The organism is Weissella koreensis KCTC 3621 (assembly GCF_000277645.1).
In genome coordinates, this window is sequence record NZ_AKGG01000004.1 from 1 (window position 1) to 57,671 (window position 57,671).

The window sequence follows — 57,671 nt, forward strand, 5'->3', positions numbered from 1 at the left end:
TATAAGATTAAAAAAACTGGTTGGAAAATTTAGTACTGAACCAAATTTTCCAATCAGTTATAAAAATACACATAGTTACTGTATTCATGTTTAATTTATTACTTTTGGGATATATCGAATGATCTAAAAATAATAATAAAATAAGATTAACTTAATATACTTATTAGATATTATATAATATCATGAACTTACGTAATTTATTTAATATTATTATCCGATGATTTCGAACTAGTTTGAACAGTTGATGAGTTTTCAGATGATTTTGAGTTATCTATATTATCGGATGAAATAGAACTATTCTTGTTAAATGTAGATGATTTATTTTGTTGGCTAGTTAATTCATCAACGATAATACGATTATTTGAAAGATCATAGGTTAAATCCTGTTCAGCAACATGATCATTATGGGTTCCATTACTATAGCTAATATAATATTCATAATTTGAGCGATCATGATTTTTAATTTTTACTGACTTTATTGTTCCGATGGTTCCCCGTCGGTTTTGAAGGAGGTATCCATTAGTTTCATATCCGGCATTATTAATGATTTTAACTTGTTGTCCCGTCTTAAATTTAGCCGTAGGAGCTATCTTTAAATCTTGCTCCAAAACATGATCGTTATGGGTTCCATCGCCATAATCAACATAGTAAGCAAATTTTGAGTTTGAGGCTGAAGTTTTTTCTAATGACCGAATAGTTCCAATCCAATTTTGATGATTTCTTAAATTATAACCATTCGCCTCGTTAGTGGCGTTACTATTAATTTGGACTTGTTGCCCTACTTTATACTTAGTTGTAATGTTTATAATTTGACTTGAAAGATCCTGTTCAGCAACATGGTCATTATGAGTTCCATCGCTGTAGCTAATATAATATTCATAATTTGAGCGATCATGATTCTTAATTTTAACTGATTTAATGGTTCCAATTGCGCCTCGTCTATTCTGAAGGGAATACCCATTAGTTTCATATCCAGCATTAAAGGTGATTTGAACTTGTTGTCCCGTTTTAAATTTAGCGGCGGGAGCTACCTTTAAATCTTGCTCCAAAACATGATCATTATGGGTCCCATCGCCATAATCAATATAGTAAGCAAATTTTGAGTTTGAGGCTGAAGTTTTCTCTAATGACCGAATAGTCCCAATCCAATTTTGATGATTTCTTAAATTATAACCATTCGCCTCGTTAGTGGCGTTACTATTAATTTGAACTTGTTGCCCAACTTTATATTTAGTTGCAATGTTTATAATTTGACTTGAAATATCCTGTTCAGCGACATGGTCATTATGGGTTCCATCGCTGTAACTAATATAATATTCATAATTTGAGCGATCATGATTCTTAATTTTAACTGATTTAATGGTTCCAACAGATCCACGTCGATTCTGAAGAGGATACCCATTAGTTTCATATCCGGCATTAAAGGTAATTTGGACTTTTTGTCCTGTTTTAAATTTTGCTGCGGGAGCTGACTTTAAATTTTGTTCCATAATTTTATCATCATGAGTTCCATCACCATAATCAACAGAATAGGTATAACCTGAATTTGAGGTGCTTGTAGATTTAACGGTTCCAACCCAGTTGAGATGCCTGCGTAAATTATAGTTATTAGCCTGATTTGCGGTATTGCTAATTTGAATTTGTTGCCCGACTTTGTATTTAGCAGGTGTAACATTATCAACAACTTTATCAAATTTATTATATTGAATAATGTTAATCAGTTTTGAACCATAGCCTGGATCAGTAGCGTATTTACCATTCAAAGCATTGGCTGCAGCCTGATATGACTTTGCGTTTTCTTTCCAAGATCCAGAATAGAAAGCATGGTTCCATGAAGTCCCATTTCGAATCAAGCTCCCATTATCATTCATTGATTCTGTTGGTGATGGATATTTTCTAAATTGGGCATCTACATAATAAATGTTACCATTCGCATCATATTCAGCTGTCCGCATCGTGACAGATTGGCCATTATAGGTTCCCTTGATTCCAAAATAATTATTAGCTTGTGTAGCAAGATCTGATTTCCCCCATCCTGATTCCAAGGCAGCTTGAGCCATCATGACTGAACCCCAAGTATTATAGCGAGTAGAAGCAGACTTAACGCCTGTTTTAACGCGGCTAATAAAATCTTGAACGTTATCAGCTGAAGCGGTTTGATGATTAGTAATGGTACCAAAAGTACCAATTGTAGTTATTGTGACACCAATTGATTGTAATATAATTTTTTTAGTTGAATCTTCCATCGGAAAACCTTTCTTAAAGAGAACTGAAGAGCATAAAAATAATAATTATTTTTGGAATGATATAGTATAAGTTTATCAAATTATAGTGTGATTTAATTGAAACAATTAGATTACTATTATTTTAGGTCTGTTTTTTCGATTGGTAGACTTAAAATAAGTATCAAATATTTGTGATGATAATAAACATATAGATTATTTTTTAATTATAAATCATTTTATGATTCATAATTGTGAAATTAATGTGAATAAGGGTTAAAACAAAGAAAAAGCCGTTCCTGAATTTCAGGAACGGCTTTTCATTAGTGGACAGCCAGGGGTTCGAACCCTGGACCTACGGATTAAGAGTCCGTTGCTCTACCAGCTGAGCTAGCTGTCCATATCTGTTCGTTGAAGTAACTCAACAACAGATATAATCATAACAAAATATTTTACACAATGCAAGGATTAATTTTTAAAAAGTTAAATCCAGTTACCATTTTCAAAAATTGGCGTGATTGTACCATCATATTTAATACCAACAACGTTCATATCAGCCGATCCCATCATGAAATCAACATGAATAATTGAAAGGTTTTCACCTTTATTTTGACGTTGTTCATCAGACATTTGAGTTCCGTTATTAATATTAAACGGGTAAGCAGCACCTAAAGCGAGATGATTGGATGCATTTTCATCAATCAAAGTATTATAAAAAATAATTCCTGATTGGGAGATAGGTGAGGGATTGGGTACTAATGAAACCTCACCCAGAGACTTAGCTCCATCATCAGATTGGATTAGATGTTGTAAAACATCTTCTCCTGAGCTAGCGGTAGCTTTGGTTACTTGACCATCAACGAAAGTTAGTTCAATGTCATTGATTAAAACACCTCCGTATGAAAGTGGCTTGGTAGCTTTAACAACTCCGTGAATATTACGATAATCAGGTGCCGTAAAGACTTCTTCAGTAGGAAGGTTAGCTGTAAAGTAGTTCCCTGATTTATCAAAAGAATCAGCCCCTTCCCAAACATGATCTTGAGCCAATCCAACGGTTAGGTCGGTTTGATTTGAAGTGAAATGTATTTCTTTGAAATTTTCTTGATTTAACCAAGCAGCTTTCGTTGATAATTTTTTAATATGTTGTTGCCAAGCGACAACTGGATCATTCTCTAAAGTGATACGATTGAATTCAAAAATTTTATTCCATAGCTGGTCGACCGCTTCAGATAAATTAACATCAGGAAAAACTTTATGGGCCCATTTAGGGCTAGAAGCAGCGACAACCACCCATGATAAATCATTATTCATAGTGGCATCCATTACTGGTTTTTTAGCATAGGCTAAGGCTTTAGAATAATTGGCAACATCATTTTGATTCAAATCACCTAGGGCATCTGGATCTTCTGAAATAATACTGATACGTGCAGTATGCTTATCAGCAATTTCTTTTGCACGAATCGTTGTTGAGGTTGGTACAATTGATAATTTATCGGGATCACTATGCTTTATTAATTCATGGGTTAGATATTGATCATTCCATTCAATTTGAACTTGGGTGGCACCTTTTTGATAGGCGGCATCTAGAACGAGATGAGCTAATTTTTGTTGATCAATAGCAGCATAGATAATAACATCTTGACCAGGTTGAACATTAACGCCAATTGAAATGATTAAGTCAGCGTATTTTTTAAGATAACGATCTAAAGTTAGCGTGTCCATAGTTTCTCCAATTCAAAAATATATATTCAATTTAAACAAAATGATGAAGGTTAAGCTTATAATTTGGCAAAAATTGTATTAGCAATATTTTCCGCATCTTGTAAAATTTTGTCATGAACGTTTGGTCGTGGTGAAAAAGTAGTAAACCATGACCAACCTTCAGTGGTAACTCCCCACATTCTTAATCCAGGTATTTCTTGGTTTTGCTGACTAACTAAGGTCATATTGGTTCTGTTAATCATCGCACCGCCGACTTCAAACGATGTCCCGTCAGCTTCTTGATAAGTTTTAGTACTGATTAATTGGTCTTTAACCAAGTTTTGAACTAATGGATTAGTACTAGTGTTCATATTGATTCCATGTAAACGAGCTTCTACCAGTTGAACGGCGGGATACTGGTTGCCAAATACATCGGTGGCAACAAATTGATTTTGTTGCGTTGTGATTTTAATTTGAGGTCCCGTAATTGTTAAAATTCCAGCTTGCATTAAGGCGTGCATTTGCTCAACTCGTAAAACGGGTGGGCCAACTGAAATAATATTATTAAATGGATTGAATTCACGCAAGAATTTAGGGTATTCCTGATCATTTAGATAATTTGTGAGGACATAGTGCCGAATAACACTACGAATATCACGTAAAATATCAAAGGCCCCAGCATATGGTGCATCGACATTCCCCTGTTTAGCATCATTAATATCCCACTTTAAATATGAAATAAAAGCTTCTTGATAATTTTCGGCAGTTGCATCGGTAAAGGGATGCAAGATTAGATCCCAATCCATGATCAACTCTTCGGGTAATCCCCATTCATGCGCCGTAGTATCAATATCATTAGAATTAGCTAAAGCGTCCAAAAACTCTTTGGCATTAAAAGGCCAAGTTACCGCTAAATCACTGATAATATTCAAATAGTGTTTATAACTAATTTCTTTTTTAATCAATTTCATGAAAAAGTCAAAAGTAACTTCTCCATGATGTTGCTCCGCAAAATGATCTAAAGTTGCGGGGGTAAAGAAGCGAGGTTGATAACCATTTCCGCTGATTTTTTGATTGGTTCCACGGGCGTGCAGAGGAATTCCGTGACGAGATCCAGCAATTATTTTTGGTTCTTGTCCGGATGGTTGATAAATCAACTCCGCATCTTGGTTGCGAATGAATTTACCACCTCGACCAATCGTTAATTTAGCTATGTAATCAAAGAAACTGAGTCCTAAACCACGTAAAATAACAGGCTCATTAGATTTAATTTGTTGTAGATTAGCTTCTGAAGGATGACCTGCTGGTACATATGTTAATTGCTTATCTTTGGCATAATCAGCTAAATTAATTTCTTCAAGACTCTGTGACTGGTCCACATGGCCTAAAGCCATGACTACTTCATCCGTAGTGAAATTTTGACCATCTTTAATTGTGATATTAAATTGTTTTGAAGCTAATGGATGAACTTCAGTCACTGATTGTTGAATAAATTGAATGTGAATGTGTTGTGGCAAATCGGTTAATAACTGATCATAGAACCATTTAGTGTAGACACCAAAAAGGGCTCGTGAACTAAAGCGATTAGGATTGATTTTAGCAATTTCGTCAAAAAAAGATTCGGCATTCATGAAATTATTCTTTTGAATATATGCGATTCCGTATTGCTTAGCCCATTGATAGAAATTGGGACCTAAAATTACGGGGGCATAAGTTTGAATGGTGTCATCAGTAAATAGTGTCAACTGAGAAGTGACCGTGTTCATTAGAAAATTAGGGTCTTGTTCAACACGCCAAACGCGTCCACCAATACCAAAGGGATCAATTATTTTAATGTTAGTTGCTTGTGAAGATTGATTGGCATGGGCAATTAGCCGAGGCAACAAAGCTAGGTTTCGAGGTCCTGCCCCGATTAAAGTAATATTCATTATTAATTCTCCTCAATCTCAGGATTAAATTGATGTAATTCAGTAGGTGAATAAATTCCAATATCTTTTACAAATATTGATCCAGAACGTTTCACCCCTTCTCCTTGTAGTAGTCCCGTTTTAGGGTAAGCAAAAGTAACCGTTGCAGTGGCTCGGATAGCAGACCCCATGATCTCACCAGTAGTTGCATTAATTCCTGAGGGGACGTCAATGGCAACAACGGGAATATTAGCGGCGTTAACTCGTTTAATCATTTCACCTAATTTGATGGGAACTGGTTTTGAGAGGCCGATTCCAAATAAAGCATCAACGATAACGGTGTATTGACGGAAGTCTTTGACCCTATTAACAGGGTTTAATCCATATTTTTTAGCAACTTCTAATTGAATGGCGTTATTATGTGCGGCACGATTTTCGTCACCAACAAAAAGCAAATCAACAGGGACTCCTTTTTGCATTAATAAACGAGCTAAGGCAACACCATCGCCACCGTTATTGCCTAGTCCAGCGATAACCAAGACTTGTGATAGGTCAAATTGACCAGCTCCTAAGACTTCGATCCCAGCCAAAGCGGCACGTTCCATTAAAACAAGGGACGGAACGCCAATTTCATTAATAGTATATTGATCATATTGTTGCATTTCATGCGCTGTAACTGCATCTGTCATTTGTAATCTCCTTTTCAATTTAAGATAATAAGTACCATTATACATTAGAATTTTGTTAAAATTATTAATGACCTGAGTTTTATTAATGTATTGTAATAGAATAAATGTTATATTTGTCGACATTGAAAGAAGGAAATAATATGGATAATATCAATAAGATTCCAGAAACGATGGAAGAAGTTCAAACTCAAGTTGTGATGATGCAACAAACAGGGTTTGAAGTTGCTGAAGAAGATGTGATTAAGGAATCAATTAAAAATGGGTTCCAATCATTATTGGATGAACGAATGTCAGGACATTATTATACAGTTCATTGGAACCCAGCCTTTACTGGATTAGATGTGATTGGCTTTGGCGAAGAACAAATTGGTTTAGTAGAACCCGTTGACAATCAGTTGAGTTGGGTGGAACAATTCCGCGCCAATGCTGATGCTATGTGGTTTAATTTAGATGAAGCTGCTGGAAAATTAATTGGTCGGTAAAAATACATCAAATTCACTTATAATTTGGTGATCCAAGTTAAATTTAAGGTGTATGGTATAATATAGTTTTAAGAGCTATTATATTTTTAATATTAAAAGGGGGATTTTTAAATGCGTAAATATATTGCAGAGTTTATTGGAACAATGATTCTGGTTACTTTTGGTACTGGTAGTGTTGTCTTCGGAGGAACTTCATTTGGAGCAATGCCAATTGCCTTGGCCTTTGGTTTTGCCGTAATCGTTGGAGCTTACGCCTTTGGTAATATTTCAGGAGCACACTTCAATCCAGCTATTTCTTTGGGAATGGCAATCAATAAGCGGATTACTTGGCGCGACTTCCTTGGTTACATTGTGGCCCAAATCTTAGGTGCCTTTGTTGGTTCAGGTATCGTAGTTTCATTGATGTCATCATTGAGTGCTACAAAGAGCCAAATGGTTATGACTGGTTTGGGGGCTACTAATTTCCAGTCACCAATTACTGTTTTGGGAGCTACTTGGATTGAATTCATTTTGACATTTATCTTTGTCTTGGCAATTATGGCCATCACTGCTCCAAAAAATGAATTGGGACAACAATTTGCTCCAATCGCAATTGGATTGACTTTGACTGGATTAATCGTCTTAGGTGTTGGTTTGACTGGAGCTGGTTTGAACCCTGCTCGCTCATTGGCACCAGCTGTTATCTTGGCCTTCATGGGAAGTACTGGAGCCTTGACTAACATGGCAGCATATATCATTGGCCCATTGGCTGGTGGAGCACTTGCTGCTGTTGCTGCAAAGTACTTGTTGAAGACAGAAGACTAATTATATTAAAAGATATATGCTAAAATTTTCTAAGAGAATTAAATTAGGTTAAGCTTCAAATGAAGAACCTTTGAGCTTTAGAATGAATTTATAGAAGTTGAGACAGAATTGTTTCAACTTCTTTTTTATTAATAAGATTAGTAGTTGAAAGGCGTAAACGTTGTGTCAACTATGTTTAACAGCTATAGTTAAATTGTAACGCTGGTTAATGCATTTATTTTGATCTAGTTAGCGGTTTAAAATGAACCCTTTAACATTAGTTATTGAATAGCGTTAAATGGTAAAATGAAGTTAATAAATATTTTCAACATGTAAGTTGAAGGTATCGAATAAATGTGAGAACGAGGAGTTAGTAGTATGGACTTAGTTGAGACTGATAATTATCAAGTAGTAGTGGATTTGTTTGAAAAACATGGTGTAAATTTAAAAGATATTGCGGTCTTAGTACAGGCTGGACAAGCCGACTATATACCAGAGCTAACGATCGATGTATCGCTAGATAGTGTAAAACATGTTTTACGTAAAACTGAAGTTCAAGATGCTGTAATGACTGGGATTGCCCTTGATGATTTAGCCGAGGCGGGAGCTTTACCAGAACCTTTAGCATCTCGTATTAAAACTGATCATAAGACCTATGGAACTGATGAAAATATGGTCATGGCTATTTTGGGTGTTTATGGAACGATTTCATGGACTAATTTTGGCTTTTTAGATCGAACTAAACCAGGAGTAATTGGTCAATTAAATGACATTCAAAAAAATGGCGGACGCGTTAATACTTTTATTGACGATTTGGTAGCGGCGGTAGCTGCAGCAGCGGAGGCACGGATAGCACATGAATAAAAAATATTTAGTAATTACGACCGGTGGAACGATTGCATCAGCCGCCACAGAAAAAGGATTGGCTCCTAATATGTCAGCCGATGAATTAATTGCTTTTTTTAAACCAGAACCTGAGGTTGAATTATCAGTTTTAGATTTAATGGCCAAAGATTCAACTAATATGCAGCCTGAAGACTGGATATTGATTGCGCAATCAATCCAGGAACATGCAGAAAATTATGATGGATTCATCATAACGCATGGTACTGATACAATGGCATATACTGCTTCAGCTTTATCATATCTTTTATATGGGTTTGACAAGCCAGTAGTATTAACGGGTTCACAAATTCCATTGGGAATGCAATATACTGATGCAGAATCAAATTTACAAGATGCATTATTATTTATTCATGATACCGAATTAAAGGGTGTCTTTATTGTCTTTAATGGCTTAGCAATGGTCGGGACTAGGGCGGTTAAGACTAAAACTCAAAGTTACGATGCTTTTGAATCAATTAATTATCCCTACGTTGCCCGGATGATGCACGGTAAGGTTAATCAATTATTCCAGCCAGAGCCTGAAACATTGCCACTTCAAACCAATAGTTTGTCCTTAGATACAAATATATTTATGTTAAAAGCCTTTCCTGGTATGACCGTAGATATTTTTGATTATCTGAAGACCCACGCGCATGGTGTGATTATTGAAAGCTTCGGAAATGGCGGATTACCATTTGAACGACGTAACTTATTGCCTGGAATTCAAAGTTTGACGGATGCAGGAATTCCAGTTGTGATTACAACCCAAATTTTGGAAGAGGGACAAGATATATCGTTATATGAAGTGGGTCAACGCGTAGTAGAGGCTGGTGGAATTACAGCTGGTGATATGAATACTGAAGCAATTGTTGCTAAATTAATGTGGGTTTTGGCTTACACGGATGATGTTGAAAAGATCACTAAATTATTGCAAACTTCAGTGGCGCATGACATGGGGTTTGTTTAGAACAGAAATAAACAATAAAGATCGGATAAAAACTTTTCTTGAGGAGAAGGAGGCAAATAAATGGCTGAACGTGGAAAGCTGAAGTTTGAGATTATTGAGAAGTTTGGAATATTATCTACTAGTAAATCTGGATGGAACTTAGAACTAAATTTAGTTCAATGGGGAGATAATCAGCCCAAGTTTGATCTTCGCTCTTGGAGCCCTGACCATAATAAAATGGGTAAAGGTGTAGGATTAACACATGATGAATTAAAGCAATTACAGCAGGTTTTACAAAATGTTTTAGGATCTGAAAATAAGAATTTGGTGACTAATTTTACACCACATTCTGAAGTAAGTAATTTTGAGGCAGATGATGATTTTGAAAATGATCGCCCGCAAGTAACTCGATTGAGTGATTAATAATTGATTTTATTAGTAAGATAATGAATGTTTTAAGGTTTGATTTGTAAGATAGAAGAAAAACAATTTAGGAGCACAACAATGGGAACTCAATCAGTAAAAATATTAATTATCGAAGACGACAAGGCTTTAAGTGATACGATCAAAATCACAGTGGATAGTTTGGGTGAAACAACTCAAATTTATGATGGTCAAGAAGGGCTCTTTGAAATTTTATCTGGAATATACGATTTAGTCATTTTGGATGTTATGTTACCGGAAATGGATGGCTTTACCGTCTTGAAGCGAGCCCGAGTTGAGTTACCTAAATTGCCAATTTTAATGTTAACAGCCAAAGATGATTTAGAAGATAAAATGCATGGTTTCAATCTTGGTGCAGATGAATATATTACTAAACCCTTCTATAAAGAAGAACTTTTAGTTCGTGCCAAAACTTTATTAAGACATGTTGGTTTAATCGGGGATGAAGGCTCTTTGAAAGTTGGAAATGTTGAAATTAGTATTGATAAGCATCAAGTAATGGTGAATGAAGAACAAGTTAATGTTCAGGGGCGTGAATTTGGGCTATTAGTTTATTTAATTCAGCATCAAGATCAAATTGTTACAAAAGATCAAATTTTTGATCGTTTGTGGGGTTTTGATTCTGAGACATCTTTGACGGTGGTCGAGGTGTATATGTCGAATCTACGTAAAAACCTTCGGATTGCTGGCGCAAATTTGCAAATTAAAACCTTACGAAATGTAGGGTACACCTTGAATGTCATTGATGAGGACACTTTATGATCGATAAAGTTACAAACAACGGTTTTTTTAATCGAATGCATCGATTAAGGAAGGCCATGTCAACACAAATGAAGGTAACCATCTTGATCGCAGTCGGCTTTACGGTGGTTTTCGGGGCTGTTGGTTCCTTCATTGGCAGGCAATTTAGAGAAGTGGTTTACAGTAACCCAATTATGCGGGTGAAGCAACCATTTGATTCTAATCAGGCGAATCTATTAAATAGTGGAGAAAATGTAATTAGTAATAGCTACTTACATGGACAAAAAGTATTTTTACCTAAAGAAAATCGAGTATATATTAAATATTTCAACCAAAGTTGGTATATGTTTTATAAACGCGGGACCATGGTTTCATACCAAAATATTGGGGTTGAACATGATATGGTGGAACGCTTTTCAAGTCGTTTATTATTGATTATGGGAACGTCTGAAGTTTTATTATTGCTTATGGCCTTTATTTTAGCTCGTACGAATATGATTCCAATCACGCGCGCATTAAAACAACAGCGCAGATTTGTGGCGGATGCGGCACATGAATTTAAAACGCCAATGACGGTAATTCAAAATAAATTGGAGACGATGCTTGAACATCCTAATGATTCAGTAATGGATCAAGTAGAAAATGTGGCTAATTCATTGACTGAGGTCAGACATTTAAACAAGTTAACAGCGGATATGTTGAAATTAGCACAGGCTGATGCAGAAGTGACGATGTTTGATTTTAAACCTACTGATTTAGTGGGAATTATTAAGGAAGTCAGTGAAATTTTAGAGATTCAATTTAAGGAAAAAAATCAAAATTTGAATTTTGAAATACCCGAGGAATTAATTATTGATGGGGATGGTCAAAGGTTAAGGCAATTAATTCTTAATTTAGTTGATAATGCACATAAGTATACAGACGAGAATACAACGATTACTATTCAATTGAAAAAATTACGTAGTACGGCGCGAATTAAAATTATTGATAATGGGGAAGGAATTTCAGCTGAAGATAAAAAACATTTGTTTGATCGTTTTTATCGGGTCGATAAATCACGATCACGAGCAAGTGGCGGTCATGGGTTGGGACTATCTATTGTGCAATGGATTGTAGAAGGGCACGGAGGTAAAATTAATGTTGAAGATACTATTCCGCATGGAACAACCTTTGATATTGCTTTACCATTAAGACATAAAAAACAACCGGATAAGTAAAAATAATAGACAAATATTTGGGTGGTAGTTATACTAATAACACTTAAATGAAGTAATTTAAGTAAAATTAATTGTAAAAAGGTGATTTATATAAATAGTTATAAGTTGAGAATTGTTGCAATATATAATCAGAAAAGGAAGGTAACATTAATGAGTCGATTTATGCAAGGGATGTTATGGCTGTTGTTGGCATGTGTATTACTTAGTGTGGGTATGCCAGTCTTTCACATCGCATTCGGCGTAATTGGTGTCATATTTAGAATCATAGGTTGGCTAATTTTAATTGGATTAGCAATAGTATTCTTAATTTATTGGTTTTTACGTCGAAAAATCAGGCAAACAATGGAAAATGGTAATCAAGCGAACTATAGCTATTATCAATTCCGTCAAAAAAGTGAAAGAAATAAGCAAAAAAATTCACAAGACATTTATAATAATGATTTTGGACATCCAGGGGTTAAAGATGTTACCCCCGATAATCAAAAATAATCATTTAGAGGCTGAGACAAAATGATCTCGGCCTCTTTGTTATGGAGTTAAAAAATCATTAATTACCGTATTCTAAATTTAATTTGTATAAGTTAAATTGAAAAAATACGCTAGTTTATAGTTTTAAAGGGATTTATCACACTCTTTTATTTTGTTGGAAATAATAAATTGGAGGTATTAGGAGTGTATTATATCGTAGCGTTATTAGTTATTGGGGTGGTGGGAACAAATATTGTTAAACAATTTATTCCTAAAATTCCTGAAGCGTTTATTTTAATTTTAGTTGGTATTTTATTATCATATACTAAAATATTTAATGGATTTGAATTAGAGCCAGAGTTTTTTATGGTCGCTATTATTGCGCCTTTGATGTTTGTGGATGGACAAAGACAATCAATTAAAAAAATTCGAGAACGATTTAGTTTGATTTTCGTACTATCAGTAGTATTGGCGGCCGCAACGGTGTTGATTGTTGGACTTATGACTAATTTTATCGAGACGAAGTGGACATTACCGATGGCGATTGCTTTAGCAGCCATTGTAACACCAACTGATGCAGTTGCTGTTAAGTCAATGACTAGTGGAAGTGAAATGCCTAGTGGAGTTGGTGAGGCTTTAGAGCTAGAATCATTATTCAACGATGCAACAGGATTGGTGATTTTAGATTTAGCCCTATCAGTCCTAGGTAATCAAAATTTATCAATTATTGGTGGAATTAACCATTTCCTTTTTGTCGCAATTGGTGGAATTTTAATCGGATTGATTGGTGGTTGGTTAATTGTCATGCTACGAGTTAATTTGAATTTTTGGGTTGATCAACCAGAAATTTCAATCATTCCAATCAGTCTTTTGACGCCGTTCGTCATTTATTTAATTGCCGAACATTTTGGCACATCTGGAATCTTGGCGGTAGTAGCTACGGGGATTATTCACAATTGGGAAGCTAATAGATTGCGATTGTCATCAACTCGAGTTCAAGTCAGCCAAAGTATTATCTGGTCAACAATTTCAGAAATACTAAACAGCGTTGTCTTTTTGTTCTTGGGGATTGCATTACCAGATGTCGCACGCAAGTTTTTCAAAATGGATAATTCGACCATTTTACTATTATTAGGCTTAAGCGGTATTATTTATGTAATGATGTTCTTAATTCGTTATATTTGGGCCCAATGGGAGCATGAAGGCTCAGCACAGATTTTATTTGGGGCAAACAATACAAAACAACATACCTTTTATTCAAAAGTCTTTGCAGTAAGTGGAATTCATGGAACTATGACCTTGGCCATGGCCTTTTCTTTACCTAAAGGAATTGGTGGTGTCGCTTTTCCATACCGTGAAGAATTAATCATTGTTGCCTCAATTGTAATTCTATTTAGTATGTTGGTTAGTGCGATTGTTTTGCCGATATTGTTACCGGTCAAAAAAGAAGATTATACAGCAGAGGAATTAAATCACTTCCGTGGTAAAATGGTCGATTTTGCGATTTTACAAATACGAGGACAAATTGAAGACCGTTCAGTTCGTGAAGCATTAACTTCACAACTTCTATCCCAAAAAGGTTGGGGTACCGCCAAGCGCGAAGTGGTTACGCAATTGTATCAAACTGAAATGATTGATATGAAAGATTTCGTGAGTGATTATATTCATAGTTCTGATGTGCGAAGTCGTTATAGTAAGCAAACGATTACAATTTATGAAAAGATGGTTGATCGAATTCGAACAAATGGAGATAAGCATTTACACAATAGATTAGGAAAAGTTCAAAGAAAACGGATGCGTCGAAATATTAAACATTTACTCCATGAAATTAAATGGCATGCTCAACAGGATGTGAATGATCAAAGATCTCACTATGATTTTAGTCCAAAACAAAAACGCCAAATTAAACAGAATCGTGCTAAATATGAACAATTCAAAAATTTATCACGTCAAGAAATGCTTGATAATTGGAAAAACATGCAAAATGAGTTACTTGATTTAAACGAAGAAGTTGCTAAACAAACAGATCAAAAGATTAATGGAATTATGGAAGAGCGTCTTCGAACGGGACATGGGGATAATCAATCTATTGATATGGTTCGGAAGAGCATGGAAACGTTTTTCAACCGAATTCGCCGTGATTATAAACAAGCGGTGGAAGTGGATAATAATTTATTCTTACGTGCTTTTCAATATGAATTTACCTTTGTTCAACAGGGTGTTGAAGCCCATAAAATTCCACAGGCTTTGGCAGCAGAATTATATACTGAAATTAATGATGCACAAACTTTGCAAATTCAACGGGCGGGAGAAATGGAGCAGCGATCTGAATTGGTCGGAATTAGCATCTAACTAACATTTAGTAAGAAAAACTTGACGTTATAACTTAATTCCTTCAGAATAGAGGAAACAAATAGATGAACGACTTTTTGATGGAATAACCCATAATGGAGGAGTTTTATTATGACAGTAGAAGTAGTTAACGATCAAGATTTTGCACAAAAAACCGGTCAAGGTGTTTCCTTGGTTGATATGTGGGCGACATGGTGTGGACCATGTAAGATGCAAAGCCCAGTAATTGAAGCTGTTTCTGAGCAACATCCAGAAGTTTATTTTGCAAAGATGGATGTTGATGAAAATCCTGCCACTTCAGAAGAACTTGGAATTCAAGCAATCCCAACTTTGTTGATTAAAAAAGATGGTGAAATTGTTGAACGTTTAGTCGGTTATCACCCTATTAAACAAGTTAATGCTGTCTTGGCAAAGTATATTGATAATTAAATTTTTATCAAATGATACGCTTTGAATTAATTTTCAAGGCGTTTTTATTTCCTTATCAAATTTAAGTAGTTGGAGGATTATATTGAGTTCAACAAAGTCTTATTAAGTGGTGGAAAGCTTTTAACTTGTAGGCTCAAATAATGTTTATTTAATTATCATGTTAAGATAATATATATCATATTTAGGGGGTGATTGAATGGTTTCTTTTTGGCAAGCATTTAAAAATTATTGGCGTCGTGGGTTTGATTTCAAGGGACGATCAACTCGGGCTGAATTTTGGTGGATGGTTTTATGGGCCATTATTGGTCTTGTGATATTATTGGGCGGATTAGCTGGTTCGATGTATATGTTAGTACATCATGCTGGAACTAATCAATTTGAACGATTAATCTATAATAATATTATAGGATTCTTTGTTTTGACATTGGTGATTGGAATTATTTTGATTATTCCAAGTACAGCTCTAACAGTTCGTCGTTTGCGAGATACCGGATTAGATACTTGGGTTATCTGGGTTATAGTTATTTTGAATTTTATTCTTGGACGTAATGATATGTTATGGAATAATTGGTGGGAAATTTTAATTAGTATTTTGACCTTACTAGTATCATTGATGATGTTCATAGGCTTGATAATGGAATCAAATTCTTTGAATTTTCATGGTAAAAATTTGAAGCAACCAGCAGTTAAGGTTGAAATTTTGTATCCAACACAAATGAAGGCAAAAGTTCTCCAACCAAAACAAAAAGATTAAATATAAGAATTAATTGTAAAGAGACTTTAAGCGGTGCTATGGGCGACTGTTTAAGGTTTTTATTTTTTAAACAATAATAAAAAAGGTCGGAATAAAATTCCGACCTTTTAAAATTTTGATTACTTTAATATGAACTATATTTTATATTATGATAAATTCAATCTTTAAATAAATTAATCACCATTATTTTAAATTTTATTCTTAACTTAAATATGATTGCTTATTAAGGTCTTCAATTGATTCTAAGCGGAAACCTTTTCGCGATAATAATTTGATAATTTTAGAAAGCACATCTTCATCAACTTGATTTGGTAGAGTAAAAATAATCCGGTGAGTTAGGGCATTTTGATCGGGATCTAGAGAAACAGCGCTGGAAATAGTCGAATAGCGAGAAACATATTTGGCAGCCCGTTCTAAACTACCGCGTTCTCCATCGGTTAGTAAAGTTAGCGTGTATCGCCCTTGTTCAGTTTGCCAAGATGAAGCTAACATATTCATCATAGATGAATGAGTTAGAATTCCAATGAAATTATGATTTTCATCAATAATGGAGATAAAGGGTAGATCTTGAAGTGCAAAAAAAGTTTCAAAAAAAGTTGCATCAATTTGGATGAATTTAGTCATGTTACGCATCACAGAAGTTACTGGTTGGGTAAGGTCTCTTTGTTGCGCTTGGGCTTGGTAAATATGCATTTTATAAATAACACCACGAAATAATGTTCCAGTAGTATCTAAAATTGGAATAGCTCGAAATGAGGTAGTCTCAAAAATTCGGAGAGCATCTTCCAAGGATGCATCTTCGGAAACTGTAACTAATTCATCTTTAGATTTAATAAGTGATTCCAGCATATTATCCTCTTTCTCTAATCTTAATCTAATAATTTTAACATGGAATAGCATAAAGTAAAAGAAAGCATCATGAAAATAAATAATATTTTAAAATTTGTCAATGATTAATTTTAATGAGGTACAATTTAAGCTGATTTATATTTGAATCAAACAATGACGAATAACTTTAGAGCTAAGTTAGAAGGCACATCGCATAGGATAGAATGGTACAATATTAAGCATATAATCTTTTTAAGCTTGTCCATTTAAAAGAACGACTAAATTTGAATGTACTTGATGATTTGTTTGGGATTTTTCAATGGAAGTTAAAATAAATTTAAGTAAAATAATTATTTATATCAGAAAATTTTAAATTGGGCAAAAGTTTAATGAAAATAGAAGTTAAACAATAAAAATCAATGGGATAGTGAGAAGATAATAAAATGAAAATGATTGTTGGTTTAGGAAATATTGGAAAAGAATATGATCAAACGCGGCACAATGTCGGGTTTATGACCATTGATGCATTTGCTCAAGAATTAGGAATTAAGTTTAAACAGGATGGACCACATCATGCTTTTGTGGCTGAAGGTTGGATTGGGACAGACAAGGTCCTTTTAGTTAAGCCAACAACGTATATGAATTTATCCGGTGAAGCGGTAGCTCCTTTAATGAGCTACTATAATCTAGCTATTGAAGATATTTTAATTATTCAAGATGATATGGACATGGAATTAGGTCGCTTAAGGCTACGCACTAAAGGATCTGCAGGGGGACATAATGGAATTAAATCAATTATTAGCCAACTGGGGACTCAAAGCTTTAATCGATTAAAGTTTGGAATTGCCCATCCAAAGCATGAAAAGCAAGCAGTGATTAATTTTGTGCTGGGTAAATTTAATAAAGACGATGCTATTACAGTAGATCAAAGTATCGAAGTGGCTAAAAAAATGATGCAGGATTTTGTCCAAGGGCAACCCATGGATCAATTAATGAACCAGTATAATTAAAAGGCCATGCTTTTAGAAAATAATGATTCTTATTAGATAGACGAATAAAAATGAATAAAGAGATTTTAAGATGAGACTATCAGAATTTTTAACAGATAATCAAAAATATAATGATTTACTACAAGATCTTGAACAAGGGGGGCATCATGTATTAACTGGATTAACCGGAAGCGCCCGTTCGGTTTATTTAAGTGGCTTGAATCAATCATTAAAGCAACCTATGTTATTAGTGACCGATAGCCAATTTCATGCACAACAACTAACAGAAGATCTAGTAGGTCTACTCGATGATGAGCAAGTTATTTATTTTCCAGCGGAAGAAACGTTAAGTGCGCAGATTGCACTTTCTTCATTGGACACGATGTTAGCTCGTATTACGGCTTTAGAAAAAATTAGACATGCTAAACAACCAATTATTGTGACCGGTTATGCAGGATTGAATCAGGTTTTACCTAGTGTTAATCAATTTGAAAATGCGGCCATTACCATCGATTTTGAACAAATTTATCAACTAGATCAATTGCAATCTATGATTAATACCATGGGATATCGACGAGTTGATGCCGTTAATTCTCCTGGTGAGTATTCATTGAGAGGATCGATTATTGATGTTTACCCATTAAATTATGAAAACCCGATTCGGATGGATTTTTTTGATACCGATCTAGATTCTTTACGTACTTTTGATGTAGAGACGCAAAAAAGTTTGGAACAATTAACGACGGTGCAATTATTGCCAGTGACTGATTTAATCGCTGACGAACATGATTTGAAACAGGCGCAAACAAAATTGAATTTAGCCTTGACCACTGCCAGAGATAAATTAGATGGTGCAGCTAAACGACATCTAACAGAGGCGATGCAGCCATTGTTAACAGCCTTAGAACAAGGAACAATTGTACCTGAAATACGACAATATTTGGCATACCTGTATCCAGATCAAACGACTTTATTGGATTATTTACCAAAACAGGGGATTGTGGTCTATGATGATTATCCTCGAATGATGGAAAATGCTAGGCAAGCACAAATTGATGCAATGGATTGGTGGACAGATCGGCTTGAACAAAATAAAGTTCTACCTAATTTTGAGCAAGGGCCTGATCTGGAAAAACTAGTACAAAAAGATCAACATGCTAATTTGATATTATCCCCCATGGGACGTGGCGTGGGCAGTATTAAACAAGATTCGTTAACAAATATGGTGATTCGGCCTACTCAGCAATTCTATAATCAAATGCCAATGGTGCAAGCTGAAGTTAGTCGATGGCAGAAACAAAATTATACGATAATATTTTTAACAAATACCTTAGAGCGACAAGATAAATTAGAACAAACTTTAAATGATTTTAAGGTACCAGTTAATACTGTTGATATTGATAAACTGGTTCCTAATCGCACACAATTAACGACTTTACCCTTACACGAAGGGTTTGAAATACCGTTATTAAAGTTAGTTGTCTTAACGGAAAAAGAGTTATTTAAAACTATTACTAGAAAAGCTCCTCGTCGGCAAACTTTAAGTAATGCTGAACGCATCAAAAGTTACAATGAATTAAAAGTGGGCGATTATGTTGTTCATGTGAACCATGGAATTGGAATTTATGAAGGAATTACCACCTTAGAAACTAAAGGTATTAAACAAGATTACATTACAATTCAATATCGTGGATCAGGTAAAGTGTTTATTCCGGTTTCGCAACTAGATTTAGTGCAAAAATATGTTAGTGCTGGTGAAAAAGCGCCGAAACTAAATAAATTGGGTGGGACTGAATGGGTTAAAGCTAAACGTAAGGTTGCTGCACGTGTTGAAGATATGGCTGATGAACTCTTGCAACTATATGCTGAACGTGAGGCGAAACGTGGCTTTGCTTTTTCCAAAGATGATTCTGAAGTGGAACGGTTTGAAGCTGCTTTTCCGTATCCTGAAACGAATGATCAATTACAAGCAACCAACGAAATTAAAAAAGATATGGAAAAGATTCAACCCATGGATCGCTTATTAGTTGGAGATGTTGGTTTTGGAAAAACTGAGGTAGCTTTTCGGGCTGCCTTTAAGGCGATTCATGATCATAAGCAAGTTGCGATGTTAGTACCAACAACGATTTTAGCGGAACAACATTTTGAATCAATGCAAATTCGTTTTGATGATTTTGACATTAAAATGGCGATGTTGTCACGTTTTCAGTCGGCTAAAGAAGTGAAAGATATTATTCAAAAACTTAAAAACCATGAAATCGATATGGTCGTTGGAACACATAAATTATTAGGTAAGAATGTTGAGTTTGCGGATCTTGGATTATTGATTATTGATGAAGAACAACGTTTTGGTGTGAAGCATAAAGAGCGATTAAAACAACTTAAAACAGATGTGGATGTGTTGACTTTAACTGCAACCCCAATCCCTAGAACTTTGAATATGGCTATGGTGGGAGCCAGGGATCTATCAGTTCTAGAAACGCCCCCAGCAAATCGTTTTCCAATTCAAACATATGTTATGGAGCAAAATGGTCGCGAAATTGCTATGGCAATCGAGCGGGAAATGGCCCGTGGTGGACAAACATTTTATCTACATAATCGTGTTGATGACATTGAAAAGACTCGATTATACATTGAAAGTTTAGTACCAGATGCAAGGGTAGCAATTATTCATGGACGTCTGACTGAAGTTCAACTGGAAGGGATTTTGTTTGATTTTATTCATGGTGATTATGATGTGCTAGTTACAACGACCATTATTGAAACTGGAGTTGATATTCCTAATGCTAATACTTTAGTGGTTGAATCAGCTGATCGGATGGGCTTGGCCCAACTTTATCAAATTCGTGGAAGAGTTGGTCGCTCAAATAATTTGGCCTATGCATATTTTATGTATCCAGCTAATCGAACGTTAACGGAAGTCAGTGAACATCGATTAGAAGCGATTCGTGATTTTACTGAACTAGGATCAGGCTTTAAAATCGCAATGCGAGACCTTTCAATTCGTGGAGCTGGTGATCTATTGGGGTCACAACAGCATGGATTTATTAATACGGTCGGTTATGATCTATATACGCAAATGCTTCAAGAGGCGGTTGCCGTTAAGCAAGGTAAACCAAAAGTTGAAGTGAAAGCTGATGCAGAAATTGATCTTGGAATTGAAGCTTTCTTGCCAGAAAGTTATGTTCCAGGTGGGGCTCCTAAGATTGAACTTTATCAAAGAATTAGTCGAGCACAGTTAGCTAATGATTTGACTGAAATTGAGGAAGACTTATTAGATCGGTATGGAGAATTACCTTTAGCAGCACAACGTTTGCTCACAATCGCTGAATTAAAGCGTTTGGCTGATCAAGTTGGGATAACTAAAATTTCTCACGATAAAATACGTTCAGAAATTATCCATGTGATTTTCAATCCGAAAACTAACTGGGATCAAGTTGATTGGTTAACAGCTTTGAAACAAGGCCATTTAAGAGGACAAGCTATTTCAATCCAACCGGCACAAATTGATATTATTATTCAACCTAATATGACGGTAGATGATTGGTTAAGCGGATTAAAAATCTTTTTGGAGGCCTTTAATGCAACCTACGAAAAAGAATCAAAATAATAATTTACTGGCAGGAGCAGGTTTGTTAACGCTGACCGGTTTGATTGCCAAAATTTTAAGTGCTCTATATCGAATACCATTGCAAAATTTAGTTGGTAACAGAGGCTTTTATGTTTATCAGCAAGTTTATCCGATTTATGGAATCGGTGTGGTTTTGGCCTTGAGCGGATGGCCCTTAGTGATTTCTAAACTAGTCAGTGAGCAACCTGATGGTGCTCATGCTCGGTTTATGGCTCAGCGGTTGCACCATTTATTAACATTAATCAGTTTAATTATTTTTGGTGGTTTAATTTTTGGTGCGCCTTTGATTGCCAAAGCAATGGGAGGTGATGTTGGTTTGACCCCCGTCATCAGGGCGGTCGCTTGGATGTTTTTATTAATGCCTTTGTTAGCGACAACACGGGGATATTCCCAGGGACAATTTGATATGGTCCCTACGGCTATTTCGCAAATTGTTGAACAAATTGTTCGAGTGGGCGTAATTGTATTCGTTGCTATTTGGGCTAACCAGCAGCAATGGTCGGTTTATAAAATGGGAACTTGGGCCATGGCTGGTGCACCAATCGCAACGATTTTTGCGGCTCTATTTATGTTTAAAAAATATCGAGAAATTTATATAATCAACCAAGTAGATCAAGCAAATTTTATGCAGGCTCCTCAATTTAAGTGGCGTATTTTAGCTCGTAGAATGTGGCAAGAAGGAAGTTTGTTAGTCTTAGTAGCTGCACTATTGGTTTTATTTCAATTAGTAGATGCCTTTACGGTTAAATCAAATTTAGTCCTTGGTGGAATGCATGAAGCTCAAGCGGAGAATTTAAAAGGCGTCTATGATCGAGGTCAACCATTAGTTCAATTGGGAATGGTATTAGCTACCAGTATTGGTACCACATTGGTTCCAAATTTACGGCATTATTTTGTGACAGCCCAGACTGAAAAATTTGAAAAAGATTTTGCTAGTTCAATGAGACTTTCTATTCTTTTAATCATTGCAACGACGGGTGGAATGTTGGCGGTGTTGCCTCAATTAAATCAAAGTTTATTTGGTAGTCGAGAAGGTACGCTAGCACTAGGGATTTATTTATTGTCAATGTTACCTGCTACATTGATTTTAGTCCTTATTACAATTTTACAAAGTATGAATCGGACTCGAAATTTAATGATTTCTATTCTTATTGGAATATTCATTAAATGGGTTATGAATGATGTACTAATGCATTATATGGGATTAAATGGGGCAAGTTGGTCCACAGTCCTAGGATTGACAGCAATTTTAGGATATACCATTTGGCGGGTCCCAAAGAAGTTATGGGCTCAATTAAATTTGCGTCAACTATTGATTAAAGACTTAGGATTAAGTGGAATTATGATGTTTGTAGTTTGGTTGACTGAAGCTATGTTAGAAGCATGGTTAGGTGATCAAAGAATGACTGTTATTTTGATTTTAATGCTGGGCATACTATTTGGTATAATAGTATTTGTCGGTGGTGTTTTGAAATGGAAAATTTTGAAAATCGATGAAATAAATTTATTGCCAAAAGGTTCGAAAATTATTGAAAAAATTTATAGAAAATAAGAATGAGGTAAAAATAAAATGCGACTTGATAAATTTTTAAAGGTTTCACGTTTGATTAAGCGGCGATCTGTGGCGAAAGAAATTGCAGATCAAGGACGAATCACGATTAACGGTAAGGTAGCGAAGTCTTCATCTGATGTTAAGAATGGTGATGAGTTATCAATTAAATTTGGAAATCGTTTAATGGTTCTTGAAATTGAACGTATTATTGAAACGACTAAAAAAGAAGATGCAGAGCATATGTATAAAATATTGCGTGAGGATGCTTTACAAGATCAAGGTGAATAGTTATAAAATTATTAAGATTTATTAATAATTATCGACTGCCCCGGTTGAACATGTAATGATAACGTTACCAGTAGTTTAATTTTGACCGGAGGAACTCGATATGGTCCAACGTATTCAAAAAAAAATAACATTCAACCATTGGATCCGGCTGGAGCACGTTTTATTCAATATAATTCGGAGAAGCAACGGATTCATATGCGCCAAGTACATCGGCGACGCGCTAAATTGATTTACGGAGTTGCAGGTATTTTTTGTAGTGTAATTATGGTAACTGGGGTTGGAAATTACTTACAATTAAGGACAGCTGAGGCCCGAAGTTTAAAAGTAGAACAACAAGTTGAAAAAGCTAAAAGCGAAAATAAACGTCTAGTTAAGTTAAAAAACAATTTACAAAATGAAGATTATGTTGAACAATATGTTCGGCAACATTACATGTACACCAAAAAAGGTGAAGTTATCTTCAATTTACCGGATAAATAAATATTATAGAGGTCTGGATTATTTTCCAGCCTTTTTTATTAGAAAGGGTCAACTAAAGGAGGTTAGGGATGGTTCAGCCAAAAACAATGAAAATGCAACTGATTAAAAAATTACAAGCGGCTGAATTGTTTAATAGCAGTGAACATGTAGTGGTTGCTCTATCAGGTGGGTTTGATTCATTACATTTAGCAACGTGGCTAACAGATGGATCCTTACCTCTTACGATGCAACCAAAAGTCAGTGTAATTTATATTAATCATCAATTAAGAGCTGATGCTGCTGAGGAAGAAGCATTTGTTCGAGAGTGGCTTGATCAAAATAAGGAACGGTTTGTGCATACAGCCATACAACGGATGGATTGGGCAGAAATTCCACAACACGGAATTGAAGAACAAGCTCGTGAGCGTCGTTATGTGCTTTTGAAGCAACAAGCATTGAAGTGGGACACTAATATTATTGTGACAGCTCATCATCAAGATGATCAAGTCGAAACGATGCTATTTAAACTTTTACGGGGCTCTCATTTACAACAATTAATGGGGATGTCCATGCGTCAAATACGGGATGGATTGGATTTAAGACGACCATTCTTAGGCCTTTCAAAAGCAGAGCTACCTAAGTTAGTTGAGAAACCAATTTTAAAGGTAATCGAAGATAGTTCTAATTATGATCAGACCTATGCTCGTAATCGACTGCGTCAGAGTATTATTCCAGAACTAAAGCAAATAAATCATAAATTTGCTCCCCATTTGTTAAAAACGATGGATCAATTAGGGACGCTCTTAAAGTTGGCTGATCCGATTTTAGATGCGCAGGCTCATGAGATTGAAATGGGAACCTTTGATTGGCAAGCAATTGAAGCAGATGTACAAATATTAGTTTTACAAAAATGGATTAATCAGCAGCAAGAATATGAAATTAAAGATCAACAGTTATATCAGATTATTAAGTTGATGCAAAATCCGAATGTAAATCGAGGATCCGTCCAAATTTCTCATGATTTACAAGCGGTTCGTGATAAACGTCAATTAACCTTACAAAAAGTCATAAATCAATCAGTTTTAATTGATAATTCATGATAAAATAAAAGGGTATATTTAAAAAAGATAGAATGCCTGACATGAGGGGACAATTCAATGAGCGTATTTAAGATGGATAATGATATCGAGCGAGTCCTATATAGTCAAGAAGCGATTGCTGAGGCGGCTAAACGGGTCGGACAGCAATTAGCACATGATTATGAAAATAAGACCCCGATTATTTTGGTTGTATTAAAGGGAGCTGCACTTTGGGCAGTAGATGTAATGCGGTACATGGAATATACTGAAGTTGAGTTTATTAATGTGTCAAGCTATAATGGTGGAATTACTAGTTCCGGCGAAGTATCTTTGGTAACTGATATTCAAAGCGATGTTAATAATCGTGATGTCATCATTATGGAAGATATCGTTGATACTGGACGCTCATTAAAGTTTATGAAAGAGTTACTAGTACAACGTGGTGCTAATAGTGTTAAGACAGCCAGTCTTCTTGATAAAAAAGAAGGCCGAGTTGTGGAAGAAGATGTAGAATATATTGGCTTTGACGTACCAAAAGCTTTTGTTGTTGGGTATGGCCTTGATTATAGTGTTAATGGAAAAGAACTTTATCGCAATTTACCATATGTTGGAATCTTGAAGAAGGAAGTTTATGCCCCTGAGCATGCTAATCTAGTAGATCATGAGATAACCCCCACGCATTAGGATATTGGCTGGAATAGCTAATTAAAAAAATAATGTGGATTAAAGGAGAAACGAAGCATGAAAAATCGCCCGAGTGGTAATTTTGTTCGACAGAGTTTGTTTTATGTGATTATGCTTCTAGCAGTATTAGGATTAGTTTATTGGGTTATTGGACCAAAAGATACTAATACCGTTAAGAAGATTGAAACCTCAACATTTATTAAACAGTTGAACGAAAAGAAAATTAAATCAATTGAAATTAAGCCAGGAGCTGGTGTTTACGATATTAAAGGTGATTATCGTAAGCCACAGACAGAAAAAGTATCCGCTGCTGCAGAAGGAACTTTAATGGCCAAAGTTATGGGCAATGCTAAGCCTAAGGTGACTTCATTTGAAGTTAACGCTTTGCCGAATGATTCAACTTTGAAGGCAATTAACCAAGCTGCAGATAAAACCAATACTGAAATCAGTACAAAGCCAGAAGATTCAAATGTTTGGGGATCATTGTTGGTAACGATTCTACCCATGATCTTTATGATTGGATTCCTATGGCTTATGATGAGCGGTATGGGTCAAGGTGGCCGTGGTGGATCTGGTGGAATGATGAACATCGGAAAGTCTAAGGCTAAACCAGCCGATCCTGAGGAAAATAAAGTTCGCTTTGGGGATGTTGCTGGAGCTGAAGAAGAAAAGCAAGAATTGGTTGAAGTTGTTGAATTCTTGCGTAGCCCAAGTAAGTTCACTAAGTTGGGAGCTAAAATCCCAAAGGGTGTCTTGTTGGAGGGGCCTCCCGGAACTGGTAAGACCTTGTTAGCACGTGCCGTAGCTGGTGAAGCTGGCGTACCGTTCTTCTCAATTTCTGGTTCAGACTTCGTGGAAATGTTCGTCGGAGTTGGAGCTAGTCGTGTTCGTGATTTGTTCGAAAATGCTAAAAAGTCAGCCCCATCAATCATCTTTATTGATGAAATTGATGCGGTTGGACGTAAGCGTGGCTCAGGTATGGGCGGTGGAAACGATGAACGTGAACAGACTTTGAACCAAATGTTGATTGAAATGGATGGATTCTCAGGTAATGAAGGGGTGATTGTGATTGCAGCAACCAACCGTTCTGATGTTTTGGATCCTGCCTTACTTCGTCCAGGTCGTTTTGACCGAAAGATCTTGGTTGGACAACCGGATGTTAAGGGACGTGAGGCAATTCTAAAGGTACATTCAAAGGATAAGCCATTAGGTCCAGATGTGGACTTGAAAGAAATTGCCAAGCAAACTCCTGGATTTGTGGGAGCGGACTTAGCTAATCTTTTGAACGAAGCAGCTTTGTTGGCAGCTCGTCAAAATAAAAATGTTATTGAAGCTAATGATGTGGATGAAGCTGAGGATCGTGTTATTGCTGGTCCAGCTAAAAAGGATCGAGTTGTTTCAGCAAAGGAACGCGAAACAGTTGCTTATCACGAAGCTGGTCACGCTATTGTTGGTTTGGTTTTGAATGAAGCCCGTGTGGTTCATAAGGTAACAATTGTGCCACGAGGACGCGCTGGTGGTTACGCAATTATGTTGCCACGTGAAGATCAAATGTTGATGTCAAAGGATAACGCTGAAGACCAAATTGCTGGTTTGATGGGTGGTCGTGCGGCTGAAATGGTGATGTTCAAGCAACAATCTTCAGGAGCATCAAACGACTTTGAACAGGCAACTGGAATTGCTCGCGCTATGGTAACTGAGTATGGAATGTCTGATAAACTTGGAATGGTTCAATTAGCAAAGAATGGTCAATCATTCAATAATCCTTATGGTGAAGGTGCACCTTATTCTGAGTCAACGGCTCAATTAATTGATGAAGAAGTTCGTCGATTGACAACCGAAGGGTATGCGCGTGCGCATGATATTATTGTTCAATATCAAGATAAGCATGAGGCCATCGCGAAGGCACTTCTTGAATTTGAAACATTGGATGAGAAGCAAATTCTTAGTCTTTATGAAACTGGTAAGATGCCAACTTCAGTAAAGGTTGAAAAAAATGATGATCAACCAATGTCATATGAAGAAGCTAAGCAAGTTGCTAGTCAAAAAGTGTCTGAAGCAGTTGAAGAGCACAAAGAAGAATCTAAAGGAGATGCAGAAACATTGTATCCTCGCGATTAAAATTTAATTGTTAATAAATTAAGCATACCTGTATCATGGATCCGGTGTGCTTTTTTATTTATTGAAATCTAAAACAATAAATTAAATAGTAATGATTGATGTAGACTTAATGTTGATTATGATAAATAAAAAGAGCCTGGGATAGATTTATCCCAGGCTTTTAATTGGTTATATTGATTAAATTTAAATTAGTATATTTTATAAATTAATGTTTTAAAATATCTAACATGAAATCTTGAAAATCTCGAACAAAGCGTTCGTTATCGACGTTAACAGCTACTTTGGTTGTAGTTGAATCTAATAATTTTTGATTATCACCGATAGTTCGGCCATAGTCACCTGAATTTCGATCATAAGTAACACGCATGTTGAGATCAATGGTTGTAACGTAATTAGGATCAATTGCTACGGCTACAGCTAATGGATCATGTAAGGCAGCCCCACGATGATCAATATCAAGTCGGTCGTAAGCATCAATATAGTAATCCATCATATCAGCGTATTGCGCTCCAGCATTAGTACCAAGTGCACGCCATTCTTTTGTATGTTTCTTAGTTAGCAATGTTCGTAATGTAACGTCTAACCCAATCATCGTTAAGTTCTTTTGATGCGTAAATACAAAATCAGCTGCTTCGGGATCCTGATGAATATTGGCTTCCGTAAATGGTGTCACATTTCCTGGTACTGTCAGGGCTCCACCCATTAAGGTGGTTTGCCCAATTAGTTCAGCTACAGCAGGATCTTTTTGAATGGCAGCGGCCAAATTTGTTAGTGGTCCAGTCGGTAAGTAGATTAAATTATCACCATATTGATGAGCAGCATCAATTAAGAATTGCACTCCTGATTGATCCTCAATTTTTCTAGTGGCAGGATCTAATTTAATATTTCCAATTCCATTATCACCATGAATTGCCATTGAAATTGGCATTGTTTCAAAAGTTTGAGTGGTCGATGAGTGATAATCTCCCAAATATACGGGAACTTCATCTGCTTTTAAGAGATGGAGTAAATCTAGTGAATTTTGACCAGCAGTTTCAATTAAAGTGTTTCCATAAGAAGAAATAACTCCAATTAAGTCAATTCGTGGATCTTCGACTGCTAAGGCCATAGCTAATGCATCATCAATTCCAGTGTCTAAATCTAAAATCATTTTTTTAGTTGCCATGGTCAATTCCTTTCGATGTAAAACAAAATATGCTTATTTATTTGATTGGATGATCTTTCATTTGGTTCATATGTGGGATTTCAGCTAAGAACCAGTCTTCAAATGCTTTTGTGTTGATATCAACAGCGACGTGGGCATTTAATTTTCCGTTTGACCAACGATCTTGCGTGTCAGCAATTGTTCCACCGATAGCTGGTCCTTCAGTGATGACATAAACCATGTGGTCTTCTAAAGTGAAGAATTCTGGATGAAGCAAGAATAGGATTGTATTAACATCATGCATTGGCTTACCAGCTGCCTCAATATCGTTATAAGCAGTCATAACACCGGAGATCATTTTTCCAACTTCACCAATTTCAGCCACATTTTCGATCGATTGGTTTGATAGGAGGGCTTTTAATGTGACATCGAGACCGATCATCGTGATATCGATTCCACTTTCGTAAACTATCTTGGCAGCATCGGGATCCGTGAAGATGTTGAATTCAGCTACTGATGACACGTTACCCCCAGATAATGAACCACCCATAAGGATAAATCGCTTAATTTTAGATTTAATATCCGGATATTTGATAAGCAATAAAGCAACATTGGTATATGAACCGGTTGCAACAATGGTGATTGGTTCTGCTGCATCTGATAAAACTTGGTGCATAGCTTCAACAGCTGGATCATCAATGGGTTGATGCTTTAATTCTGGAAAATCATAACCAGGCATACCAGATTCTCCATGGATATATGAAGCGTCTTTAAATTCACGTTTCAATGGGGCTTTGGCTCCCATAGCTACAGGAATATCTGTACGGTTAAAAAATTCTTCTAACTTTAATAAATTAGCGGTCGTTTTTTCAACAGCAACATTTCCCGCTACTCCAGTTAATAATTTTAAATCAAATTCAGGGCGAGTTAAGGCAATTGAGAGGGCAATCGCGTCATCAATTCCAGGGTCCATATCTAAAATTAAAGCTTCTTTTTCCATTATCATGAGTAAAATTCCCTTCTAGAACAAAATCAAATAAATAAAATTTAAAATAAAAACGGGGTTGAGGCATTGTATTGCTCTCAGCCTCGTTTAATTCATGTTTAACGTGAGTTTAATTTATTTACCAGGCGAATAATCCAGCCATTCCTGCTGAAAGTAATGAAACCAAAATTCCTGATACTAACATCAAAGGCACATTTTTTGAGATCAAATCAACTTTTTCTTTTGAAACTAAACCTTTGAAGGCTCCGATGATCATTCCAACTGTTGAGAAGTTAGCAAATGATGTTACAAAGACAGTCAACACGGCTACGGCGTGTTTATTAGCAAATAAACCAGTTCCAGCCATTACACTCTTTGAAACTTCACCCATAACAACGAATTCATTGGTTACCAATTTAGTTCCCATATATTGTGCAATTTGGAAAGCATCGTGTGGATTGAATCCCAACAGCCATGCAAATGGGAACATGATAACACCGAAGATGTTTTCAAGTGAAAGCCAGTCAAGACCAGTTAATGAGAATAAATTATCAATTAAGTTAGCCAAGGCAACGAATGCTACAACAGATGCAAAGATAATTAAGATCAACTTACCAGCACCTAAGATTGAGTCACCTAAGAATGAGAAGAAAGGTTCTTTCTTTGGACGTTCCATTTTCATAGTTCCGTCAGCTTGAGCTACTTCAACTGGTTCGTTGACTTCAACAACAACGTCTTCTTCCGGTGAAATGTTAATCGGATTCAAAATAGCAGAAATGACGATTGCTCCTAGAATATTCAAAGGAACAGCGGTCAAAACATATTGACCAGGCATCATTTGGGTATAAGCTCCGATTATTGAAGCAGTGACACAACTCATCGACATTAAGGCTAATGTTAAGTTTCGCGTTCCACTCATTTGATTTAATTGAGCTTTGGAAACGGCCAAAACTTCGGTGTTTCCTAAGAACATCATTTCAACTGAGAAGAAAGCTTCAAATTTTGGTTGGCCTGTGATGAATGATAAGGCACGGCCAATCCACTTAACTACCCAAGGCAGGAAGCCGATGTAAGTTAGAATATCAAACAAAGGCACTACCAATAAGATTGGCATCAACGCAGAAGTCACGAAATTCATTGACCCATCTAAAGTCCCTCCGGCACCAGGGATGGTAGATGAAACCCATTCAGGAAGGGCAAAGGCGATTCCTTTATAGGCGGTGGCTACCAACCAGTTGAAGCCTTCAGCCGCGGCGACAACAGCTTGACGACCAATGCTAAAGTTCACAAAGAACCAGGCTAAGAATAATTGCAATACGGTTACGATTCCAACGGATTTCCATTGAATGTTCTTTTTGTCACGTGAGAATAGATAAGCTACGCCCAGAGTAACGAAAATACCGACAATATTGATGAGTAAGTACATGTCCAGATCCTTTCCAAAAAAAGAGAAATAAGAGAACGTTGAAACGTTTAACTGAAGACAAGAATACATGATCATTTTTAAAAATGCAAGCGCTTCCAAAGAATTTTTAAAAATAAAAAAACTTGAACCTTCAGTCAACATTAAAACTTATTATGTATTATACTATAAACGTAGCTTAAAAAAACGGTTACATTAAATAAAAGGCTAAAGGATAAAACCATGAAAAAAGCTTCGATTAAGGATGTTGCCAAGCTTGCGGGCGTTTCAATTGCAACGGTTTCGCAAATAATAAATAATAAAACAGAGCGTTTTTCTGATGAAACAATTCATAAAGTTATTAACGCACGAAACGAATTGGGTTATATCCCAAATATCGCGGCAAAACGTTTAAAAGGGGGGACTAGCCCGTTAATTGGCGTTTTAATTCCGTCATTTAGGATGCCGTTTTTTGCTGATTTAATTCAAAGTATGCAAGTTGATGGTCCAGAAAATGTGGATTTAGTATTTATGGGTGCAAATGAGGACAACTTAGAAGCATCGATTTATTCATTAATTGAACGCGGAGCCGATGCTTTAATTTTTGGCCGGCCAATTCCCGAGCATCAAAAAATGATTGAATTTTTAACTAAACGGAATATTCCATTCCTTTCATTAGATCAGAGTGCTGATTTGGATGCTAAAGATCAAGTTATGGTAAGAGAGTGGCAAGGCGGTAAAATGGCGGCACGCCATTTAATGGAATTGGGGCATAAGAAAATAACTTTATTGATGGCTGAACAAATGACAGACAATATGCATCAACGTGAAGCTGGGTTCATTTCAGCACTTTATGATGAAGGAATTGAGCCGATTGATAATGTTAAAACGCAACTTTCAAAACATGGTGGTTTAGTTGCAGCAGAAAAAATTATGGCAACTGGAGCAACTGCGGTTTTTACTTTGAATGATGAAATAGCAGTGGGCTTAATAAGAGGTTTGTATGAACATGGTGTTAATGTTCCTAAAGATGTTTCAGTTGTTGGTTATGATGATACTGATTATGCTGAATTTTTTGTGCCGGCTTTAACTACGGTTCGTCAACCAGTTCAACAAATCGGTATAGATGCTTTAAATATGATTATTAAAAGATTAAGAGACCCTGATTTACCACAACAAAATGATACATTGGAACTTAAATTGATCGTGCGTGAATCGACAGGAGTACCGCGGTCTGATAATTGACAAACTAGTTAATTTTCACTAAAATTGAGGTTGTTTGATGGTAAAACGTTTAACTGGATTTATTTTTTGATTCAAATAATGAACTAAAGATAAAATAAAGAAAATAGAGGATTCAAAACCATGAATGCACAAGATTTAAATAAGAAAAAAGCTGCTGAGTTTGCGGCTCAATATATTGAAGAAGGAATGACTGTAGGATTAGGAACTGGATCAACAGTGGCTTTCTTCTTAGACGCTTTGGCCGAAAAGAAGATTAATTTTACAGGAGTTACGACTTCTAACCGAACAGCTGCTCGCGGAGCAGAACTAGGAATGAAAATTGTCGATGTCGACGAGGTTGACCATATTGACGTTACTGTTGATGGGGCTGATGAAGTAGATACTTATTTAAATGGAATTAAAGGTGGCGGAGCTGCTTTATTAATGGAAAAGATTGTTGCCAAGAATTCAACTAAAAATATTTGGATTGTTGACCAAAGTAAGGTTAAGCCGGTTTTGGGAACTTTCCCATTGCCAGTTGAAGTTGTACCTTATGGAAGCGGACAACTAGCACGTAAATTTGAAAAAGATGGTTTGAATCCTACACTACGTTTAGATCAAGAAGGTAAAACTTTGGTGACTGATGGTGGACACTATATTCTAGACCTACACTTGGATGGGATGGATAGTCCAGAACGCTTATCAGATTACTTATCAAAGGAAGTTGGAGTTGTCGATCACGGATTATTCCTTAATACTGCTGATATTGTAATTGTTGGTGGAGATGAAATTGAAGTTAAAGAACGCAAACATTAATTTTTAAAAAGAGCCTTAGTTTAATTAAACTAAGGCTCTTTTACATTTATAAAGGATTATTCGGAATAATTAGGATAGGCATGGTAAAATTAATAAGACATTTTAAAATAGATGGGAGAAAATGAATGGCTGATACAATTGTACGAGCAATCACGAAAGATAATAATTTCCGTACGATTGCTATTGATGGAACGGAGATGCTTCAACAGGCAGCTTCATTTCACCAAGCGACCCCTATGGGAATTAATTTATTGGGTCGAGCTTTATTAAGCACATTATTAGTTTCAAATGCAATCTTAAAAGGTGATGAACGTTTAGCGGTTACTATTGAAGGAAATGGACCAGCTGGTAAAATTGTTACTGAATCTAGTGCCACTGGATTAGTGCGCGGGTATGTAACAAATCCACAAGTTCAAACTGCTGATATTGTTAGTGCAGTTGGAACAGAAGGCTTTTTGCGTGTCACTAAGGAAATGGATGGAGAATCTCAACCTTTTACTGGTTCAGTTGCTTTAGCTAGTGGCCGAATTGATGATGATTTTACTTATTACATGTTGACTTCTGAGCAAATTCCTTCATTAGTGATGGTTGATGTTGCCGTTGACGAAAATAAACAGGTCCATGCTGCAGGTGGCTTTATTGTTTCAGCATTACCCGATGCAAAACAAGAAGCTTTGGATCGTTTTTATCAGGCTGTTGAAAATATGCCAGAGATTAACCAAACACTACAAAAAGGACAAGGAACCTTTGGTATCTTGGAACGAATTTTTGGTAATGATAATTTAAAGCAATTATCAACTGAAGAAGTTAGTTTGTATCCTGACTTAACTAAACGAGAGTATGCAAGAATGTTAGCAACTTTAAATAACGATCAACTCCAAGAAATGGTCGAAGACGATCAAGGAGCTGAAATTGTAGATCGGTTTACAGGAAATAAAATTCAGTTTAACACTGAAGAATTGCAAAATATTATGGATCAAAAATAAAAGAAATGAGGAAGAATTAATGGCAGCACAAGAACTATCTTTAAATGATCAAATGGTTGTACGTCGTGAAAAGATGGCAGAATTAAAGGAACAAGGAATTGATCCTTTTGGTCAAAGATTTGAAGCTTCCCATCATGCAAGTGAATTACATCAAGCTTATGATGACGTTGATATTGATGAATTAGAAGAGAAACAAATTTCAGTGAAGATTGCTGGCCGGATGATGACAAAGCGTCGTTCAGGGAAAATAACTTTCGCTAACATCAAAGATCGGACAGGATCTGTTCAAATTTTCGTACAAAAGCCAATTGTAGGAGAAGATGCGTATGAGTTATTGAAAAAATCTGATCTTGGTGATATTTTAGGCTTTTCTGGAACAATGATGAAAACTAAAGCTGGCGAGTTATCAGTTAATGTACAAACGATTACACATCTTACGAAAGCTTTGCGTCCGTTACCAGATAAGTTTCATGGCCTAAATGACATTGAAACACGTTATCGGAAGCGTTATTTGGATTTGATTGCAAATGAAGATTCATTCAGCCGTTTTCAAAAGCGTTCAGAGATCATTTCAGCTATCCGACGTTACATGGATGGTGATGGATTTATTGAAGTTGAAACACCTATTCTACAAAATTCAGCCGGAGGAGCTTCAGCTCGTCCATTTATCACCCATCACAATGCTTTAGATATTGATATGTATCTACGGATTGCATTGGAATTACATCTTAAGCGGTTAATTGTCGGTGGAATGGAAAAGGTTTATGAAATTGGGCGTGTCTTCAGAAATGAGGGGATGGATCCTAAGCATAATCCTGAATTTACTACTATGGAAACTTATGCTGCATACTGGGATTTTGAAGATGTCATGGTTGAAGCAGAAAATATCATTAAGGCCGCTACTAAGGTAGTATCAGATGATTTAAAGATTACCTATCAAGGTACTCAATTAGATTTGGCAAAGCCTTTTGCGCGTAAACATATGGTAGATTTAATTAAGGAGCAAACAGGAATTGACTTCTGGCAACCAATGAGCTTGGATGAAGCTAAGAAGTTGGCGGTTGATAATGATATTAAGGTTGAGAGTTTTTGGGGCGTAGGCCATATTATTAATGAATTCTTTGAGAAATTTGTTGAAAAGACATTAATTCAACCTACTTTTGTATATGGACATCCAGTAGAAGTTTCACCATTGGCTAAAAAGAATGCTGATGATGAACGCTTTACTGATCGATTCGAAATTTTTATCATGGGGGCTGAATATGGAAATGCCTTTACTGAGTTAAATGATCCAATTGATCAACGCGAACGTTTTGAAGCCCAAGCAGCTGAAGCAGCCAAAGGAAATGATGAAGCAGAAGGTATTGATGAAGACTTCATTGAGGCGCTTGAATATGGAATGGCTCCAACGGGAGGTCTTGGTATTGGGATTGATCGTTTGGTAATGCTATTAACCGATACTGATACGATTCGAGATGTTTTATTGTTCCCAACAATGCGTTAATACGATAAATTAATGAGACTAACCTTTATAAGGTTAGCCTTTTTTATTATGTTTGTTAGCCTTTTTTATTATGTTTATTTCTTACTATGTGGATAAAAATATTGTTGATACTAAAATAAATATTTCATGTTTTTACGCTTAAAATACTTGATTTAACAGGATTTAAGAAGCCAGTTTGGTGCTGATCATTAAAAAAATAAAATTAGTTATTGACGCTTAATGTGAAATGGAGTATATTATTTAAGTCGGCTAAGGGCAAACGAGTATTTCGTTGTTAAGTTGATGAAATTAAATATAATAAGTTGTTGACATTTAATCAGCCACTTGATATACTAATTAAGTTGTCTCGTGAGAGGCAATGAGTAGAACATTGAAAACTAAATAACGTTTCGATGAAACAAATGTGCAGGTGTGTCTCATGTTTATAATATGGAAGATACAAACATTTGCGAAGTCAATTTCGCTAGTAAATTCGTTTAACAACTGTTAAACAACAACAAAAAAAGATTGAGTTATACTCAAGCTTTTCAATTTTAAATTGAGAGTTTGATCCTGGCTCAGGATGAACGCTGGCGGCGTGCCTAATACATGCAAGTCGAACGCATTGTGGTTGAAATGATATGAAGAACTTGTTCAGATTTGATTTTCAACATTGCAATGAGTGGCGAACGGGTGAGTAACACGTGGGAAACCTACCTCTTAGCAGGGGATAACATTTGGAAACAAATGCTAATACCGTATAATAATTAAAACCGCATGGTTTTAGTTTAAAAGATGGTCTTGCTATCACTAAGAGATGGTCCCGCGGTGTATTAGTTAGTTGGTGAGGTAATGGCTCACCAAGACAATGATACATAGCCGAGTTGAGAGACTGACCGGCCACAATGGGACTGAGACACGGCCCATACTCCTACGGGAGGCAGCAGTAGGGAATCTTCCACAATGGACGAAAGTCTGATGGAGCAACGCCGCGTGTGTGATGAAGGGTTTCGGCTCGTAAAACACTGTTGTAAGAGAAGAATGACATTGAGAGTAACTGTTCAATGTGTGACGGTATCTTACCAGAAAGGAACGGCTAAATACGTGCCAGCAGCCGCGGTAATACGTATGTTCCAAGCGTTATCCGGATTTATTGGGCGTAAAGCGAGCGCAGACGGTTATTTAAGTCTGAAGTGAAAGCCCTCGGCTCAACCGAGGAATTGCTTTGGAAACTGGATAACTTGAGTGCAGTAGAGGAAAGTGGAACTCCATGTGTAGCGGTGAAATGCGTAGATATATGGAAGAACACCAGTGGCGAAGGCGGCTTTCTGGACTGTAACTGACGTTGAGGCTCGAAAGTGTGGGTAGCAAACAGGATTAGATACCCTGGTAGTCCACACTGTAAACGATGAGTGCTAGTTGTTCGAGGGTTTCCGCCCTTGAGTGACGAAGCTAACGCATTAAGCACTCCGCCTGGGGAGTACGACCGCAAGGTTGAAACTCAAAGGAATTGACGGGGACCCGCACAAGCGGTGGAGCATGTGGTTTAATTCGAAGCAACGCGAAGAACCTTACCAGGTCTTGACATCCTTTGACCACTCCAGAGATGGAGCTTTCCCTTCGGGGACAAAGTGACAGGTGGTGCATGGTTGTCGTCAGCTCGTGTCGTGAGATGTTGGGTTAAGTCCCGCAACGAGCGCAACCCTTATTGTTAGTTGCCAGCATTTAGTTGGGCACTCTAGCAAGACTGCCGGTGACAAACCGGAGGAAGGCGGGGATGACGTCAAATCATCATGCCCCTTATGACCTGGGCTACACACGTGCTACAATGGCAAGTACAACGAGTCGCCAACCCGCGAGGGTGCGCAAATCTCTTAAAGCTTGTCTCAGTTCGGACTGTAGGCTGCAACTCGCCTACACGAAGTCGGAATCGCTAGTAATCGCGGATCAGCACGCCGCGGTGAATACGTTCCCGGGTCTTGTACACACCGCCCGTCACACCATGAGAGTTTGTAACACCCAAAGTCGGTGAGGTAACCTTTTATTAGGAGCCAGCCGCCTAAGGTGGGACAGATGATTAGGGTGAAGTCGTAACAAGGTAGCCGTAGGAGAACCTGCGGCTGGATCACCTCCTTTCTAAGGAAAATCGGAAACCTGCATATTCGTTGAAACGTTATTTAGTTTTGAGTGTTTTACACTCAATTTAATTTATTGGGCCTGTAGCTCAGCTGGTTAGAGCGCTGTGTTGATAACGCAGAGGTCACAGGTTCGAGTCCTGTCAGGCCCATAGTATCGAAAGATACTAAATTAGTTCTTTGAAAACTGAATCATATATATAAATTTTAAAAATTTCAATTTTATTGAATACAATATAAATTGAACCGAGTAAATCAATAGTTGATCATCGCAATGATGATTGACAGTGAATTACACCGCGTTATTTTTTGAGTTTTTTAATTAGTTCATCACAATATTTATATTGTGGTAATCGCAAGCGACCGTTAGGTCGCATACTCAAGCTTGAATCATCAACGAAAGTTGATCGGTTAAGTTATTAAGGGCGCATGGTGAATGCCTTGGCACTAGGAGCCGATGAAGGACGGTACTAACACCGATATGCTTCGGGGAGCTGTAAGTAAGCTTTGATCCGGAGATTTCCGAATGGGGGAACCCAACTTGTTATGCAAGTTATCACTAGTTGAATATATAGACTAGTTGAAGGTAGACGTTGTGAACTGAAACATCTCATTAGCAACAGGAGTAGAAAGAAATATCGATTCCGTCAGTAGCGGCGAGCGAACCCGGAAGAGCCCAAACCAAAGTGCTTGCACTTTGGGGTTGTAGGACTACCGTTGTGGAGTTACAAAATTGTATGTTAGTCGAAGTGGTTGGGAAACCACGCGAAACAAGGTGATAGCCCTGTAGACGAAAACGTACAATCTCCCGTGTAGGATCCTGAGTACGGCCGGACACGTGAAATCCGGTCGGAATCTGGGAGGACCATCTCCCAAGGCTAAATACTACCTAGTGACCGATAGTGAACCAGTACCGTGAGGGAAAGGTGAAAAGCACCCCGGAAGGGGAGTGAAAAAGTTCCTGAAACCATGTGCCTACAAGAAGTCAGAGCCCGTTAATGGGTGATGGCGTGCCTTTTGTAGAATGAACCGGCGAGTTATGATTACATGCAAGGTTAAGGTGGAAAGACCGGAGCCGTAGCGAAAGCGAGTCTGAAATGGGCGACATAGTATGTAGTTGTAAACCCGAAACCAGGTGACCTACCCATGTCCAGGGTGAAGGTGTGGTAAGACGCACTGGAGGCCCGAACCTGTGCATGTTGAAAAATGCTAGGATGAGGTGTGGGTAGAGGTGAAATTCCAATCGAACTTGGAGATAGCTGGTTCTCTCCGAAATAGCTTTAGGGCTAGCCTCGGAATGTAGCGTATTGGAGGTAGAGCACTGTTTTGGTGCGGGGCCCATCTCGGGTTACCAAATTAAGATAAACTCCGAATGCCAATTACGTATGTCCGGGAGTCAGACAGTGAGTGATAAGATCCATTGTCGAAAGGGGAACAGCCCAGATCGTCAGTTAAGGTCCCTAAGTGTGTGTTAAGTGGAAAAGGATGTGGAGTTGCATAGACAACTAGGATGTTGGCTCAGAAGCAGCCACCATTTAAAGAGTGCGTAATAGCTCACTAGTCGAGTGATTCTGCGCCGAAAATGTACCGGGGCTAAACACACCACCGAAACTACGGGTGCCACGTAAGTGGCGCGATAGGAGAGCGTTCTATGGGCAATGAAGTCAGACCGTGAGGACTGGTGGAGCGCATAGAAGTGAGAATGCCGGTATGAGTAGCGAAAGACAGGTGAGAATCCTGTCCACCGAATGACTAAGGTTTCCTGGGGAAGGCTCGTCCTCCCAGGGTTAGTCGGGACCTAAGGCGAGGCCGAAAGGCGTAGTCGATGGATAACTGGTTGAGATTCCAGTACCAGGTGAACATGTTTGAACGATGGAGGGACGCAGAAGGCTAATGGATCCCAGCGACTGGAAGTGCTGGGTTAAATCACAAGTTTTGGGAGTAGTTAAATGCTTATCCCTTTAAGAACAAGTGATGATGAGGATCGAAATAAAGTAGAGAAGTCCATGATGTCACGCTGCCGAGAAAAGCTTCTAGTTAGTGTTTACCTGCCCGTACCGCAAACCGACACAGGTAGTCGAGGAGAGAATCCTAAGGTGTGCGAGTGAACTCTCGTTAAGGAACTCGGCAAAATGACCCCGTAACTTCGGGAGAAGGGGTGCTCAGCGCAAGCTGAGCCGCAGTGAATAGGCCCAGGCGACTGTTTATCAAAAACACAGGTTTCTGCAAAATCGAAAGATGACGTATAGGGGCTGACGCCTGCCCGGTGCTGGAAGGTTAAAAGGAGTGCTTAGCTTCGGCGAAGGTGCGAATTGAAGCCCCAGTAAACGGCGGCCGTAACTATAACGGTCCTAAGGTAGCGAAATTCCTTGTCGGGTAAGTTCCGACCCGCACGAAAGGCGTAACGATCTGGGCACTGTCTCAACGAGAGACTCGGTGAAATTTAAATACCCGTGAAGATGCGGGTTACCCGCGACAGGACGGAAAGACCCCATGGAGCTTTACTGTAGCTTGATATTGAGTGCTTGTGCAGCTTGTACAGAATAGGTAGGAGCCGTAGAAATCGGAACGCTAGTTTCGATGGAGGCAATAGTGGGATACTACCCTCGTTGTATGATCACTCTAACTCACACCACTAATCGTGGTGGAAGACAGTGTCTGGCAGGCAGTTTGACTGGGGCGGTCGCCTCCTAAAAGGTAACGGAGGCGCTCAAAGGTTCGCTCAGAATGGTTGGAAATCATTCGCAGAGTGTAAAGGCATAAGCGAGCTTGACTGCGAGACTAACAGGTCGAGCAGGTACGAAAGTAGGACTTAGTGATCCGGTGGTTCCGCATGGAAGGGCCATCGCTCAACGGATAAAAGCTACCCTGGGGATAACAGGCTTATCTCCCCCAAGAGTCCACATCGACGGGGAGGTTTGGCACCTCGATGTCGGCTCATCGCATCCTGGGGCTGTAGTCGGTCCCAAGGGTTGGGCTGTTCGCCCATTAAAGCGGTACGCGAGCTGGGTTCAGAACGTCGTGAGACAGTTCGGTCCCTATCCGTCGCGGGCGTAGGAAATTTGAGAGGAGCTGCCCTTAGTACGAGAGGACCGGGGTGGACGTACCACTGGTGTATCAGTTGTTCCGCCAGGAGCATCGCTGAGTAGCTATGTACGGATGAGATAAACGCTGAAAGCATCTAAGTGTGAAACTCGCCTCGAGATGAGATTTCCCATTCGAAAGAAGTAAGACCCCTTATAGATGATGAGGTAGATAGGCTAGAAGTGGAAGTACCGTGAGGTATGGAGCGGACTAGTACTAATGGTTCGAGGACTTAACCAAGTTGAATACGACGTGGTGGTTCAAGGTGTATTGTTAAAATTTATAAATATATGATTCAGTTTTGAGGGAACTAACTCTCAACAATTTAATACGTGTCGTGACGATAGCACTGAGGTCACACCTGTTCCCATCCCGAACACAGAAGTTAAGCTCAGTCACGCCGAAAGTAGTTGGAGGATCGCCTCCTGCGAGGATAGGAAGTCGCGACGCATTATTCCGAATTAGCTCAGTTGGTAGAGCACACGACTGTTAATCGTGCTGTCGTCGGTTCGAGCCCGACATTCGGAGTTGTAATTCAGCTTTGCTGACGGACATGCCGACTTAGCTCAGTTGGTAGAGCGACGGTATCGTAAACCGTAGGTCGAGGGTTCGAATCCCCCAGTCGGCATAAATTCGAGACATTAGTTAACTAACTAATGTCTTTTTTTTATTGTTAAAAGATATCTTGTATTCATCCACGAACATGTTTTTAAGATTATTTTAATTTAAATTTCAGTAAAAGAGTATAATTGAAGTCAATATGATGGAGGTATATTTTTATGATTAAGAATTACGAACCAACAGCTTGTACGACGATTTTAATTGGTAAAGGGGCCAGTGCAGATGGCTCAACTATTATTGCTCGAACTGAAGATTCCCCGAATGGCGTGTTCAATGCTAAAAAGATGATTGTGGTCAATCCAAAGGATCAACCAAGACATTATCAAGCTAAGATATCAAAAGTAGAGATCGATTTACCTGATAATCCAATGCGGTACACAGCTACACCGGATGTGGATGAAAATCATGGTGTCTGGGGTGAAGCTGGAATAAATGCTGAAAATATTGCAATGTCAGCTACTGAAACAATTACGACAAATGCCCGTGTCTTGGGGGCTGATCCTCTTGTGGAGAACGGAATTGGTGAAGAGGATATGTTGACGTTAGTGCTGCCGTATATTCATTCTGCCCGCGATGGTGTTCAACGTTTAGGAGACTTACTGGAGCGATTTGGAACTTATGAAATGAACGGAATTGCTTTTTCTGATGTCAATGAAATATGGTTCTTGGAAACTGTCGGTGGACATCATTGGTTAGCTCAACGAGTTCCTGATAATATGTATGTAACAGTTCCAAATCAACGTGGAATTGAAGCATTTGATTTAGACGATACTGAAAATTTTATGGCGTCTGCAGATATGATTGGATTTATCAAAGAAAATAAACTTCAAATTGACGAAGAATTTAATTCTAGAATTATGTTTGGAACACATACTGAAATGGATCATGTGTATAATACGCCACGTGCTTGGTCTATTCAAAAAATGCTTACACCACAGGTGCAACATGAGCCTATGGATGATGATATTCCCTTTGCTCAAAAACCTGATCATAAAATAACTATTGAAGATGTTCATATGATAATGAGTAGTCATTATCAAGGAACAGAATATGATCCATATGGCCAATTAGGCGATGAAACAACACGAAATCTTTTCCGGCCAATTGGAATTAACCGAAATTGTGAGTTAAGTGTATTGCAACTGCGGCCAAATATGCCAGAAGATAAAATGGCTTTACAGTGGCTTGCTTATTCAAGCATGCCTTTTGCTACCTTGGTTCCTATCTATACACAAGTTCAAGATATTCCAGCATACTTCAGAGATACTACATTGCGTGTGACAAGTGAGTCTTATTATTGGGCTAATCGCTTGGTTGCAGCAATGGCTGATGCGAATTACAGTGAAATTATTCCATTCATTGAGCGTTATCAGTTAAATACTCTTGGGATGGCACATCAACATGTTCACGTTGTGGATCGTGATCCACAAGCTGACTTAGAGTTGGCTAATCAAAAATTTGCGAATGAAATCAAAGAAGAGTTAGAAGCCTTAATGGATCAAGTTTTAATGGCCCGTTCAAATAATATGAAAAATGGTTATTCACGTTCAGATAATTAAAATGATTTTTATATAACTTTTATAGATATAAATAAAAATGATCTATTTTGAAATAAAATAAAAATAATCTAATACTAATAAGGTTATTGTATTCGCAATTAAGTAGTGATAATATGAAACTATTCAAGGAAGGTGGAATTTAATCATGCAACAAAATAAACTTGTTAAAATTAAAAATACCACCACCTAAACCACAATTTAAATGGTTGGGAGTTTTTGGATATCTGAAATTAGATAATTTAGAGCAACCCAATCAATGCCTTTAGCACTGATTGGGTTTTTTATATGGAAATGAGGAAGGTCAAATGGAAAAAGATAAAGGTGATTCAAACAAAATGGGCTTAAAAGGCTCATTAACATCTGGGCAAATGCAGATGATTGCTTTGGGTGGAACAATTGGAGTAGGGTTGTTCATGGGGTCTGCCTCAACTATCGCCTGGACCGGACCATCTGTAGTATTAGCATATGCTGTGATGGGGTTTATTCTATATTTAGTTATGAGAGCATTGGGTGAGATGCTTTATATTAATCCTACTACTGGTTCCTTTGCGGATTATGCAACAAACTATATTCATCCGATAGCTGGTTGGATTACTTCTTGGAGTAATATATTTCAATATGTAGTGGTTGGTATTTCTGAAGTTATTGCTGTTGGAACTTATATTAATTATTGGTTTCCATCTGTTCCAGGTTGGACGTCTGGTTTGGTTGTTTTAATATTTTTAACGCTGGCTAATCTCGTTTCTGTTAAAGCATTTGGTCGGTTAGAATATTATTTTGCGATGATAAAAGTTGTTACGATTGTTTTAATGATTATTATGGGATTGTTGATGATTTTATTTGGATTTGGTAATCATGGTCAACCTATTGGATTTGGAAATTTGTGGCAACATGGTGGTTTCTTTACAGGCGGTTTGAATGGGTTTATGTTTTCACTAGCCATTATTGCGGGATCATATCAAGGGATTGAAGTTTTAGGAATTACAGCAGGTGAAGCCGAAGAACCTAAAGCGGCTATCGCTAAAGCTATTCATTCTGTGGTTTACCGTATTTTGATTTTTTATGTAGGTGCCATCTTTATGATCGTCACAATTTTTCCATGGAATCAACTTGGGCAAATTGGTTCGCCTTTTGTAGAAACGTTTGCCAAGGTAGGAATTGCTGGGGCAGCTTCTATTATTAATTTTGTTGTTTTGACAGCTGCCATGTCAGGAGCAAATTCGGGTATCTATTCATCAAGCCGAATGCTTTTTAAATTAAGTAAAGATGGATTTGTTTCTAAGACAATTGCTAAATTATCGAAGCATCAAGTTCCATATGTTTCAATTATTTCAATTTCTTTTGGGATCTTAATTGGAATTATTATGAATGTTTTTTTACAAAATTTTAGTAATATGGGAACAAAGTTATTTGTGATTGTTTATAGTTCTTCTGTTTTGCCGGGAATGGTTCCGTGGTTTGTAATTGTGATTAGTGAATTGCGATTTAGGCATGCAAATCAGCATCAAATGATAGATCATCCATTAATGATGCCATGGTATCCATATTCTAATTACTTCACACTTATTGCATTAAGTATTATTTTAATTTTTATGGCTATTAACCCAGATACACGTTTGTCGATTATCGTTGGGGCAGGATATATTGTTGTCTTGGCTTTGTTTTATCTGGTTTGGCATAAAAAACACCCTGATTTTTATCAAGGGAAAAAATAAATAATAAAAAAGCTATTAAGGCCGTCTGAATGTTGATACATTTCGGTGCATTAATAGCTTTTTTATTTGATTTAATCACGAGTTTGATCAATGGCCTGACGAATTTCTTTCAAAACAGCGGTTGTTTTATCACCCATTTGAACCCCGACGAGGGTGAATAGGGTATCAACGATTGTTAGTTGAGCGATCAACGATGACATTGACTCACTCCGAATATTAACTTCTTCAGCTGCACTAGATAGTACTAAATCTGCATTTTTGGCCAATTCAGAATTTGGGAAAGCTGTAATAGCGATAATTTTTACTCCGTGAGCTTGTAAATGTTGCATGACAGACAAAGTATCATGATTACGACCAGAATGTGAAATCACCACTGCGACATCTTTGTTTGTCATCCGAACAGCCTCCATGACCTGGATATCGTAATCCGGATGCTGAAAACCGTCAATGGGGGTTCTTAAAAATTTATGGTAAGCATTGAAGGCAACTAATGAAGAACCACCGATCCCAAAGAAGCCAACTTTTCTTGCAGAAGAAATCCAACTAGCGGCCGTGGAGATATTATCTTCATTTAGAACCTCTAAGGTTGAACTAAGTGCATTTTGTGCTCCTGAAAATACTTTTTTAATAATATGATGGGTATCATCATCTTCGTTAATTTCACCAAAGAAAGTATTATCATTAGGCATTGAAATGGCTAAGCTCAATGAAAATTCACGGAAGGAATTGTAGCCAATACGTTTTACAAATCGTGAAATGGTCGCGGTCGAAAGAGAAGTTGCATTGGCCATTTCTTGAATTGTCATACTTTGTACTTGTTCTTCGTGCGTTAAGATAAAATCAGCAATTTTAGCATCCGAACCGTTTAATTGAGTTCTAAACGAACGAATTCTGGAAAATCCACTTTGTGCCATGATGTTTTTCCTCGATTCATAAGAATTATAGTATTTACCTTTTATTTTACACTATTTAGAGGCGAGAGTGAGAGTATAAAAGGAATATAAGCGTTTTGTAAATTTTTTACATATAAAACCCTTGCTTTAAGTAAAGATATTTCATATAATAGAGTCATAATAAAAGAAGAGGTAATTAATGATGAAATTAGGAATGATCGGTCTTGGTAAAATGGGTCTTGGTTTGTCAGAAAATGCAGTAGACAATGGTAATGAAATTGTCGCATTTGACTTAAACAAAGACTTTGTTAAAAAAGCAACTGACTACTCAGATAAGATCTCTAGTGCAGATTCAATCGAGGATATGTTGGCACAATTGCCATCACCAAAGGTTGTATGGGTTATGGTTCCAGCCGGAGCACCAACTAACTCAACTATCGATGAATTAATTTCAAAGATGGATGCTGGAGATATCATCATTGATGGTGGAAACTCAAATTACAAGGATAACTTAGAACAAAATAAGCGTACAACAGCAGCAGGAATCAAGTTATTCGATGCTGGAACTTCAGGTGGAATGGACGGAGCCCGTAACGGTGGAAACTTCATGATCGGTGGAGATGACGCAGAAGCATGGAAGATTTTGGAACCATTGTTTGAAGGAATCGCACAAGAAGGCGGATACCTTTACACAGGACGTTTGGGATCAGGACATTACTTGAAGATGGTCCACAACGGAATTGAATATGGAATGATGCAAGCGATTGGAGAAGGATTCGAAATTTTGGAAGCTTCACCATTTGACTATGATTTGGAAAAGGTAGCACATTTGTGGAACCACGGATCAGTTGTTCGTTCATGGTTGATGGAATTGGCTGAAGAACAATTCAGCAAGGATCCTAAGTTGGATGACATTACAGGACGTGTGGTAGCAACTGGAGAAGGAAAGTGGACTGTTGAAGAAGCTTTGGATAACCAAGTACCAGCCCCAGTAATCGCAATTTCATTGATGATGCGTAACCGTTCATTACAAGCAGACACATTTACTGGAAAAGTAGTATCAGCTTTGCGTAATGGATTCGGTGGTCATGCCATGGAAAAGAAGAACTAATTTTTAAGATATAATTTGGGGAAATTATATTCTGTATTATAAAAATTAGCCTTCCACATAATGCTTTAAATTTTGGGAGTTAATGAAATACGTGTTATAAAACTCGTTCTTAGATGTCGTATATTAGTTGGATATTTATCTAACTTTTATACGACATTTTTGTTGTTTAAAATTTATTTGTTAATTATAGAAGTATAATTAAAACTAATGTAAAAAACAGTGGATATGAACAAAGAATAATAAGTATTTGACAACGATAAGATAAACCATTAAAATATAAAGTTGTAGCCAGGTTACAATTATTCCGAATTAGCTCAGTTGGTAGAGCACACGACTGTTAATCGTGCTGTCGTCGGTTCGAGCCCGACATTCGGAGTTTAGAATGATTTTATAGAGGGAGGTTGGGATCTTTTTGTCCCGACCTCATTTTTATTTGAAAGGAAATTGGGAATGGTTAAGCAGGGTAAATTCGCACAAGTCAATCAAATGAAACGACAAAAAAATGTTGCCAGAAGACAGTTGGATCATAATAGTAAAACTATTATGAATGATAAAATCGCTGAATTTTTAACAGTCCGATATCATTTGATGAATCAAAAACAACCAGTGTGGGTGATTCAAGAAACTATGCTGCGCTTTTTGAATATCCTAATTGACCAATTTGGAACACAAACAATATGGAATTTAGAGGATGGATTGGAACAAAGCTTTAAAACTATTGGTAATCAAGTTCCTTGGCAGTTTTATTATATTTTAAGTCTTCAAAAAACAAATTTTATGAAATTTTTAAAGCGTGAAGTTCCGGCTGTACCACTAAAAGATCGGCTTATTATGGTGAATGTAAGTTTGCAAACCTTTGATGAAATTGTTACTCAGCATTTAGCTTTGAACTGGTTTGCTGCACAATATCGAAACCAGCCTGAAAAATTGCAACAATTACAAGCCGCTCAGATTAGTGATCTTCAAAAAAGTTTTTTAAATGAAGAAGGGGTTGCTTGGAAGTCTGTTGAGGTGTTATACTTAAATCAAGCTATTGCGAGTGACAAGAGTTCTTTAGATTCACAAACACGTAAATGGATTGCTGCTTTAAAACAAATTGAAATTAATTTATAAAATATCGTTGACACTTTGCAATATAGTTGTTATGATATATAAGTTGTTTCGGTTACTACAGTAAAACATCTATGCGGATGTGGCGGAACTGGCAGACGCGCAGGATTTAGGTTCCTGTGTCCTTGTGACGTGCAGGTTCGATTCCTGTCATCCGCATTTTATATCTATCAAGCCGACTTAGCTCAGTTGGCAGAGCGCTTCACTAGTAATGAAGAGGTCGCTGGTTCGATTCCAGTAGTCGGCATTGGCTTGATAAATATGATAGCCCACAATTATTTTGCACCTATAGCGCAATTGGATAGAGTGTCTGACTACGAATCAGAAGGTTGCAGGTTCGACTCCTGCTAGGTGCATTAATATCTTATTATAAAAGAGATTGGATTTCCAATCTCTTTTATTGTCGTTTTATCTTTTTTTAAGCTTTAAACGTTAGAGTAGGTTAAACTTTTTCAATATTTAGGGTTTTTAATAATTAAAATGTTTGTTTTTTAATTAATTTAAGTCTAAAAATGATAAAATTAAGCTAATTTAAATTAAAAATAAGGAATACGATATGTCTTCTAAGAATATGACGGATATTATTGAAGCGTATTTACTTCAATTGTTGCAAGTTCAATCGGTAATTGAAATTAGAAGAGCCGAATTGGCACAACGTTTTGAAGTGGTACCTTCACAGATTAACTATGTTTTACGAACTCGTTTTTCCACGCACCGCGGTTATTTAGTTGATTCAAAACGGGGTGGGAATGGTTATATTAAAATAACACGCATTGATGAAAACGATCGAGCGTATCAATTAGTGGCGGTTTTAAAGATGATACCATCCCAAATCACGGTACAAGCTAGTCAAGAATTATTACAAATTATTCAAGAGATGCAATTAATGTCCCAGCGTGAAGTTGAACTGATTTCAACATTATTCCGACCAGCAAGTCTGAATCGTGTTAGTGCAGAAGAAGGTGATCAACTGCGGGCGCATTTAATGCGAGAACTCATTGAACGGTTACGGTTTGAAATTATTCAGGAGGTTGAATAAACATGGCAGAAGATTACACACAAAGTGCACAAAATGTATTGAAGTTGGCGCAGGAACAAGCACGCTATTTTCGACACCAAGCGGTAGGCACTGAGCATTTATTATTAGCACTTGTCTTAGAATATGATGGTGTTGCCAGCAACGTTTTACGTTCATTTGATTTATCAATAGAATCTTTGCAAGAAACAGTTGAGGGGTTTATTGGTTATGGAAATGCAAAACGATCTGACTTAGCTTTTCGACCATATTCACCAAAAGCGGCTGAAATTTTAAACTTAGCAGCTCAAGAGGCTCAAAGACTTAATGCCAATCAAATTGGAACAGAACATATCTTGTTGGCCCTATTGGCTGATGAAAGTGTTTTGTCATCAAGAATCTTATTTGAGTTAGAAGTTAATCCAAATGATGTTCGCCGACAAGTGATTCAGATGTTGGGGATTGAAGAAAAGCCACAACGCGATCGACGCCGGAATAAAAATAATGAAGAACAAGGTGGAACTCCAACACTTGATGGGTTAGCACGTGATTTAACGGCACAAGCTAATGCAGGATCAATGGACCCTGTGATTGGTAGGACTGATGAAGTTAAAAGAGTGATCCAAATTTTGGCCCGCCGAACTAAAAATAATCCAGTTTTGATTGGTGAACCAGGTGTTGGTAAGACAGCAATTGCAGAAGGTTTGGCTCAAAAATTGGCCCAAGGTGATGTCCCAGCTGATTTACTTGGTAAGCGTCTGATGATGTTAGATATGGGTTCATTAGTAGCAGGAACAAAATTCCGTGGTGAATTTGAAGATCGTTTGAAAAAGATTATCGAAGAAATTCATCAAGATGGAAAAGTAATTCTGTTTATTGATGAATTACATACGTTAATTGGTGCTGGCGGCGCAGAGGGGGCAATTGATGCTTCTAATATTTTAAAGCCAGCTCTTGCACGTGGTGAACTGCAAACCATTGGGGCCACGACGTTAAATGAATATCAAAAGTATATTGAAACCGATGCCGCTTTGGAACGTCGTTTTGCACAAGTAATGGTCAATGAACCTAGTGAAGCTGATGCAGTGGAGATTTTACGTGGCCTAAAATCACGTTATGAAAGTCATCATCAGGTTGAGATTACAGATGATGCAATAAAAGCAGCAGTAAAGTTATCAAGTCGATACGTCCCAGATCGTTTCTTGCCAGATAAGGCAATTGATTTAATGGATGAAACGGCCGCAAAAGTACGAATTGATCAAATGGGGGTAAAAACTCCTTTGGTTAAGTTAGAAGCTAAGTTGCAAGCGTTACGTACTGAAAAAGATCAAGCTTTAGAAGAGCTTGATTTTGAATTAGCTGCCCAAATTCGTAAGAAAGAAATGACGCAAAAGAAACGACTTGATAACTATCGCCAAGAACAGGCTACGACGGGAAGTGATCGTTTAAAAGTTGAACCAGAGATGATTGCTGAAGTTTTGGCTGAGCAAACAGGAATTCCAGTTCAACAGATGACAAAGAGTGAACAACAAAGACTTTTGAATCTTGAAAAAGAATTGCATGAACGTGTGATTGGTCAAGATGAAGCTATTTCCGCTATCGCTCGTTCAATTCGACGTGCTCGTTCAGGATTGAAAGATCCAAATCGTCCAATTGGAACGTTTATGTTTTTGGGACCAACAGGGGTTGGAAAAACTGAATTGGCAAAAGCATTGGCTGCAACAATGTTTGGCTCAGAAGATAATATGATTCGAGTTGATATGTCTGAATTTATGGAGTCATATTCAACAAGTCGTTTGATTGGATCAGCACCAGGATATGTGGGTTATGATGAAGGCGGACAGTTAACAGAAAAAGTTCGTCGAAATCCATATTCAGTTGTTTTATTAGATGAGGCGGAAAAAGCACATCCTGATATTTATAACTTAATGTTACAAGTCTTTGATGATGGTTATTTGACCGATTCAAAGGGACGTAAGGTTGATTTTAGAAATACAATCATTATTATGACTTCTAATTTGGGAGCGACACGACTCCGTGATGAAAAGTCGGTTGGATTTGGGGCTGATAATAGCTTTGGTAATTTTGAAAAGATGAACAACGTCATGCGGAAGACTTTAAAAGAGACCTTCCGCCCTGAGTTCATCAATCGAATTGATGAAGTGGTGGTCTTCCAATCTTTGGCTGAGTCAGAAGTTCAACAAATTGTTCGCTTGATGGCGGATCAAATGATTAAAAGAATTACCAATCAAGGCTTCAAGGTTAAAATGACGCCCGCAGCAATTTCAGTTGTGGCTAAAGCTGGATTTGATCCAGAATATGGGGCACGACCAATTCGTCGGGCTTTGCAAAACTTAGTTGAAGATCGTTTGAGTGAAGAACTGTTAGCAGGAAAAATTACCGTCAATGATCAGGTAACTTTGGGTGCTAAGAAAGATGAAATTACCATCACTGTTAAACCGATGAAAAAAGAAATGGTTAAAAATTAATAAGATTAAGTTAAATTGCTATCTGGTTTATTGAATTGGATTTGGTATAAGGGTAACAGGTTGAAAAAAACAGTCAAAACTGTTATATTTAGATTAGTTTAACTGTGTATTTAAAAAGTTATTTAGGAAATATTGTCCCCAAATGGCTTTATAGCAAGGATAATAGCGCTTTTGATAAAATAAGCGTTATTATCTTTTTTGCGCTTAAAAATGGGTGAAATACACGATTTGTAACTAAACAGTAATATTTCATTTGGTGCACAGCAGACCAAAATTTAGAGTGAGGTGGAAAACTTGGCAGAACATCATTTAGTTAAGTATGGTAAGCACCGAGTACGTCGTTCGTACGCACGGATTAAAGAAGTCTTGGACTTGCCAAATTTGATTGCAATTCAAAAAGATTCCTATGACTGGTTTATGGATGAAGGATTGAGTGAGATATTTAACGATATTTTGCCAATTGAAGACTATCAAGGTAAGTTAACCCTTGAATTCGTTGACTACAGATTAAAGGATGAAAAATATAGTGTTGAAGAAGCTCGTATGCACGATGCTAATTATTCAGCACCCTTAGAAGTTACGCTTCGTTTAACAAATCATGAAACGGGAGAAATTCAAGAAGATGTTGTCTTCTTTGGTGATTTCCCAAAGATGACGCCAAGTGGAACCTTCATTATTAATGGAGCAGAGCGAGTAATCGTTTCACAACTTGTGCGTTCACCGGGTGTTTATTACAACGTTGAAAATGATAAAAACGGACGTCCTCGTTATGGAACTACTTATATTCCATCACGTGGTGCTTGGTTGGAATATGAAACCGATGCCAAGGGACTTAGCTATGTTCGAATTGACCGAACACGTAAGTTGCCAGTTACTGAATTAGTACGAGCATTGGGTTATGGATCAGACCATGAAGTTTTGCAAATCTTAGGAGATCAATATGATTCAATCAATTTGACTCTTGAAAAAGATGTGCACAAAGTTATGGAAGATTCACGAGTTGAAGAAGCTTTGAAGGACATCTTTGAAAAGTTGCGTCCAGGAGAGCCAACGACGGTTGATGCGTCACGAAATCTTTTGGTTGCTCGTTTCTTTGATCCAAAGCGTTATGATTTGGCTCCAGTTGGTCGTTATAAAATCAACAAAAAGTTGGCTATGGAGAACCGTTTGCTCGGTTTGACTTTGGCAGAAACTTTGGCAGATCCTGAAACTGGTGAAGTAATTGCGCCAAAGGGAACGGTTGTTGATAAGAAGGTCTTAGGACAATTGAAGCCTTATCTTCAAAATCCTGATTTCAAGACTACAACTTATACACCATCTGATGATGCTGTTGTAAACACACCAATGACTTTGCAAACAATTTTGGTAATGGATCCAAATGATCCTGAAAAGAACTTGCCAATTATTGGAAATGGTCAAATTGATCCAAAGGTTCGAACTATACAACCAGCTGATATCATCGCTGGAATGAATTATTTCTTAAACCTTTCATATGGAATTGGAAACGTTGACGATATTGATCACTTGGGAAATCGTCGTATTCGTCGAGTTGGAGAATTGCTCCAAAACACTTTCCGAATCGGTTTGACCCGTATGGAACGTGTTGTTCGTGAACGAATGACTACTTTGGATCCTGAAACAGTGAAGCCACAACAATTGATTAATATTCGTCCAGTGGTTGCTTCAGTTAAGGAATTCTTCGGTTCATCACAACTTTCACAGTTCATGGACCAAACAAATCCTTTGGGTGAATTGACCAACAAGCGTCGTCTATCAGCCCTTGGACCTGGTGGTTTGACTCGTGATCGTGCTGGATATGAAGTTCGAGACGTGCATTATACGCACTATGGTCGAATGGATCCAATCGAAACGCCTGAAGGACCTAACATTGGGTTGATCAATTCTTTGGCAACCTATGGAAAAGTTAATAAATATGGATTTATTGAAACTCCATACCGTCGTGTTTCATGGTCTGATCACAAAGTTACAGACCGTATTGACTTCTTGACGGCCGATGAAGAAGATAATTTCACCGTAGCACAAGGAAACTCAGTTTTGAATGAAGATGGTTCATTCGCTACTGACACTGTTTTGGCTCGTCGTGGGGATGAAAACTTGGAAGTTTCAATTGACCAAGTCGATTACATGGACGTTTCACCTAAACAAATTGTAGCCGTAGCCACTGCTGCGATCCCATTCTTGGAAAACGATGACTCAAATCGTGCCTTGATGGGAGCCAACATGCAACGTCAAGCTGTGCCTTTGATCAAGCCCCATGCTCCATTAATTGGAACTGGAATTGAATATAAGGCCGCCCATGACGCGGGTGTTGCAATGATCGCAAGTAACGCCGGAACAGTTGAATATGTTGATGGTCGCGAAATTCGGATTCGTCGTGAAGATGGTTCACTAGATAACTATAAGTTGATGAAGTTCCGTCGTTCAAACGCCGGAAAGAATTATAACCAACGTCCAATCGTTAGTGTTGGAGATCATGTTGATGTTGATGAAGTTATTGCTGACGGTCCTTCAATGGAACAAGGTGAACTAGCTTTGGGACAAAATCCATTGATCGCCTTTATGACTTGGCAAGGATATAACTTTGAGGATGCCATCATTATTAACGAACGTTTGATTCGTGATGATGTCTATACTTCAATTCACATTGAGGAATATGAATCAGAGGCTCGTGATACAAAACTTGGCCCTGAAGAATTCACACGTGAAATTCCAAATACTGGTGAAGACCAATTGAAGAATTTGGATGAAGATGGAACTATCCGTATTGGAGCTGAAGTAGAAGATGGTGACATCTTGGTTGGAAAAGTTACACCAAAGGGTGTAACAGAACTTTCAGCTGAAGAACGTTTGTTGCATGCCATCTTCGGTGAGAAGGCTCGAGAAGTACGTGATACTTCATTGAAGGTTCCACACGGTGGGGGCGGAGTTGTTCAAGACGTCCGAGTCTTCACACGTGAAAACGGAGATGAATTGGCCCCTGGTGTTAACCGGATGGTTCGTGTTTATATCGCTCAACGTCGTAAGATTCAAGTTGGTGATAAGATGGCCGGTCGTCACGGAAACAAGGGAACAGTTTCAGTAATTGTTCCTTCAGAAGACATGCCATACATGCCAGATGGAACACCAATTGACATTATGTTGTCACCAATGGGTGTGCCTTCACGTATGAACATTGGACAAGTTTTGGAACTTCACTTAGGTATGGCTGCTCGTGAATTGGGTATCCATATTGCTTCACCTGTCTTTGACGGGGCGCGTGACTCAGATATTTGGGAAGCCGTAAAGGAAGCCGGATTACCAGCTGATGGAAAGTCAGTTTTGTATGATGGTCGTACTGGAGAAGCCTTTGATAAGCGTGTTTCTGTTGGAATCATGCATTATATGAAGTTAGCGCACATGTCAGAAGATAAGATCCACGCACGTTCAATCGGCCCTTACTCATTGGTTACACAACAACCTTTGGGTGGTAAGGCTCAATTTGGAGGACAGCGTTTCGGAGAAATGGAAGTTTGGGCCCTTGAAGCTTATGGGGCAGCACATACTTTGCAAGAAATTTTGACTTATAAGTCCGACGACGTTATTGGTCGTGTTAAGACTTATGAAGCTATTGTTAAGGGTGAACAAATTCCTAAGCCTGGAGTGCCAGAATCATTCCGTGTGTTGGTGAAAGAATTACAATCACTTGGTTTGGATATGAAGGTTCTTGATATAAATCATCAAGAAATCGAGTTGCGGGATATGGATGAGGATGACACAGTCGTCAACATTGAAGTTGCAACAGCACAAGCTCAACGTTTAGCAAAGGAATTTGCAGATGAGGGCGACAAAAAAGACGTCCCAGCAGCAGATTAATTTAATAAATAATGAGTTAAACCTCATATGAATATAAGGAATGATTGAAAGGGGTCAAAACATTGATTGATGTCAATAAATTTGAAAGCATGCAAATCGGTTTGGCAAGTCCAGATAAGATTCGTAGCTGGTCTTATGGTGAGGTAAAAAAGCCTGAGACGATCAATTATCGAACACTTAAGCCTGAAAAAGATGGGTTGTTTGATGAGAGAATTTTCGGACCAACTAAGGATTATGAATGTGCTTGTGGTAAATACAAGCGAATTCGTTATAAGGGAATTGTCTGTGATCGATGTGGTGTGGAAGTTACCTCATCAAAGGTTCGTCGCGAACGGATGGGTCACATTGAATTAGCCGCACCAGTTTCACATATCTGGTACTTCAAGGGTATTCCTTCACGTATGGGATTAGTTCTTGATATGTCACCCCGTCAATTGGAAGAAGTAATTTATTTTGCTTCTTACGTTGTAACAGATGGTGGAGATACACCATTAGTTGCTAAGCAATTGTTGTCAGAACGTGAATATCGTGACAATAAAGCTAGTTATGGAAACCGTTTCGAAGCCCAAATGGGAGCCGAAGCAATTCGTACATTGTTACAAAATGCTGATATGGAAGGCGAAGTTGAGCAGTTGAAGGCGGACTTGCGTGAAGCCACTGGTCAAAAGCGTATTCGTGCAGTTCGACGTTTGGATATCATTGAAGCCTTTGTAAAGTCAGGAAACAATCCTGATTGGATGGTTATGGATGTAATTCCAGTTATTCCACCTGATTTGCGTCCTATGGTTCAATTGGAAGGTGGCCGTTTTGCCACATCTGATTTGAATGATTTGTACCGACGGGTTATTAACCGAAATAATCGTTTGAAGCGTTTGTTAGAGTTGAACGCTCCTGGAATTATCGTACAAAACGAAAAGCGTATGTTACAAGAAGCGGTTGATGCCTTGATCGATAACGGTCGTCGTGGTCGTCCCGTAACTGGACCAGGAAATCGTCCATTAAAGTCTTTGTCACATATGCTTAAGGGTAAGCAAGGACGTTTCCGTCAAAACTTGTTGGGAAAGCGTGTTGATTATTCTGGACGTTCAGTTATCGACGTTGGGCCTTTCTTGAAGATGAACCAAATGGGATTGCCAGTTCAAATGGCAATGGAACTTTTCCGTCCATTCATCATGAAAGAATTAGTTTCACGTGAATTAGCTGGCAATATCCGAGCTGCTAAGCGTAAGATTGATCGCAAGGATGAAGACGTTATGGACGTTTTGGAGGACGTGATCAAAGAACATCCTGTTCTTTTGAACCGTGCCCCAACGTTGCACCGTTTGGGAATTCAAGCGTTCGAACCAGTTTTGGTTTCTGGTAAGGCAATGCGTTTGCATCCTTTGGTTACCGAAGCTTATAACGCCGATTTCGACGGGGACCAGATGGCCATTCACTTGCCATTGTCTGATGAAGCTCAAGCTGAAGCTCGTTTGTTGATGCTTGCTGCTGGCCACATCTTGGCACCTAAGGATGGAAAGCCAATCGTTGCCCCATCACAGGACATGGTTATCGGAAACTACTACTTAACGACTGAAGAAGCTGGTCGTGAGGGTGAAGGAATGATCTTTAGTGATCTTAACGAAGCCCAGACTGCTTTGCAAAACAAGTATGTTCACTTGCATACACGAGTGGGAGTTAAAACGTCTTCATTTGATGCTGCTAAGCCATTTACGGATGAACAACGTAGCAAGATTATGGTTACCACTGTTGGTAAGTTAATCTTTAATGATATCTTGCCAGTTGATTTTCCATATTTGAATGAACCGACTGAAGATAACTTGAAGAAAATTGATGATAAGTTCTTCTTGGAACCAGGACAAGATATTCATGAATATATGAATAATACTCCTATCTATGGTGCCTTTAAGAAGGGTTACTTGTCAGATATTATTGCGGAAGTTTACAAGATCTATAAGGTTACAGAAACTTCACTACTATTGGACCGAATGAAGGACTTAGGTTATGCTGAGTCAACTAAGTCTGGTTTGACAGTTGGGGTTGCCGACGTTACCGATTTGAAGGAAAAGCCTGAAATTATTGAAGCAGCCCATGCTAAGGTTGCAACAGTTTCAAAGCAATTCCGTCGTGGTTTGATCACCGATGATGAGCGTTATACGCGTGTTATTGATATTTGGAACAAGGCTAAAGATGATATCACTGAAAAGCTGATTGAACACTTCGAACCAGATAATAACATCTTTATGATGTCAGATTCTGGAGCTCGTGGTAACATTTCTAACTTTACTCAATTGGCTGGAATGCGTGGATTGATGGCTGCTCCTAATGGAAAAATCATGGAATTGCCAATCATTGCCAACTTCCGTGAAGGTCTA

The 57,671-nt window shown here is 37.7% G+C and carries 39 protein-coding genes, 8 tRNA genes, 3 rRNA genes and 1 pseudogene (1 of these 51 running past the window's edge); 41 read left to right on the plus strand and 10 right to left on the minus strand.

What is annotated here, in order from left to right:
- Positions 1-197: 197 nt before the first annotated feature.
- The 5 genes from JC2156_RS00185 to JC2156_RS00205 all read right to left on the minus strand — a co-directional run bounded on the left by JC2156_RS00185 (position 198) and on the right by JC2156_RS00205 (position 6,519).
- Positions 198-2,246, minus strand: a complete 2,049-nt coding sequence (locus tag JC2156_RS00185; RefSeq protein WP_006844832.1) for a glycoside hydrolase family 73 protein — start codon at positions 2,244-2,246, stop codon at positions 198-200.
- 303 nt (positions 2,247-2,549) lie between these two features.
- Positions 2,550-2,622 (minus strand) — tRNA-Lys (locus tag JC2156_RS00190).
- Positions 2,623-2,705: 83 nt separating this feature from the next.
- Positions 2,706-3,944 carry an aminopeptidase gene (locus tag JC2156_RS00195; protein WP_006844833.1) on the minus strand — a complete coding sequence of 413 codons (1,239 nt, stop codon included), beginning with the start codon at positions 3,942-3,944 and terminating at the stop codon, positions 2,706-2,708.
- Between the two features lie 56 nt (positions 3,945-4,000).
- Positions 4,001-5,851, minus strand: coding sequence for an FAD/NAD(P)-binding protein (locus JC2156_RS00200; protein WP_006844834.1), 1,851 nt, complete (start codon positions 5,849-5,851; stop codon positions 4,001-4,003).
- Between the two features lie 2 nt (positions 5,852-5,853).
- On the minus strand, positions 5,854-6,519 hold the full coding sequence (locus tag JC2156_RS00205; RefSeq protein WP_006844835.1) for an NAD(P)H-hydrate epimerase: 666 nt from the start codon (positions 6,517-6,519) through the stop codon (positions 5,854-5,856).
- A 140-nt stretch (positions 6,520-6,659) separates the two neighbouring features.
- Here JC2156_RS00205 and JC2156_RS00210 point away from each other — a divergent pair, with 140 nt between their 5' ends.
- The 11 genes from JC2156_RS00210 (at position 6,660) to JC2156_RS00260 (ending at position 16,020) form a co-directional block, all read left to right on the plus strand.
- Entirely contained in the window at positions 6,660-7,001 is a 342-nt protein-coding gene (locus JC2156_RS00210; RefSeq protein WP_006844836.1) for a hypothetical protein, read from the plus strand.
- Positions 7,002-7,112: 111 nt separating this feature from the next.
- A complete protein-coding gene (locus tag JC2156_RS00215; protein ID WP_006844837.1) occupies positions 7,113-7,805 on the plus strand; it encodes an MIP/aquaporin family protein in 693 nt (230 codons plus the stop codon).
- A gap of 357 nt (positions 7,806-8,162) precedes the next feature.
- The gene (locus JC2156_RS00220) at positions 8,163-8,648 is read left to right on the plus strand and encodes a phosphatidylglycerophosphatase A family protein (RefSeq protein WP_006844838.1); all 486 of its coding nucleotides are present in this window, start codon (positions 8,163-8,165) and stop codon (positions 8,646-8,648) included.
- On the plus strand, positions 8,641-9,636 hold the full coding sequence (locus tag JC2156_RS00225; RefSeq protein ID WP_006844839.1) for an asparaginase: 996 nt from the start codon (positions 8,641-8,643) through the stop codon (positions 9,634-9,636). The genes JC2156_RS00220 and JC2156_RS00225 overlap by 8 nt, the downstream gene beginning before the upstream one ends.
- Positions 9,637-9,696: 60 nt before the next feature.
- Positions 9,697-10,038, plus strand: coding sequence for a YdbC family protein (locus JC2156_RS00230; protein WP_006844840.1), 342 nt, complete (start codon positions 9,697-9,699; stop codon positions 10,036-10,038).
- Positions 10,039-10,119: 81 nt separating this feature from the next.
- Positions 10,120-10,821, plus strand: a complete 702-nt coding sequence (locus tag JC2156_RS00235) for a response regulator transcription factor (RefSeq protein WP_006844841.1) — start codon at positions 10,120-10,122, stop codon at positions 10,819-10,821.
- Positions 10,818-12,017, plus strand: a complete 1,200-nt coding sequence (locus JC2156_RS00240) for a sensor histidine kinase (protein WP_006844842.1) — start codon at positions 10,818-10,820, stop codon at positions 12,015-12,017. Before JC2156_RS00235 ends, JC2156_RS00240 begins: the two co-directional genes overlap by 4 nt.
- A 150-nt stretch (positions 12,018-12,167) precedes the next feature.
- Entirely contained in the window at positions 12,168-12,506 is a 339-nt protein-coding gene (locus JC2156_RS00245) for a hypothetical protein (protein WP_006844843.1), read from the plus strand.
- 183 nt (positions 12,507-12,689) lie between these two features.
- Positions 12,690-14,837 carry a cation:proton antiporter gene (locus JC2156_RS00250; protein WP_006844844.1) on the plus strand — a complete coding sequence of 716 codons (2,148 nt, stop codon included), beginning with the start codon at positions 12,690-12,692 and terminating at the stop codon, positions 14,835-14,837.
- Positions 14,838-14,948: 111 nt separating this feature from the next.
- Positions 14,949-15,266, plus strand: a complete 318-nt coding sequence (gene trxA / locus JC2156_RS00255; RefSeq protein ID WP_006844845.1) for a thioredoxin — start codon at positions 14,949-14,951, stop codon at positions 15,264-15,266.
- Positions 15,267-15,462: 196 nt separating this feature from the next.
- Positions 15,463-16,020 (plus strand): DUF805 domain-containing protein, encoded by a 558-nt coding sequence (locus tag JC2156_RS00260; protein WP_006844846.1) that lies wholly within the window; start codon positions 15,463-15,465, stop codon positions 16,018-16,020.
- A gap of 201 nt (positions 16,021-16,221) precedes the next feature.
- Here the strand turns inward: JC2156_RS00260 and cbpA are convergent, their stop codons facing one another.
- Entirely contained in the window at positions 16,222-16,869 is a 648-nt protein-coding gene (gene cbpA / locus JC2156_RS00265) for a cyclic di-AMP binding protein CbpA (protein ID WP_006844847.1), read from the minus strand.
- 422 nt (positions 16,870-17,291) lie between these two features.
- Between cbpA and pth the strand changes: the two genes are divergently transcribed.
- The 8 genes from pth to ftsH all read left to right on the plus strand — a co-directional run bounded on the left by pth (position 17,292) and on the right by ftsH (position 27,651).
- Positions 17,292-17,858, plus strand: a complete 567-nt coding sequence (gene pth, locus JC2156_RS00270; RefSeq protein ID WP_006844848.1) for an aminoacyl-tRNA hydrolase — start codon at positions 17,292-17,294, stop codon at positions 17,856-17,858.
- 70 nt (positions 17,859-17,928) lie between these two features.
- The gene (gene mfd / locus JC2156_RS00275) at positions 17,929-21,447 is read left to right on the plus strand and encodes a transcription-repair coupling factor (protein ID WP_006844849.1); all 3,519 of its coding nucleotides are present in this window, start codon (positions 17,929-17,931) and stop codon (positions 21,445-21,447) included.
- Complete coding sequence (locus JC2156_RS00280; RefSeq protein WP_006844850.1) at positions 21,419-23,020, plus strand: putative polysaccharide biosynthesis protein; 1,602 nt, start codon at positions 21,419-21,421, stop codon at positions 23,018-23,020. The genes mfd and JC2156_RS00280 overlap by 29 nt, the downstream gene beginning before the upstream one ends.
- A gap of 18 nt (positions 23,021-23,038) precedes the next feature.
- Positions 23,039-23,308, plus strand: coding sequence for an RNA-binding S4 domain-containing protein (locus JC2156_RS00285; RefSeq protein ID WP_006844851.1), 270 nt, complete (start codon positions 23,039-23,041; stop codon positions 23,306-23,308).
- Positions 23,309-23,389: 81 nt separating this feature from the next.
- Positions 23,390-23,788, plus strand: coding sequence for an FtsB family cell division protein (locus tag JC2156_RS00290; protein WP_006844852.1), 399 nt, complete (start codon positions 23,390-23,392; stop codon positions 23,786-23,788).
- Positions 23,789-23,856: 68 nt separating this feature from the next.
- Positions 23,857-24,867: a tRNA lysidine(34) synthetase TilS gene (tilS, locus tag JC2156_RS00295; RefSeq protein WP_006844853.1), complete on the plus strand. Its 1,011-nt coding sequence runs from the start codon at positions 23,857-23,859 to the stop codon at positions 24,865-24,867.
- A gap of 72 nt (positions 24,868-24,939) precedes the next feature.
- Positions 24,940-25,530, plus strand: a complete 591-nt coding sequence (gene hpt / locus JC2156_RS00300; protein WP_006844854.1) for a hypoxanthine phosphoribosyltransferase — start codon at positions 24,940-24,942, stop codon at positions 25,528-25,530.
- 57 nt (positions 25,531-25,587) lie between these two features.
- Complete coding sequence (gene ftsH / locus JC2156_RS00305; RefSeq protein ID WP_006844855.1) at positions 25,588-27,651, plus strand: ATP-dependent zinc metalloprotease FtsH; 2,064 nt, start codon at positions 25,588-25,590, stop codon at positions 27,649-27,651.
- A gap of 205 nt (positions 27,652-27,856) precedes the next feature.
- Here the strand turns inward: ftsH and JC2156_RS00310 are convergent, their stop codons facing one another.
- The 3 genes from JC2156_RS00310 to JC2156_RS00320 all read right to left on the minus strand — a co-directional run bounded on the left by JC2156_RS00310 (position 27,857) and on the right by JC2156_RS00320 (position 31,206).
- A complete protein-coding gene (locus tag JC2156_RS00310) occupies positions 27,857-28,816 on the minus strand; it encodes a nucleoside hydrolase (RefSeq protein WP_006844856.1) in 960 nt (319 codons plus the stop codon).
- Between the two features lie 37 nt (positions 28,817-28,853).
- On the minus strand, positions 28,854-29,801 hold the full coding sequence (rihC, locus tag JC2156_RS00315; protein WP_006844857.1) for a ribonucleoside hydrolase RihC: 948 nt from the start codon (positions 29,799-29,801) through the stop codon (positions 28,854-28,856).
- A 118-nt stretch (positions 29,802-29,919) separates the two neighbouring features.
- The gene (locus tag JC2156_RS00320) at positions 29,920-31,206 is read right to left on the minus strand and encodes a NupC/NupG family nucleoside CNT transporter (RefSeq protein ID WP_006844858.1); all 1,287 of its coding nucleotides are present in this window, start codon (positions 31,204-31,206) and stop codon (positions 29,920-29,922) included.
- A 204-nt stretch (positions 31,207-31,410) separates the two neighbouring features.
- Between JC2156_RS00320 and rbsR the strand changes: the two are divergent.
- The 12 genes and pseudogenes from rbsR to JC2156_RS00380 all read left to right on the plus strand — a co-directional run.
- Positions 31,411-32,427: pseudogene (gene rbsR, locus JC2156_RS00325) on the plus strand (ribose utilization transcriptional repressor RbsR); the annotation flags it as partial.
- 120 nt (positions 32,428-32,547) lie between these two features.
- On the plus strand, positions 32,548-33,222 hold the full coding sequence (rpiA, locus tag JC2156_RS00330; RefSeq protein WP_006844860.1) for a ribose-5-phosphate isomerase RpiA: 675 nt from the start codon (positions 32,548-32,550) through the stop codon (positions 33,220-33,222).
- Positions 33,223-33,347: 125 nt separating this feature from the next.
- Positions 33,348-34,208 carry an Hsp33 family molecular chaperone HslO gene (locus JC2156_RS00335; protein ID WP_006844861.1) on the plus strand — a complete coding sequence of 287 codons (861 nt, stop codon included), beginning with the start codon at positions 33,348-33,350 and terminating at the stop codon, positions 34,206-34,208.
- Between the two features lie 19 nt (positions 34,209-34,227).
- Positions 34,228-35,712, plus strand: coding sequence for a lysine--tRNA ligase (gene lysS / locus JC2156_RS00340; protein ID WP_006844862.1), 1,485 nt, complete (start codon positions 34,228-34,230; stop codon positions 35,710-35,712).
- Between the two features lie 534 nt (positions 35,713-36,246).
- Positions 36,247-37,827, plus strand: a 16S ribosomal RNA gene (locus tag JC2156_RS00345).
- Positions 37,828-37,904: 77 nt separating this feature from the next.
- Positions 37,905-37,978 (plus strand) — tRNA-Ile (locus JC2156_RS00350).
- 257 nt (positions 37,979-38,235) lie between these two features.
- A 23S ribosomal RNA gene (locus tag JC2156_RS00355) occupies positions 38,236-41,150 on the plus strand.
- Between the two features lie 93 nt (positions 41,151-41,243).
- Positions 41,244-41,360: ribosomal RNA gene (gene rrf / locus JC2156_RS00360) — 5S ribosomal RNA — on the plus strand.
- Together the 16S, 23S and 5S rRNA genes with 3 tRNA genes alongside form the textbook arrangement of a ribosomal RNA operon.
- A gap of 5 nt (positions 41,361-41,365) precedes the next feature.
- Positions 41,366-41,438: transfer RNA gene (locus tag JC2156_RS00365), tRNA-Asn, on the plus strand.
- Between the two features lie 27 nt (positions 41,439-41,465).
- A tRNA-Thr gene (locus JC2156_RS00370) sits at positions 41,466-41,538 on the plus strand.
- Between the two features lie 151 nt (positions 41,539-41,689).
- The gene (locus tag JC2156_RS00375) at positions 41,690-43,090 is read left to right on the plus strand and encodes a C69 family dipeptidase (RefSeq protein ID WP_006844863.1); all 1,401 of its coding nucleotides are present in this window, start codon (positions 41,690-41,692) and stop codon (positions 43,088-43,090) included.
- Positions 43,091-43,395: 305 nt separating this feature from the next.
- Positions 43,396-44,805 carry an amino acid permease gene (locus JC2156_RS00380; protein WP_006844864.1) on the plus strand — a complete coding sequence of 470 codons (1,410 nt, stop codon included), beginning with the start codon at positions 43,396-43,398 and terminating at the stop codon, positions 44,803-44,805.
- Between the two features lie 71 nt (positions 44,806-44,876).
- On the opposite strand, the gene JC2156_RS00385 is transcribed toward JC2156_RS00380, so the two are convergent.
- Positions 44,877-45,719 carry a MurR/RpiR family transcriptional regulator gene (locus JC2156_RS00385; RefSeq protein WP_006844865.1) on the minus strand — a complete coding sequence of 281 codons (843 nt, stop codon included), beginning with the start codon at positions 45,717-45,719 and terminating at the stop codon, positions 44,877-44,879.
- A 181-nt stretch (positions 45,720-45,900) separates the two neighbouring features.
- Between JC2156_RS00385 and gnd the strand changes: the two genes are divergently transcribed.
- The 10 genes from gnd to rpoC form a co-directional block, all read left to right on the plus strand.
- Positions 45,901-46,809 (plus strand): phosphogluconate dehydrogenase (NAD(+)-dependent, decarboxylating), encoded by a 909-nt coding sequence (gene gnd / locus JC2156_RS00390; protein WP_006844866.1) that lies wholly within the window; start codon positions 45,901-45,903, stop codon positions 46,807-46,809.
- A 303-nt stretch (positions 46,810-47,112) separates the two neighbouring features.
- Positions 47,113-47,185 (plus strand) — tRNA-Asn (locus JC2156_RS00395).
- Between the two features lie 74 nt (positions 47,186-47,259).
- Positions 47,260-47,922, plus strand: a complete 663-nt coding sequence (locus JC2156_RS00400; RefSeq protein WP_006844867.1) for a hypothetical protein — start codon at positions 47,260-47,262, stop codon at positions 47,920-47,922.
- Positions 47,923-47,995: 73 nt separating this feature from the next.
- Positions 47,996-48,078 (plus strand) — tRNA-Leu (locus JC2156_RS00405).
- A 15-nt stretch (positions 48,079-48,093) separates the two neighbouring features.
- Positions 48,094-48,166: transfer RNA gene (locus JC2156_RS00410), tRNA-Thr, on the plus strand.
- A 35-nt stretch (positions 48,167-48,201) separates the two neighbouring features.
- Positions 48,202-48,275, plus strand: a tRNA-Arg gene (locus JC2156_RS00415).
- A gap of 200 nt (positions 48,276-48,475) precedes the next feature.
- Positions 48,476-48,958 carry a CtsR family transcriptional regulator gene (locus JC2156_RS00420; RefSeq protein WP_006844868.1) on the plus strand — a complete coding sequence of 161 codons (483 nt, stop codon included), beginning with the start codon at positions 48,476-48,478 and terminating at the stop codon, positions 48,956-48,958.
- Positions 48,959-48,960: 2 nt separating this feature from the next.
- Positions 48,961-51,423 carry an ATP-dependent Clp protease ATP-binding subunit gene (locus tag JC2156_RS00425; RefSeq protein WP_006844869.1) on the plus strand — a complete coding sequence of 821 codons (2,463 nt, stop codon included), beginning with the start codon at positions 48,961-48,963 and terminating at the stop codon, positions 51,421-51,423.
- A 285-nt stretch (positions 51,424-51,708) separates the two neighbouring features.
- Positions 51,709-55,296 (plus strand): DNA-directed RNA polymerase subunit beta, encoded by a 3,588-nt coding sequence (gene rpoB / locus JC2156_RS00430; RefSeq protein ID WP_173677182.1) that lies wholly within the window; start codon positions 51,709-51,711, stop codon positions 55,294-55,296.
- Between the two features lie 62 nt (positions 55,297-55,358).
- Positions 55,359-57,671, plus strand: the 5' portion of a protein-coding gene (gene rpoC, locus JC2156_RS00435) for a DNA-directed RNA polymerase subunit beta' (protein WP_006844871.1). Its footprint extends 1,335 nt past the window's final position; 2,313 of the gene's 3,648 nt are visible here — the first part of the coding sequence; its start codon is at positions 55,359-55,361; its stop codon lies off the right edge, out of view.

Excerpts from the sequence above, each read along its gene's own strand:
- JC2156_RS00310 (WP_006844856.1), bottom strand. The coding sequence starts at position 28,816 with ATGGCAACTAAAAAAATGATTTTAGATTTAGACACTGGAATTGATGAT.
- cbpA (WP_006844847.1), bottom strand. The coding sequence starts at position 16,869 with ATGCTGGAATCACTTATTAAATCTAAAGATGAATTAGTTACAGTTTCC.
- JC2156_RS00320 (WP_006844858.1), bottom strand. The coding sequence starts at position 31,206 with ATGTACTTACTCATCAATATTGTCGGTATTTTCGTTACTCTGGGCGTA.
- JC2156_RS00245 (WP_006844843.1), top strand. The coding sequence starts at position 12,168 with ATGAGTCGATTTATGCAAGGGATGTTATGGCTGTTGTTGGCATGTGTA.
- JC2156_RS00420 (WP_006844868.1), top strand. The coding sequence starts at position 48,476 with ATGTCTTCTAAGAATATGACGGATATTATTGAAGCGTATTTACTTCAA.
- JC2156_RS00185 (WP_006844832.1), bottom strand. The coding sequence starts at position 2,246 with ATGGAAGATTCAACTAAAAAAATTATATTACAATCAATTGGTGTCACA.
- JC2156_RS00225 (WP_006844839.1), top strand. The coding sequence starts at position 8,641 with ATGAATAAAAAATATTTAGTAATTACGACCGGTGGAACGATTGCATCA.
- JC2156_RS00230 (WP_006844840.1), top strand. The coding sequence starts at position 9,697 with ATGGCTGAACGTGGAAAGCTGAAGTTTGAGATTATTGAGAAGTTTGGA.
- JC2156_RS00200 (WP_006844834.1), bottom strand. The coding sequence starts at position 5,851 with ATGAATATTACTTTAATCGGGGCAGGACCTCGAAACCTAGCTTTGTTG.
- rihC (WP_006844857.1), bottom strand. The coding sequence starts at position 29,801 with ATGATAATGGAAAAAGAAGCTTTAATTTTAGATATGGACCCTGGAATT.
- JC2156_RS00220 (WP_006844838.1), top strand. The coding sequence starts at position 8,163 with ATGGACTTAGTTGAGACTGATAATTATCAAGTAGTAGTGGATTTGTTT.
- pth (WP_006844848.1), top strand. The coding sequence starts at position 17,292 with ATGAAAATGATTGTTGGTTTAGGAAATATTGGAAAAGAATATGATCAA.
- JC2156_RS00375 (WP_006844863.1), top strand. The coding sequence starts at position 41,690 with ATGATTAAGAATTACGAACCAACAGCTTGTACGACGATTTTAATTGGT.
- JC2156_RS00285 (WP_006844851.1), top strand. The coding sequence starts at position 23,039 with ATGCGACTTGATAAATTTTTAAAGGTTTCACGTTTGATTAAGCGGCGA.
- JC2156_RS00240 (WP_006844842.1), top strand. The coding sequence starts at position 10,818 with ATGATCGATAAAGTTACAAACAACGGTTTTTTTAATCGAATGCATCGA.
- mfd (WP_006844849.1), top strand. The coding sequence starts at position 17,929 with ATGAGACTATCAGAATTTTTAACAGATAATCAAAAATATAATGATTTA.
- JC2156_RS00215 (WP_006844837.1), top strand. The coding sequence starts at position 7,113 with ATGCGTAAATATATTGCAGAGTTTATTGGAACAATGATTCTGGTTACT.
- gnd (WP_006844866.1), top strand. The coding sequence starts at position 45,901 with ATGAAATTAGGAATGATCGGTCTTGGTAAAATGGGTCTTGGTTTGTCA.
- JC2156_RS00425 (WP_006844869.1), top strand. The coding sequence starts at position 48,961 with ATGGCAGAAGATTACACACAAAGTGCACAAAATGTATTGAAGTTGGCG.
- JC2156_RS00210 (WP_006844836.1), top strand. The coding sequence starts at position 6,660 with ATGGATAATATCAATAAGATTCCAGAAACGATGGAAGAAGTTCAAACT.
- tilS (WP_006844853.1), top strand. The coding sequence starts at position 23,857 with ATGGTTCAGCCAAAAACAATGAAAATGCAACTGATTAAAAAATTACAA.
- JC2156_RS00380 (WP_006844864.1), top strand. The coding sequence starts at position 43,396 with ATGGAAAAAGATAAAGGTGATTCAAACAAAATGGGCTTAAAAGGCTCA.
- lysS (WP_006844862.1), top strand. The coding sequence starts at position 34,228 with ATGGCAGCACAAGAACTATCTTTAAATGATCAAATGGTTGTACGTCGT.
- trxA (WP_006844845.1), top strand. The coding sequence starts at position 14,949 with ATGACAGTAGAAGTAGTTAACGATCAAGATTTTGCACAAAAAACCGGT.
- JC2156_RS00280 (WP_006844850.1), top strand. The coding sequence starts at position 21,419 with ATGCAACCTACGAAAAAGAATCAAAATAATAATTTACTGGCAGGAGCA.
- rpiA (WP_006844860.1), top strand. The coding sequence starts at position 32,548 with ATGAATGCACAAGATTTAAATAAGAAAAAAGCTGCTGAGTTTGCGGCT.
- JC2156_RS00235 (WP_006844841.1), top strand. The coding sequence starts at position 10,120 with ATGGGAACTCAATCAGTAAAAATATTAATTATCGAAGACGACAAGGCT.
- JC2156_RS00205 (WP_006844835.1), bottom strand. The coding sequence starts at position 6,519 with ATGACAGATGCAGTTACAGCGCATGAAATGCAACAATATGATCAATAT.
- JC2156_RS00385 (WP_006844865.1), bottom strand. The coding sequence starts at position 45,719 with ATGGCACAAAGTGGATTTTCCAGAATTCGTTCGTTTAGAACTCAATTA.
- JC2156_RS00335 (WP_006844861.1), top strand. The coding sequence starts at position 33,348 with ATGGCTGATACAATTGTACGAGCAATCACGAAAGATAATAATTTCCGT.
- hpt (WP_006844854.1), top strand. The coding sequence starts at position 24,940 with ATGGATAATGATATCGAGCGAGTCCTATATAGTCAAGAAGCGATTGCT.
- JC2156_RS00400 (WP_006844867.1), top strand. The coding sequence starts at position 47,260 with ATGGTTAAGCAGGGTAAATTCGCACAAGTCAATCAAATGAAACGACAA.
- JC2156_RS00195 (WP_006844833.1), bottom strand. The coding sequence starts at position 3,944 with ATGGACACGCTAACTTTAGATCGTTATCTTAAAAAATACGCTGACTTA.
- ftsH (WP_006844855.1), top strand. The coding sequence starts at position 25,588 with ATGAAAAATCGCCCGAGTGGTAATTTTGTTCGACAGAGTTTGTTTTAT.
- JC2156_RS00260 (WP_006844846.1), top strand. The coding sequence starts at position 15,463 with ATGGTTTCTTTTTGGCAAGCATTTAAAAATTATTGGCGTCGTGGGTTT.